Origin of the sequence: Ornithinibacillus massiliensis, assembly GCF_018310345.1 — a bacterium.
GTDB classification, from domain to species: Bacteria; Bacillota; Bacilli; order Bacillales; family Amphibacillaceae; genus Ornithinibacillus; species Ornithinibacillus massiliensis.
Genome location: NZ_JAGXBY010000008.1, coordinates 1 through 57,671, shown reverse-complemented (window position 1 = coordinate 57,671; position 57,671 = coordinate 1). Strand labels below are relative to the sequence as shown.

Here is a 57,671-nt window from a genome sequence, read left to right as displayed (position 1 = left end):
CAAACCATGTGCAACTGCGACTGCTTCATAGGTTACGTAGCCATCTAGCGTATTTAATCCCTTTAATAATGCCGTATTTCCTAGGCATGCATCGCGGTATCCTTTATTAGCTATTTGTAACGCATATGGCACTGTAACATTTGTTAAACCAATCGTAGATGTTCTAGGTACTCCTCCTGGCATATTTGCAACAGAATAATGAAGCACACCATGCTTCGTATACGTCGGATTATCATGGGTAGTAATTCGATCACTCGTTTCAAATATTCCACCTTGGTCAATGGCAACATCTACAATGACAGAGCCCTCTGACATCGCTTTTACCATTTCCTCTGTCACTAGCCTTGGTGCTTTTGCTCCTGGAATAAGCACTGCACCAATTACTAAATCTGATTCACGAACACATTCAGCAATGTTCAGTGGATTAGAAATCATCGTATTAATCGAAGAACCAAAAATATCATCTAAATAGCGTAGCCTTTCCGGATTTAGATCCAGGATCGTTACATTTGCCCCTAATCCAACTGCAATCTTCGCTGCATTTGTACCAACCACACCACCACCAATAATCGTTACATTAGCTCTTTTAACCCCAGGGATTCCCGCAAGTAATATCCCTTTTCCACCTTTTGGTTTTTCTAAAAATTGAGCTCCGATTTGGGCAGCCATACGACCTGCAACTTCACTCATCGGTGTTAATAATGGTAAAGAACCGTTACCTAGTTGAACTGTTTCATAAGCCAGTCCAATTACTTTTTTCTCAAGTAAAGCACGTGTGAGCTCTGGTTCTGCTGCCAAATGAAGATATGTAAACAATATTAATCCTTCATAGAAATAGTCATATTCTTCGGGTAATGGCTCTTTTACTTTCATCACCATTTCCTGTTCCCATACCTCTTTTGCAGTATCCACTATTACTGCACCCGCTTGTATATATTGGTCATCGTTAAATCCAGAACCAATGCCTGCATTCGTTTCAATAAATACATCGTGACCAGCATTTTTTAAGGTCATGACTCCAGCCGGTGTAATCGCGACTCTGTTCTCATTGTTTTTTATTTCTCTTGGAACCCCAATTTTCATTTGGAACACCTTCCCTGTAATATTGTAAGCACTTCCATTGTATCAAATTTTGTAAAAAATACTACTATTATTATTAGAATACCGAATAACTACAAAACAATCTACCCAAAATTCGAGTAGATTGTTTACATGAACATTATGCCTTTCTATTGTTAAATGTCCATATCCCTTTGTTATTGTGTAACTGGTCCTCTACTACACCACTTTGATAACTCTCAAAAAGCTGGTTCTTTACCGCGGAAACGCCACTTGGATCTTCGAATAATTTGTGTTTATTTTTATTCTTATTATTCCTTGCCATCAACTCACCCCCATTGTTAGTTTGTGCGTTTTTCGTCAAGAAAGGCCTGTTTACTTTTACCAAATGAAAGCGTTTTTATTGTATAATAATGGTAGATAAGAAAGGGGAGATAATGATGAGATATGAGTATAAAAATATAGTAGTTGCAATTGATGGTTCTCCTGCCTCTGAAATAGCTTTTAACAAAGCACTTGATATTGTGAAGCGCAATAATGCTCATTTAATTATTGCGCATGTAGTGGACTATCGTTCTTTTGCTTATGCAGAGTCTTATGATGGGACATTATCAAGTAAAGCTGAAGAATATGGCAAAGAGCTAATTCAAAATTATACGGAATATGCCAAAAAAGCTAGTATTAACAATATCTCCTATTGTATAGAATACGGTTCCCCTAAAGTAAAGATTGCAAAAGATATAGCGGACAATGTCAAAGCAGATTTAATTATTTGCGGAGCTACTGGGATGAATGCAGTGGAAAGATTTTTAATTGGTAGTGTATCGGAAAGTATCACGAGACATGCATCCTGTGATGTGCTTGTAGTACGATAACAATTTTTGTTCAAATTCAAAATTGTTGTGCCTGATAATGCTTTCATTCCCTTCTCACTATAACTCTAAAATAAAATAGTGGGTAAACCATCCGTCGATGACTTTACCCACTAATCTTTAGTATATTTAGGTTATTGTGCTAGACGGATAGTATCACGGGCAATCATTACTTCCTCATTGGTAGGAATAACGATAACTTTCACAGGTGAATGTGGGTAACTAATCATTTGTTCTTTGCCTCTTGCTGCATGATTTAATGTTGGATCCCAATAAATACCCATAAATTCTAATCCGTTTAAAACTTTAGCGCGAATCGTGTCACTATTCTCACCAACACCAGCTGTGAAAATAACTGCATCAATTCCTGACATAATTGCACCATAAGATCCAATATACTTATGAATTCTACTTGCAAACACATCAAGTGCTAGTTCAGCACGTTTATTTGTATCTGCTTGACCTTCAATATCGCGCAAATCACTTGAAAATCCAGATAACGCAAGCATTCCGCTTTCTTTATTCAGTACATTGATAACTTCTTCTGCTGTTTTCCCTGTCTTATCCATAATATATGGAATTAACGCTGGGTCAATGTTACCAGAGCGTGTCCCCATTGTTACACCAGCTAAAGGAGTGAATCCCATAGAAGTATCAATAGATTTACCACCTTTAATAGCTGCTATACTTGCTCCATTTCCTAAATGACAGGAAATCAAACGTAAATCTTCAATCGGTTTACCCATTATTTCCGCCGCACGTTGTGAAACATATTTATGGGATGTCCCGTGGAAGCCATATTTACGGATACCATATTCTTCATAAAACTCATATGGTAAGCTATATAAATATGACTTAGGTTCCATTGTTTGATGGAAAGCTGTATCAAAGACTGCTACCATTGGTACATTTGGTAAAACTTCCTTAAAAGCATGAACCCCTGTTAAGTTTGCTGGATTATGTAATGGTGCAAGTTCAGAAACTTCTTCTATTTCTTTAATAACTTGTTCCGTTATCAAAACAGAGTCATTAAACTTTTCACCACCATGAACAATACGATGTCCAACAGCATTAATTTCATCTAATGATTGAATTACTCCGGATGATGTAAGCTTGTCTAATAATAATTTTGCTGCCACCTCATGGTTCGGTATATCGGTAATTTGTTTATCTTTTTGGTCTACTTCAAATGTAAATACCGCCTCAGGTAAGCCAATTCTTTCTACAAGCCCTTTAGCTTTTACAATCTCTTCTGGCATTTGAATGAGCTGGAATTTTAACGATGAACTTCCAGCATTAATAGCTAATACGTTTGTCAATTTTGTTCACTCCTGTTGTTATGGTAATCTTTAAACCAATTATTCATTTTACTTAAGACATCCTCCATCGCACTAGTGTTTTTCAACGAAGGAAGTTGTACTAATAATGGTTGCTTCGGTCCCTCTGTATTTTTCCCCTTCTTCTGCAAGATTAATATGAATTTAGCATTTTTCTTAGATTTAAAAGCACTTTCCGGTAGCTGAACTACCCCAACGATATGGGCATGTTTTTGAATGAAAGCATGTAGCTCGTCCTTTCCTTCACTCTCAAAAATGAAGTTCGGTACCATCAATACTAAATGGCCACCATGTTTTGTATAATTTAAACTTTGCTCGATAAACAAATGGTGACTGAAAGAATGACCTTCTTTTGCTTTCAATTCATAGCTTGCTGCACGAATGTCGTCTGGATAATACCCTACAGGCAAGTCCGAGACAATTAAATCTACTGGATCTAATAAGAAGGGTCTTAGGCTATCCTGATGGAAAAATTCAATAGGTGTTTTTTGTAAATTAGCACTAATTAATGCTAATTGTATTAAAGTTGGATCCACTTCACTAGCGTAAGCCTCAACTGATGTATCTAATTGTGATATAACGGTTGTGAGCATATTACCAGTGCCTGAAGCTGGATCAAATATACGTAACGTTTCACTTTTGACTAATTTTTGAACGAGATAACCTACAAGTAACGAGACAGCTTCTGGGGTAATCAGATGCTGCTGTTGTGTCTTATCCTTCATTCCTTTTAACACGGCAAACTGAATAGCTTTGCGTATATCATCAGAATGATAGTCGTTCAACTGAATGCGTTCTAATGCTGTATTCAGTTTATGTGTGAGGATATCATCCATCGATTCTTCCGGACTCTGATAATAGAGTGTTTCTAATGCCAGAACTAAACTATCCAGATAGGGCTCATTTAAATGTTGTTCAATGACTTGGGTAGTCTCATCCATCCATTCAAACAAGTTTTCAACCTTTGTTTTTTCCATATTATAATCCTCCGTTCCATTGAGACCCGTTATATTGTATCAGATGCAGCACACCCTGTACAAGATAATGATTTAGACAGAAGATTTTTATTTCACTTAAGATTAATGAAAAAAAGTCCCCTTATTAAGGTATAACCCCAATGTAAGAATCTTTGGGAATCAATACCTATAGCGGGAGACTTTTTCATACTTTATTCTGCCTGTTTAGCCGCTTCTAGTGCTTTATCGTAGTCAGGATGGTCTGACACTTCAGGAACATATTCAACATATGTAACCTTATCACTGGAATCTACTACAAATATAGAACGAGCAAGAAGACGAAGTTCTTTTATTAAAACGCCATATTTTTCACCAAAATCTGCATCACGATGATCAGAAAGTAATTGAAGACTTTCTACATTATTCACTTCACGCCAGCGCTTTTGAGCGAAAGGTAAATCCATACTCACCGTTAGAACATGTACATTTTCTAGCTTTTGCGCCTCTGCATTAAAACGATTTGTTTGTATTGAGCAAACACCCGTATCAACCGATGGGACGACACTTATTAATTTAATCTTCCCTTTGTAATCTGCTAGTGATTTTTCTTCTAAGTCATTCGTAAGGACCTTAAAATCTGGAGCTTGATCCCCGACCTTTAATTCGTTTCCTACTAATGTAACTGGCTCTTGTTTAAACGTAACATTAACCATTTTCTTCCTCCTATTCCATAGACTTATTTCTATTATAGTAGAATAAAATGGCGATTTCCAAGAAAAGAATCGCCATTGTCTTAAATATCGTAGATTGATGCTTCATCAGATTCTTTCTTTTTATCCCCAGATTGCTTGTTTTCATCCACGTCTTTATCATTCTTCTCTCCACTATCTTTCGTTACATTACTCTTTTGTTTCTCTTTGGATCCTTGCCCTTTATTTTGGCTACTCTCTTTTAGTAGCTGCTGAATTTTTTCAACAGCTTTTGGAGCAAAGTCTATTAGCTTTTCATAGATATGGGTGTTCTGATCGAGGTGTACCATTTTAATTCCTTTATGATTTACAATTAGGAAGGCTACCGGTGTAATCGATACACCACCACCACTACCACCGCCAAATGGGAATACCGCTTCACTACTAGTACTATCGCTATCTCCCCCAGATCCGGAGCCAGAATCACTTGGTACAAATTCACTTCCACCTGCAGCGAATCCAAACCCTACTTTTGACACTGGAATAATGACACTTCCATCTGGAGATTCAATAGGATCACCAATTATTGTATTGACCTCTACCATATCCTTTAAACTTTCCATAGCTGTCGTCATAAGACCTTGAATCGGATGTTCCTCCATTGTTATCCTCCTTTATAAATTTGCTTGTCTAAGTATATATTTCCTTGTTAAAATTACTATTTCGTAATAAACGTAACCCGGTGTGAATAGCTTTTCCTAATCGGATAGATACAATGCAATCTATTTCAGAATATAGTCCTCTTTGTTGAAAATGGGGTGTGACCGATAGTTTCGGTTGGCAGCTTAGGTTAGATAATTCATGAAAAAAGCTAACAACTGTTCCTTTCATCATCCAGACCCCCCCAGACATAATGCCAGTTGAAGCGGCATCACCAGTACCAAAATCCGTTCTCCATGATAATTGATGGATGACAATACTTTTCATCATCATTTTGATTATCTTCTTCATTTCTTTGAACGAAGGGATTACGGTTTGTACGACTTGCTTCATGTCTTTGTAATCTTCCAAATCCATTTCTTCGAGTATGTCTAGGATAGACGTTTTTTCTTTTTGAGGCTGGTCATTTAAAACCAGTTTCCGATGGATGATTCGTAGTCGGATATAATATATATCCACTGTCATAAAATGATTCGTTGTTTGATATCGATAATAAACTCGTACCTTCACATTTAGGATAAGAAGTAGTATTACGATGATACATATTACAAGCGCAGTAATTATCCAAGCCATGCTTCCATCTCCACGATTTAATAACGATAGTTTGCCACAAGTTTCCATTTTTTATGCATAAACAAATATAAAGAGGACCATCCTCGGGTAGAGAATGGTCCTCAGCCATTTAAACTATTTAATTAGTATTAACCGTTAAATCCACCAAACTGTTGTTCAGCCATTTGAACAAGACGTTTTGTGATTTCTCCACCAACGGAACCGTTAGCACGAGAAGTTGTATCAGCACCAAGTTGAACACCAAATTCTTGAGCAATCTCATACTTCATTTGTTCTAGCGCTTGTTCAGCACCAGGTACAAGTAATTGGTTAGAATTGTTGCTATTGTTGTTTGCCATGGTATTTCACCTCCTTGGTACACTTATAATGTGCGTATTAGAGGTGAAACATTCATATTATTAATTGGTAAGTGTTGCTAAATATACTACTGGTTAAAATAAACCTTCAAAAGCATCCTCTGCTTTCTTCTTATCGGTAATTCTTACGACTTCTATACCATCGATTGCTTCTTGAATTAAATCCTCATAATCAAACTTAGATTCAAAATAGTTCACGCGATCTCGTTTAGGTTTTGTTTTCGGTGCTTTTGGTACAAAGATAGTACAGCAATCTTCGTAAGGTCTTATTGAAATATCAAAGGTATCAATGTTTTTTGAAATCTCTATGATTTCATCTTTATCCATTGTTATTAACGGTCTTATAATCGGATAATTTGTAACCTCATTAATCGTATTCATACTAGTCATTGTTTGACTTGCTACTTGACCTAAATTTTCACCCGTTGTCATGGAAAGGATACCTTCCTTTTGAGACACTCTTTCACTAATGCGTAACATCATCCTTCTCATTACCGTCATGCCGTATCCATCAGGTGTTTCTTGGAATATTTTTTGTTGAAGCTTCGTAAACGGAACGATATGGATTTTAATACTTGGACCAAAGCTTGCTAATTTTTCTGTTAAATCCAACACCTTTTGCTTTGCTCGTTCACTTGTAAATGGTGGCGAATGGAAATGAATTGCTTCAATCTCAACACCACGCTTCATCGCAAGATAGCCTGCAACTGGACTGTCTATTCCTCCGGATAACAGTAATAGCGTCTTACCAGAGGTTCCTACTGGAAGTCCCCCTGCACCTCGTACAACACTTGAAGAAATGTAAGTAGCTTCTTGGCGTATTTCTACTTTTACTTCTAAATCTGGGTTGTGTACATCTACCGTATATGAATCGGTATGGCTTAAGAGATGTCCGCCTAAGATTTGATTCAATTCTTGAGATCGTACTGGAAATCCTTTATTAATACGTTTTACAGTAACTTTAAATTTTTTCACTTCTTCTGCATTTGTCAACGCATATAAAGCAGCTTCTTTAATGCTTTCCAATTCATTTTCCACTTTTATCGCTAAACTTAGGCTATGAATTCCGAAGATATGCTTAACCTTCTCCATAATAGGTTGTGGATCTTCTCCATTTAATAGGATAAACATTCTCCCTTGGGTTCTTTTCACTTTTACTTCTGGATAATCCATTAATTTATGACGAATGTTTTGTTGTAACTTTTCTACAAATAGTTTACGATTCTTACCTTTTAACGCTAGTTCTCCGTAGCGAATTAATATATGATCAAATTCCATTATTATCTACTCCATTACTTCTTTTAGTTGGTTTATTGCTTCTTTCAGTTTATGAATAAACGTTTTTATTTCGTCCATTGTATTGTCATAGGAAAGACTAACACGTAATGCCGATTTCGCCCTATCTTGCGAGAATCCACATGCCTTTACAATTCTACTTTCATCTAAATCTTTAGACGAACATGCGGATTTTGTTGAAATAAATATCCCTTGCTTTCCTAAAGTATGAATCATTACCTCAGGTTTTAATCCAGGAATTGAAAAGTTCAGGATATGTGGTGCAGCCTGCTCAGAAGAATTAATAACGACCTCCTCTATTTCTCCTAATTCCTGACGTAAATAAAGGTTTAATTGGAATAATTTCTCCGAATCCCTCACTTGTCTTTCTTTAATCAGACGTAGTGCTTTTACAAACGCCACCGCACCAGCTAGATTTTCTGTCCCAGAGCGGATTTTTAGCTCTTGGTCTCCACCGTGGAATAAAGGAAATAGCTTTACACCTCTACGCTTATACAGGATACCAGTACCTTTGAGTCCATGGATTTTATGTCCTGACATCGTACACAAGTCAATTCCACTATTAGAAAGGGTAATCGGCACCTTCCCTAAGCCCTGAACATGATCCACATGGAAGAAGAGCTTTGGATGGTTTTTAGCAATTTCACCAATTTCTTTTATGGGTTGAATGGAACCAATTTCGTTATTAACATGCATAATACTAATTAAAATTGTATCCGGTTGAATCGCACGTTTTACATCTTCAACAGACACAACACCAGTTTCATTTACAGGTAAATAGGTTATTTGAAACCCTAGCGCTTCTAAACTTTTACATGCCTCATAGACAGAAGGATGTTCAATTTCAGAGGTAATGATATGCTTACCTCGCCCTTGATGCTGTAATGCTATTCCCTTAATGGCAATATTATTCCCTTCTGTACCACCTGATGTGAAGATAATTTCATCCTCATATACGTTCAGAAGATTCGCAGCTTGTTCCTTCGATTTTAGTAGAAGTTTCTCCGTCTCTCCACCAAGGATATGGATAGAAGAAGGATTTGCAAAGAAACTGGTTGATACCTGTTGAAAACTTTGTAATACTTCTGGATGTGGTTTCGTGGTTGCACTATTATCTAGATATATCATGAAAAATCCTCCTTTTATCACTTTTTATTGCAACATGAGAGCTGCTTATAACAACTCATATCGTATTTAATCCCAAAATATCATTATAGAAAAACTTCCAATAACGTGAAAGATTTTAATCTTATCTTAACTCCATACCAAACACAAAACGGAAGGCTGTCTTTAGGAAATCTCTTTCCATAAAGCAGCCTCACTGACCATTCTTATTTTTTATATTAATTGATGTTCTTCAATTCGCTTTAACGCACCAGGCTCCACTTCTTCAAGTGCTTTAGCAGCCTGTTCCAATGCTACTTCATATTCATAACTTCTAAATAAATTTTCTGCTTCTAATAGCTTCGCAGCAAGCAATGGGTATTTACTTCTGTAACGGTTAGCATACTGTATAACTTGTTCAGTTAAACGAGCTTGATCTACCATGACTTCCGTTTGCTCTACCAATAAATCCACTGCTGCTTTAGCTGCTGTTAATGAGCGCTGTACTTCAGCAATATCTAAAGGACTTTTCTCCAATGTTTTTAATACATGATTACTTTTCTCTAAAGCTTCGTCCATTGAATTCCAAATAAAATTTGGTACTCCAGGAATATTACTCTTTTTAATCTTGCGGTTCGTCTCATTAATTTGTTCACGGATATCAGCTAATTTTTCTTTCGCTTCTATCTCGTCTTTCCTCATGTTATAAATACTTGCTTTAAAATCATGATGCTTTTCAAAAAGCTCTTCTAACTGATTAAATCCAGTTTCCAGCTGTGTTCGAAGCTCTGAATGAGGCATATCATCCTCTTCTAGACCTTCTACAACTTCATCGAATATTTTTTGCAGCTGTCCAATACTCTTTTCCAATGATAGATATTTTTCCATATCTTGATCATCAAAATAATACGTTTGCTTCAATAAGTCAACCTCTGATTTCGTTTCTTCAAAAGATGCCGCAATTTCTTCTACTGACTTTTGGTAGCTTGGAACTTGTGTCTCCATATAATTTTTGGCAATTGCTTCTTTCTCCAACAATTGATACATTTCCTGAATACGATCTTCAACCTCTTTCATTAAGGTTCTCGCTTCTGTTGATGTTCCCTTTTCTAGTGCGATAACACAATCTAAAAGTCGCTGTTGGTACCCTTGTAATTCATTTTCAAACCCTAGATGATCAATGCGGAATCCTTCTTCTTTCATCTCTTTAATTCCAGCATATAAATCATCTATTTGGGCAGGAATGTCCTGTTTACATGCTCGATATATTTCTGGAAATTCTTCCATTTCGACTGTAAGTAAATCTAGACGTTCTTTTAGGGAGTCTACCAATTCTTTCGCCTCAGTATAATTCCCTAAATCCACTAGTTCGTGGTATTGATTTAGCATCTCTGCTAGTTCGTCAATCTCTACTTCAAAACGCAACTCCGCTTTTCCATATTGGAATCTATTCTGTGCAATTTTCTTACGTAACTGCTTAATTGCGGGTTGAATATTTTCCACTTCTTTACGACTTGTTTCTTCTGATTCAACTAATGCATCTAATTCAATAAGAATTTTATCAATATCTTTTTCAATTGTTTGTAAGCTCTGCTCCGTTTTTCGCAGAATCTTCTTTGCGTTCGAGAAACGGAATCGGTCCGCGGCCTCTTCAGCATCGAATAAATATTCTTCAATATCTGGAAGCGATTTTGAAAGAATATAATCCCATCGTTCCTTCCAAGATTCGAATCGGTCTTGCGTCTCACCAGATAGATTTAACGCTTTAATTCTTGTTAACTGCGCAGATACATTTCTGTTCATGACATCGAGCTTCCAGCCCTCTAGACGGTCAACTAAATCATAAATTCTCTTTCTCATAATAAGGCTTATAATAATTAGTGCGATTATGACAAGTACAATTCCAATAATATATTCCATAGTAAAGCCCCCTAAAAAATCCCAAGAAGAAATTCCTTTATATAAAAATGATTCTCTTATCATGTAAAGCTATTTTTCTATAATCATTATAATACCATGTATCCGCGATTTTTGGCTAAAAAAATCAATTAAAAAAGTGATTTTTTGTCAGATTATGTGAGTAGTTATATAATTCCTTCAAATTTTTAGCTACACTAGAATGAAAAAAGGCTGGGACAAAACTATTTCTAACATAGGATAAACCGAACGCATCAAACCCGCCCTGGAAATATACCTGCGGTTGCTTCCAGAACAGGGGCGACAGCTGCTCGAAAAGGCCTCGCTGTGTCTTCTTTACACTTTATCACAGTATAAGTGCGACAACTGCTCGAAGAGACCTCGCAGTGTCTTCTTTACCGTCGGGTGGCTGGTGAGCCTCCTCAGAGCTAACGCTCTCCTGGGGTCTCACCGATGCCTTTCCTCCCACAGGAGTCTCCGTATATTTCCTGGGCTAATGTGGTGATTGTTCTTTTTTTACTACCTTTGTTTTACTTTTGTCCCAGCCTCTTTTCCTTTCTTATCGGGTTATATAATCAATCCATTGATGAATGGTCTGAACATATTTGGTAACAAATAATGAATGCGAATAATCCCCTACGACCTGACTCCGCCATTCATTATGTAAAACATAAGGTGTTACAAGCATACCTTTTAATTGCATCAGTAAAAATTGCCGATCTAATTTTTGTTTATCTGCGTTACTTCCTTTAACTACAGCGGAGAATGCATTTCCAATAATGAAATTTTCTTTCGCTAAGTAGGTAACAACCATTTCACGAACAAACACAGAATCCATGGATAATTCACGATGTATAAAGCAGGATAATTGTAGGTTACTATGTTTATATTGTATAATCTTATGTATTAATTTTTTCAATTTTTCATTAGGGGTATCATCACCTGATTCTTCTAGAGTTGCTTCAATGATTGCTAAATATTCTTCGTAATAACGTGAGACAGCATACTCTAATAGTCCCTGCTTTCCTTTAAAGTAGTAGCTTATAGAGGAAACATTAACAGAGGCTTTTTCTGCGATGTCACGAACAGAAGTACCATGGAATCCTTTTTGATAAAAAAGGGAGGAAGCAGCCTCAACTACTTTTCGTTTAGTAGGGGAATCTTTCATTGAATCCAACTCCTTTCGTAATCATTTAGTTTCATATATATTATTAATACGACAGAAAAATAAATTATCCTGCTTCATTCATCAGGATTAATTATAACTATTTTTAGGGAGGATGTTTATCTATGTTTCAATCGAGTTTATATTCTGGTGATAGAGTAAAAGATTATGAACTATTAATTAAACAGTTATCAGCATTAGTAGATGGTGAAACAGATGTTATTGCTAATTTATCCAATGCTTCTGCCTTATTAAATCAATTTCTTGATGAAACCAATTGGGTGGGGTTCTATTTATGGAAAGATGACGAACTTGTTTTAGGACCATTCCAAGGATTACCAGCTTGCATTCGCATTGGTTATGGAAAAGGTGTATGTGGTACTGCTGTTAAAGAACGTAAAACACAGCGAATTGAAGATGTTAATCAATTCCCTGGGCATATTGCGTGTGACAGTGCAAGTAAATCAGAAATTGTTGTTCCAATTATAAAAGATGGTGAAATATTCGGTGTGCTAGATATTGATAGCCCGATATTAGATCGCTTTGATGAAACGGATCAAGTATACTTGGAGAAATTTGTTACCGAATTAACGAAATATCTTTAGGTTTCATACAATAATTTATTCGTCCATACCCGTTTCGAGAGACGCCCCGCGTAACAAAAGCAATACAAAGAAGAGGCTGGGAAAAAAGAATTTATCTTATAGGAAAAATCGAATGATGAGCAAGGACCACGCTCCGAAAATATACTTACGGTTACTTCCAGCACAGGGGCGACATCTGCTCGAAAAGACCATCGCAGTGTCTACCTTGCCCCCGGGCGGCTGGTGAGCCTCCTCATGCTATGCACTTGCGGGGTCTCACCTATGCCTATCCTCCCGCAGAAGTCTACGTATATTTCCGGAGCTAGCGTTTTATGTCATTCGGTTTTACAATTAATTCTATTTGTTAAGTCCCAGCCTCTCTTTTTGTTTTAACTAATACACGTAAGAGAACGATATTTAACTTCGATTTGTATAAAGGCATACCGTGCTAACCTATTTTTTCTTAAATTAGAAGTCAGCTAATTGATTTCTCAATGCGATACTTAATTCTAATAATCCCAAATCCTTACATAACTAAGCGTGTAGATTGTCTTCTTCCTGTTCTTCTATGCTATATTTCACGACACAGTTTTTTCCATAGTTTTTGGCGTCATAGAGGGCTTTATCTGTTCGAACAAAGAAGTTCTTAGCCGAGTCATCAGATGCTTTTGTCCAAGAAGAAACACCTGCCGATAACGTCACCCTAGGTTCTGTAAAACTTTCTACTTGGGTATTTATTTTTCTAGCTAGTTGAACTCCCTCATTTATTTCCGTATTAGGTAGATAAATAGCAAGTTCTTCTCCACCCCATCTAGCTGCAACATCCCTGCTCTCAATATTGGACTTCATAATGGTTGCTACTTGCTTAATTACTTCATCCCCAATATAGTGACCATATGTATCATTAACTAGTTTAAAATTATCAATATCAAATAAAATTAATGTCCCCATTTCCCCACTTTTCATATGCTGTATTATTTTTTCATCCAAGTAATTTCGTGAATTTAACTGGGTTAAATAATCTGTCGAGGCTGCCTTTTGTAATTGTTCTTTTAGAATTGTATTAACAAAAGCTAACGTAGAGTGACGAATGATTGATTGTAATAATTTAAACTCGTCAAATGAAAAAGCATACGAATCTTGATGAAGTACGATGACAACACCATTTACCTCTCCCGCATTAATCATCGGTAAAGCCATTACAGAGTGATAAGGAAAATAAGCATCCTTAGATGTAAATTCTCCTAAAAAAATGGCTTCTTTACGTTTTAGTATATCGGATACGAAAGTACGCATTACCATACGGCCTTCCAATGTTTCAAAAAATGCCGTACTACCACCAATTGCCTCAAAATGATGTGCCATCTCCTGCTTTTTATAGATGAATCCTATTTCTGAAGGTTTACAGATTTTTATTATCTGATCTCTTACAAGCCTTGTTATTTCCGTTAAATCTAAGTTTGAATTTAATTGATGAGTTAGGTCATTAATCAATTGCAAATCGGATACAAGGTGCTTCGAATTTTGGTATAAAATAGTACTTTCAATAGCTTTTCCGGCTGTATTAGCAAACTTTCTGATAAACGCAATCTCTTCTTCTGGAAAGTCTATTATCATGGGGATAATAATTTGTAGTACGCCATATACCCCTTGGTGTCCCTTCAAAGGCGCATATATACACGTGTTTTTCTTCTGAATTCGGTTTTCTATTTGAATTTCCGCCTTTAAAAAGGCCTGTGAGCTAGCTAGTTTCGTTGAATCGTCACTGAATTCAATTGCCCTTATGGGTAAACCTAATGTCTCATCATGATCCTGTGCTAATAATAAGTAAAATGTATAGTCAGGATAAATACGACGGATGCTAGAGATAATTTCTGTATATATTTCCGTTTTATTATTTAAAACTAAAAATGTAGACGTAATATCATATAATGTTTGGTATTTTTCTTCATTTTGTTTTGATTGGATGACTTCATTAACAACAGTAAATGACCTTTCTAGCTCCACTTTGATTGTGATTAAAAGCTCCTCCGCTAACCCTTGTTTGGAATCTATACCTAGTACAATTATTCCAGCCGGACCACATGACGGCTGTATAGGAACAGCTATTGTAGTCTCTTCCGTGTTAGCAGAAGAAAATACATTATCCTCCTCTACAATTTTCATGAAGGGCTGATTATCTATAATGGCATTCCAATACTTATTATGAGGATCTGCAATCTTATTTGAAAATGCTTCAAATGAATCATTGGTTTGTGCAACTAATAGAAGCTGTTTGTGACTCTGATCATAGGTGTATATACAAATAAAATCTAAATCCAGTAAATTATATAAACTAGTGGATAGATTTTGATAGAAATTGTCCTTACCAGTAGGTGATACAGTAGTAAGTGAATTATAGTTAATTAATTTGATTTTTTCTTGTATAGAGCTAATATTCATCATAATCACCTATCAAAGGATTTTATTTATTGCTATTATATAATATATTGATTTAAATTTACCATTTTATCATAAGAAATAGCACGTTATTCAACCTTTTTATAAAATGAATCATTGACTTAGTTCCAAAAAAATTATATACTATTCTCTGTGTAAAATAATAAGGCAGCCTAAGTGAATCACCAAACTGTCCATTTTGTTCCTCAAAACGAGGTGTATCGCGTAACTCTCAGCTGCTGGAGCGATGGTACATGAAAACATAATGGTGTTTGGCGCGATCACGGTTGGAATTTTATTTTATGCAAATAAAATAAAAAGGAGGAAATGTCCTATGGCACGATATACTGGTCCTGTATGGAAAAAATCACGTCGTCTTGGCATTTCATTAACTGGAACTGGCAAAGAGCTAGATAAACGCCCTTATGCTCCTGGGCAACACGGAGCTAACCAACGCAGAAAGCTTTCTGAGTATGGTCTTCAATTACAAGAAAAACAAAAACTACGCTTTATGTATGGATTGAACGAACGTCAATTCCGCACTCTATTCGATAAAGCTGGTAAAATGAAAGGTGTTCATGGTGAAAACTTCATGGTACTTCTTGAATCTCGCCTTGATAACCTTGTTTATCGTTTAGGTCTTGCACGTACTCGTAGACAAGCTCGTCAGCTTGTAAACCACGGTCACGTGACAGTTGATGGATCTCGTGTTGATATTCCATCTTACCTAGTAAAACCTGGTCAAACAATTGGTCTTCGCGAAAAATCAAGAAATCTTGACATCGTGAAAGAAGCAATCGAAGTAACCAACTTCGTACCAGAATATTTAACATTTGACGCTGACAAATTAGAAGGTACATTCAATCGTTTACCAGAACGCTCTGAATTACCATCTGAAATTAGCGAACAATTAATCGTAGAATTCTATTCTCGTTAATAAAACCTTAAAAACTCTGGGATTTAGTATCTTAACTGAATTTCAGGGTTTTTTTCTTTTATCTCTATAATCTCCCCTTATGCAAGTCCTCCCCCGCTTCAGTAGATTGCCTTTTTAGAAAATTGAATATTTATTTTTGAACGCTCCTATAATAAACTAGGTAGTGGGAGGTTATTATTGGTATGAATAAATTGATATTCTTTTTATGCATTATTGCTATTTCCATTCTTGGATACTTTGGATTTTTAATTCTTTCTGATGTGAAAGAAGCAAGCAATGACAAAAATGATACAAATGAAACAAATGTATCTAAATCCATAGAAGACATTCGAGAATCGATAGGTGGTACCATTACAGAAGAACAAGCAGCGTCCTATAAAGAACAAGGATTAAATCCATTTGGACAAAGTAAAACAGCAGATCAATTGACCGACGCAGACTATCAAGAATATATCCATGGAATGAGTCACCAAAAAGTAAAGGCTGAGCAAAAATGGGGCTTTTATCAAATAACACCCCAGAGAATACATTGGTTACTTGAAGGTCTTGATGCCACAGCACTTAAACATGAGGAAGTTTATCGAACTATTTTAGAAAAATGGGCAAAAGGAGATTTCACAACAGCAGACGTTGACCATAATACAATTTGGGAAATACAAGGTGGAAATATCGGAAGGGCAACAGGAGTCCTAACTCCAGAAGAGGAAGAAGCCTATATCCGCACCCAGCGATAATGTATTATTCTATTAACTTACATAAATGAAAAAACCAAACTAATATCAAATCCATGAATTTGAATTAGTTTGGTTTTTGCTAACTTATTAAAGGCATCATGTAATCAAACTGGTTACATTCACTACCCGAGCTTTTTCATAACTTTTACTTAGTTGTTATATTGAATCAAGAAATACTTCTTCTTCCCTCTTCTAATAATCGTAAATTTCCCTTCAATTCGATCTGCTTCAGAAACAACATATTGAAGATCTTGTTTTCGTTCTCCATTAATATAGATAGCACCATTGGTAACATCTTCTCTAGCTTGTCGTTTAGATGATGAAATTTTGGCATTCACCAATAAATCAACAATGCCTATATCTTCCTTATTTGCATGGAATGAAGGAACATCTTTAAATCCTTGTTCAATATCACTTGCAGATAGTGATTTTAAATCTCCACTGAACAATGAAGCTGTAATTTTCTGTGCTTGTTCAACTGCTTCTTGACTATGAACCATTCTAGTCATTTCTTCAGCTAATCGCTTTTGAGCCATTCGGTTTTCTGGATGATTTTCCACTTCTTGTTCTAACTCATGTAGTTCATCTTCATTCAGGAATGTAAAGTAGCGTAAGAACTTCATTACATCGCGGTCATCCGTATTGATCCAGAATTGATAGAACTCATATGGACTCGTCTTTTCTGGGTCTAACCAAATCGCACCACCTGCAGTTTTTCCAAATTTAGTTCCATCTGCCTTTGTAATCAGTGGCACTGTAAGACCAAATACTTTTACTTCATCTTCCTCATTTTCTCTTGCTCGACGGATTAATTCCATACCAGCTGTAATGTTACCCCATTGGTCGCTTCCACCAATTTGCAATGTACAATTTTCTCGTGTATATAATTGTTGAAAATCTAAGGATTGTAAAATCATATAACTAAATTCTGTAAAGGAAATCCCTTGTTCAATACGAGCAGAAACAGATTCTTTAGCAAGCATGTAATTGACACCAAAATGTTTACCCGCATCACGCAAGAAATCAATAACTGTCATGCTTCCCAACCATTCATGGTTATTTCTTACTACTACTTCATTCTCGTTCTGATCTACTTCAAGTATTTTAGATATTTGTTGTTTTATGCTTTCACTATACCCTTTTACTACTTCTTCCGTATTTAAAGAGCGCTCTGTTGAACGACCACTTGGGTCACCAATCATTCCTGTACCACCACCAACTAAAGCAATCGGTCTATGTCCTACCTTTTGGAATCGTTTTAACATCACTAATGGTACAAGATGTCCTATGTGTAAGCTATCCGCAGTTGGATCAAAACCACAATATAATGTTACTTCATTTTCAGCTAAATGCTTTTCTAATCCTTCTCTATCGGTAACCTGATTAATTAACCCTCTTGTTTCTAATTCTTCTAAAATATGCATCTTTACTCACACTCCAACTTTTTCTTTTAAAAAACAAAAAAACCCATTCCTTATGTAAATAAGGGACGAGTTAAACACGCGGTACCACCCTTGTTGCAGAATTCTGCCACTTTGGGGTTGTTAACGATGACTTTCACCGTCTTAATTTCACCTAATAGGCTCATTAAGATTGCTCCAGAATTGTAATTCGTACGCAAATATTTACTGGTTCCCACCAACCACCAGTTCTCTTGGAAAGGGATTTGCAATACTACTGTTTCCTTCATTGCTTTCAAATATAGTATTACACATATCATATAAAATATATTTCAAAAATGCAACGTTTTTTTAAATTACAGTACCTACTCTTTTTCTACTATGCTATAATAATGCTTGGAATAATAGGAGGTTTTATCGTGGATTTTAAACACTTTTTTCAAAATGTTGGAACCAAGGTAAAAACGGTTTGGAACACTGGAAAAATCCAACGTGTTTCCCGAATTACATATGATGTCATCTGGAATGTTATCTTATTTTTTATCATATTAGGGACCATTGGAATGTTTTTAGGTGCAGGAATCGGGTTTGGATATTTTGCTTCTCTTGTAAAAGATGAACCGATTAGGTCATACGAAAGTATGGAAAAAGATATCTATAACTATGAAGAGACTTCCAAACTGTATTTTGCAGGAGATATTTATATCGGTGATATTCAATCTGATCTTCACCGTGAAGAGACCAAACTAGAAAACATATCCCCTACTTTAATAGAGGCTGTCTTGGCTACAGAAGATGAATTCTTCTACGAGCATAATGGAGTTGTACCAAAGGCCATCATTCGGGCCTTAGTCCAAGAGTTTACGAACTCTGACATGAAATCTGGTGGTAGTACGTTAACACAACAATTAATTAAAAACCAGATTTTGACAAATGAAGTATCGTTTGATAGAAAAGCAAAAGAAATATTACTAGCTATGCGGTTAGAACAGTTCTTTAGTAAAGATGAAATATTAGAGGCTTATTTAAATATTATCCCTTATGGGCGTAGTGCTAATGGTAGGATTATCGCAGGTGTTCAAACTGCCGCACAGGAACTCTTTGGTGTCGATGCAAACGAGGTAAACTTACCACAAGCTGCATTTCTTGCCGGCCTACCACAAGGTCCTTCTTATTATACGCCATATAAAAGTGGTGGCGGTTTAAAGGATGAAGAAGGGCTAGCTCCTGGTGTTAATCGTATGAAAGTCGTGCTTAGTCGTATGTATGAATCAGGGAAAATAACAGAAAAGGAATATCAAGAAGCATTAAAGTATGATATTACAAAAGATTTTGTAACAGAATCAGAATCAACACTTGATAAATACCCACATTTGACTATTGAATTAGAAGAAAGAGCTAGTGAAATCTTGACTTATGTGTTAGCTGAAAAGGATGGCTACACGAAGGAAGATTTAGATGACAATCATGAGCTCAAAGAAGAATATGCCATATTAGCCAATCGAGACTTACGTAGAAATGGCTATAATATCCATTCGACGATTGATAAGGATATCTATGATGCTTGGCAAGAAGTTGCCAAGAACTTTAAACATTATGGACCAGATTCAACAAAGCAAGTTGTCGATCCTAGTACAGGTGAAGTAATTGAACGCCAACGAGTAGAGGCCGCTGCGGAATTAATCGAAAATTCCACTGGTAGAATCATTAGTTTTCTTGGCGGACGAGGATTTAGCTATGATAATCAGTTAAATTATGCTACAAGGGCAAAGAGATCGAACGGAAGTACAATGAAACCATTATTAGTGTTTGCTCCAGCTATGGAAAAAGGAGTCGTTCAGCCAGGTACACCAATTGCAGACGTTGAAACGTCATGGGGTAGTTGGACTCCACAAAACTTCGACAATAGCTATCATGGTATTTTACCTGTTCGGAATCATTTAATGAATTCCTATAATGTTCCAGCTATAAAAGTCTATACGCAAATAATGAATGACAATCCAGTTGAACAATACCTTCGCAAAATGGGAATTACCTCTATCGGGGACGATGAATATGCACATCAAGCCCTTGCTATTGGGGGGACATCAACTGGTATAACGATTGAAGAAAACACAAATGCATATGTTACATTTGCAAATGGTGGTAACTTTGTCGATGCTTATATGATTGAGAAAATTACTACTCAAGATGGAGAGGTTGTTTACGAACATAAGAGTGAACCTGTCGAAGTGTTTACTCCTCAGACGAGTTATTTAACACTTGATATGATGAGAGATGTTGTTAAGCAAGGATCAGCATCCTATCTTCCAGGTCAGTTAAAGTATAAAAATGTCGATTGGGCAGGTAAAACTGGTACATCACAATATACACATGATGTCCATTTCGTTGGATCAAATCCAAATGTTACAATGGGTGCATGGTTAGGATACAGAATTGGCCAGTCTCTAGTATGTGATAGCTGCGAGTTGCACCATACAAATCGTAATTTAAAATTATGGGCAGAACTGATCAATGTAGCTTCTGATATAAATCCTGATTTAATAGCACCTTCAGAGAAGTTTCAACGGCCAGATGGAATCGTTTCTCGTAGCTACTGTGCAACATCTGGAATGCTTCCATCTGATCTATGTAATGAGGCTGGACTTGTTTCAAGTGATATATTTAATGCTAAATTTGTTCCAACACAAGTAGATGATAGTTTGAGACGAGGATCTTATGTCTTGGTGGATGGGAAAGCCGTACTGGCAGGGCCGAATACACCGAAAGAATTCATTCAAGATGACGGGCTATCATTTAATCCTGAATGGCTAATTCGAAATCAATACGATAAGTTGAGAGATATTACTCAGTTATTCCCTTCCATTAGGAGAGAAGCATGGGAGAAAATAACTATACCAAATACCAAAGGGTTTAACTCTATGATAAATGATGATGGTGTTGCTCCAAAAGCACCAAGTTCACTGAAAAACAGCGGAATGAGCTTAACATGGAATGCTTCTTCTAGTAAAGATGTAGTTGGTTACCGCATCTTTCGCGCTAATGAACCTGGTGAATCATTCAAGCTAATCGGTAGCTCGATTGAAACAAAATTCACCCTGCCCAGTGGTACAGGTGTCTATCACGTTAAAGCAGTAGATTACTTTGGATTGGAGTCCAAAGCTTCTGAAGAAATAGTAATAGGTGATTTCGCGGAATCGGAAGAACCTGATAAACCAGACAAACCAGATAACAAAGATAATAAGGATAAAGATAAGCCAAAAAATCCAAAACCAAATACACCTAAAGACCCTGAAAAACCGAATACTGGTGATGAGGAAGAACCTGTAGATGGTGGCGGAGATAATACTGAACCTAATCCAAATAACCCTCAAGATCCCGGGGAGCAAGAACCTCCAGGTGATGGTGAGGACGAAGGTTAACCCTTCATTTTAAGCTTGTAGAGAGAGTACGTAAATTTTCTCTACAAGCTTTTTTTCATGTAGAATAATCAGGTAAGATAAACTACAAATATAGTCCCTTTCCAGGTAAAGTATAATACGGATGTTCAGATAGAATCCCTACTAAAAGAAAACCTGCCCTTCTTCTTCTTTGTTCTAAAAAAGACTAAAAATTACAACGATAATCCTGTATAATATAATGTAACAAGATAATTCGGTGGTGAAAACATGGAACATATCAAAACGTATAACAAAATGGAACATCAAGTAAAAGATAAGTTACTCATTATTGAAGGACCTATCTCCTCTTTAGAGTTAGCTAGGTACGAATTTCATCCAGATTTAAATTCCTTTCGCCCTGCACCTAACCAATTTCAAGCACTGATGGGTATTGCTGATTTACCTGATGGCCGAATTATCATTGCTAGAGAACAGAACACTATTATTGGTTATGTAACCTACCTTTACCCCGACCCCTTAGAAAGATGGTCAACCTTCCAAATGACTAATTTGATTGAACTAGGGGCTATTGAAGTAATTCCAGACTATCGAGGGGGAAAAGTGGCTTCTAATCTCCTCCATGTTTCCATGATGGATCCTTTTATGGAACATTATATTATTATTTCTACGGAATATTATTGGCACTGGGATTTAAAAGGAACCAATTTAAGTATTTGGGAATATCGCAAAGTAATGGAAAAAATGATGGCTTCTGGTGGACTACTACCTGCTCCAACGGATGACCCTGAAATTATTTCACACCCAGCGAATTGTTTAATGGTACGGATTGGTTCGAAGGTCGATGAAGCATCTATCAACCAATTTGAAAAGCTTAGATTTCTAAAACGATACCAATTACGAAGTTTTAGGGAGGGTCTGTAATGCATGTTGAAGAAATAATGAACCGTAATGTTGTGACTTTAAACCCAACCGATTCCATTGCTAAAGCACACGAATTATTAGTGGAATACAAAATTAGACATATACCAATTGTGGACAAAGATAATTTGGTTGTTGGAATAGTATCAGATCGAGATGTCCGAGACGCAAGCCCATCTATCTTTTCATCTGCTGATTCCAATAGTAATATCTTAGAGAAAGAAATCTCTTCGATTATGTCAAGCCCTGTCTTAACCGCACATCCATTAGATTTTGTTGAAGAGGTAGCTAGAATTTTTTATGACCGAGAAATTGCATGTCTACCTGTTGTTCATCATGACAAACTTGTAGGTGTGATCACGGAGAAGGATTTGCTTTATACGTTAATTCAGCTAACCGGAACCCATGTTCAAAGTTCTCATATAGAAGTGAAAGTTCCACATAAACCAGGTATATTACCTGAAGTTGCATCTATTTTTGGAAAACGAAGTGTTAACATTTCTTCTGTATTAGTTTATCCATTTAGAAATGATCCTGATTATAAAATATTAGTCTTTCGCGTTCAAACAATGAATCCACTACCTATTATCAGAGATTTACGTGTTGCAGGGTATGAGTTGATGTGGCCAAATAACATTCCGGAGCCTAGACTATGAATCCAAACATAAAATTTGTTTTTGATTATTCACTTTTAAACTATCACTTCCACGATGAACACCCTTTCAACCAGAAACGAGTAGTACTTACAAAAGATTTACTAGAAAAATCTGGCCAACTATCTGACATTCATATCATCAAACCCCGCGAAGCAGAAGATGATGAAATTCTGTTACTTCATGAACCAGCATATATTCGGGCAGTAAAATCAGCTATGACTTTATCTAAAGATGATTTAAATCGGTTTGGATTAGGTACAGAGGATACTCCCGTCTTCCCAAACATGCATAAAGCAGCTACTCAAATAGTAGGAGCAACACTCACTGCAGTGGATGCCGTATTAAAGGATGGCGCTACTAGAGCAGTGAATTTTGCAGGTGGACTGCATCATGGTTTTAAACGGAGAGCATCAGGATTTTGTATTTACAATGATGCAGCAATTGCTATTCAATACATCCGACAACACTTTCATTTAAAGGTATTATATATCGATACCGATGCCCATCATGGTGATGGCGTACAAGAGGCGTTTTATGATGACCCTAACGTTTGTACCTTTTCTATCCATGAAACAGGAAGGTATCTTTTCCCTGGCACTGGAAAGGTTACAGAACGAGGAATTAAAGAAGGACATGGATACAGCTTCAATTTACCAATAGATGCCTTCACCCAAGATAAATCTTATATCGAGAGTTATGAGACCGCTATTTGGGAAATAGCCGAATTCTTTAAACCAGATATTATCATTACTCAAAATGGTGCAGATTCCCATTTCTATGATCCATTAACACATTTATGCGGTTCTATGACTACCTTTGAAAAAATTCCCGAAGTTGCATTACAAATCAGTAATACGTATTGTAATGGAAGGTGGATTGCATTAGGCGGAGGGGGTTATGATATATGGCGAGTAGTCCCAAGAGCATGGGCACAAATCTGGAATGTTATGAAGGATGAAAAGCCGCTTCAAGGGCTTCTCCCCCCTTCATGGATCCAGGAGTGGCAAACAGAATCGCCAGTAACTTTACCTACAACATGGCACGATAAAACGGAAGAGATCCCGACGATTCCTCGTAAAAAAGAAATTGAAGAGAAAAATAAATCTAACCTAGACTACTTATTAAAGTATACAAAAGTAAAAAGAGGATAAGACATTAAAAGAATAGGAATAGGTAAAGGAAACGATAAGAGATTAATACATCTACCTTTTTAAGGAATAATTCCACATCGAGCCATTACCCAAGAAAATTACGCCTTAGATACCAGCATTCTCATCCTGGGGGCTCTACTCGTGGAGTCTACATATGTACTCAACGCACAACTCTATTAATCGTTTCTTATTTCAACCATACCATTACTTCTTACTGTCTTATCCTCTTTAACTCTCTGTATAGGATTCTTCCAAAATAACTATTTCAACTCTTCTATTTTTGCTTCGATTACTAGCACTATCATTCGGGACAAGAGGTTTTGTGTCACTATAACCGGCAATGGAGAACCTGTCTTCATCCAATTTGTTCTCATCTACTAATAGCCTAACTACACTACTTGCACGTGCTCCAGATAGCTCCCAGTTCGATGGGTATCGGTAACTAGACATTGGTACATCATCCGTATGTCCTTCTACTTTAATATCATTATTGATTTGTGATAGTAAATTTCCTACCTTTGTTAGGAAGGGGTGTGCCGATGGGAGAATATCAGCCTCTCCGGAATCAAATAAAATACTATCCTGTAACACTAATTCTACTCCACGTTCAGAACGATTAGCGGATATTACATGGTTTAGACTATGCTCGTCCAAGTATGCTTCTACTTCGTCCATCAAATTACTTAGAGAATCCTCAGCTGTATCGGAGTCTGGTTTGGACTTTTTATCATCATTAACAGGCATATCAAACTCATTTGTAGTCTGACCCTTTTCTTCCGTGCTTGTGTTTTCCGTAGGATTATCCATCGGGACAGGAGATGGGAAGAAATCAAAAATCATCCGATTCTTAAACGATTCAGAAATCGCTTCAAATTTAGCAGAGTCAATCTGAGACATAGAGAATAGTAAGATGAAAAAAACTAATATTAAAGTGACCATATCGGAGTACGTTACCATCCATTTCGGTGCACCCTTTTTTACGTTTTTTCTTCCTTCTCTACGCTTCATTTAGGCCATCCCCCACATACGAAGACCCTTCTTCGACTGCATCCTTATCCTTCGTATCATCTGTTAAAAAGGCTCCTAGCTTCTCTTCGAGTATTCGAGGATTCTGACCTGATTGAACACCAATAACACCTTCAATGATAATTTGCTTGATAAAAACCTCTTCCTCTGTTTTACTCTCTAGCTTACTTGCCATCGGTATAAATACAAGGTTAGCAAGCACCGTTCCATATAAGGTAGTTAAAAGAGCAACTGCCATACTAGGACCGAGTGTAGCGGGATCTGTCAAATTATTTAACATCAGCACTAAGCCAATTAATGTTCCAATCATTCCCCATGCTGGCGCATATTCCCCGCATTTTTCAATAATCATTCTTCCACGATAATGACGTTCCTCCATTGCCGTAATCTCAGCATTCATAATATCGTGAATTACTTCTGGTTCAATACCGTCAACGGCTAAGAGAATACCCTTTTTGATAAATGGATCATCCACGTCTTCTAATTCATTTTCTAAAGCTAATATTCCCTCGCGTCTTGCGCGTTCAGAAAGTCGAATAAATAGATTAATTAATTCAGGAAGTTTTTGTTCATTTTGATGAAAGGATTCTTTCACTACTCTTCCTGTTAATTTAATTTGGTCCATTTTAAAGTTAATTAATAATGAACCTACTACTCCACCTAATACTATTAGAATGGAAGAAATATCGAGGAACGATACAAACCCTTCTGCACCTGCATTTGATAGTATCGCCGCCATAATCATAATAAAGCCTATGGTAATGCCGATTGGAGTTAATAGATCTCTTTTTCTCATATTCCCTCTCCCCAAACTTCTGCTTCATAAACGCTATATCTTATATATCGACATTTATATTACTTTGTTGAGTTTCTTTCGACAAGACGATGTGGCAATACTACCTTTTTCTCTTCTACTTCTTCTTTGTTCATATATTTAGTCAATAGACGCATCGCTACAGCACCAATATCATACATTGGCTGCACAACAGTAGATAAGGTAGGGCGAACCATATTAGCTAATTTTGTATTATCAAATCCAAAGACTTCTAAGTCCTCTGGAACACGATATCCTAAATCTTGTGCACCATGGATTGCACCAAGGGCAATAGCATCTGAAGCTGCAAATACTGCAGTAGGCTTTTGTGATAAGCTCATAAATTGCTCAACTGCTTTGATTCCAGATTCGTACGTGTAATCACCATTTACAACATAATCTGCAACAGGCTCAATCAATGCTTCTTTTAAAGCACGTAAATAGCCTTGATATTTTAACTGATTAATGGTTTCTTCTTCATTACCATTAATAAACGCCAAACGTTTATTTCCTTTATCAATTAAATTTTTTGCTGCTTCATATGCAGCAACTTCATAATCAATATTGACTGAAGGAGTAGCTTCTGTACCATCATAGGTAGCAGCTAATACTACTGGAACGGAAGCAGTTGAAAATTGGTGGATATGCTCTTGTGTTATATTTCCACCCATAAAGATAATTCCATCTACTTGTTTTTCAAGCATCGTATTAATTAATTGAAGCTCTTTATCCTTATTTTGATCAGAATTACTCAAGATAATATTGTATTTATACATTGTCGCTATATCTTCAATTCCTCGCGCTAATTCTGCAAAAAATATACTAGAAATATCTGGAATAATCGCGCCTACAGTTGTAGTCTTTTTACTAGCTAGCCCACGTGCGACTGCATTTGGACGATAGCCCAATCGCTCTATCGTTGCCAATACCTTCTTTCTAGTTGTTGGTTTTACATTAGGGTTACCATTTACAACACGGGAAACGGTTGCCATGGAAACATTTGCCTCTCTTGCTACATCATATATTGTAACTGTCATTTTATAACCTCCTAATTCCGTTCCATTCGACATGAAATATTCTATTAACAATCATACTCTACCGCGATAAAAAACACAAAAAATTTAACAGCAGCATAACCAGCCGCGTAGAATAGAGACTGGCTAAGCTATAAGAAATGGAGACATATCCCCTTTATTGAGGTATGTCGACATAAGTTGCTGGTGTTGCATGTCAACTCCTCTCCTTCTTAGTCGATATTGACTATATTAAAAGTGAATGAGCTATAATACATGCTGGTACTTATGCAACAAGAAAGAGAGCTTGACCCCAATTGAATCAAACTCTTCTAGCCAATAGATGAAGTGTATTTAGATAACTCTTGTAAGAAGTTTTCAAACATCTCAATATCCATTTGCTGTCTAGAATCAGATAGTGCAACTGCAGGGTCGGGGTGAACCTCTGCCATAATACCGTCCGCTCCAATCGCTAAAGCTGCCTTTGCAGTTGGTATTAATAAATCTCTTCTACCTGTTGAGTGTGTCACGTCAACCATTACAGGTAAATGTGTCTCTTGCTTCAATATCGGTACTGCAGATATATCTAATGTATTTCTAGTCGCTGTTTCATACGTGCGTATTCCTCGTTCACATAGAATAATATTTCCATTTCCTCGAGAAATTATATACTCTGCTGCATTGATAAATTCTGAAATTGTTGCGGACAATCCTCGCTTTAATAAGACTGGCTTATCAACCTCTCCTGCCGCCTTCAGTAATTCAAAATTTTGCATGTTTCTTGCCCCAATTTGAATTACATCAACATAATTAAGAGCAGTTTCAATATGAGCGGGATTGACGATTTCACTAACTACTGCTAGATCAAATTCATCTGCCACCTGTCTAAGAATTTTCAGCCCCTCGAGCCCTAACCCTTGAAAATCATATGGGGAAGTTCTTGGTTTAAATGCTCCACCCCGAAACAGTTTTATGCCATTCGCTTTAACAGCCTTTGCGACTTCTCTCACTTGATCATAGCTTTCTACTGCACAAGGACCCATAACGTAATGAGTCGCTCCATCGCCAACTTTTTCCCCTTTAATGTCGATGACGGTATTCTCAGGCTTACGCTTCCGAGAAACTAACAATTCTTTACGATGATCATCCTCAATTAACTCTAATCCAGCCTTAAATATTTCTTTAAAAATATGTTCAATGGTTGAATTATCAAATGGACCATTATTATGTTGAATTAAATGATCTAACATTTCTCTTTCTCTTACAGGATCAAAACGCTTCATCCCTTGGTTATTTTTGATATGACCAATTTGCTTTACAATAGCTGCTCGTAAATTCACAAGTTCAAGTATTTGTAAGTTAACATCATCAAGTCGATGCCTTAATTGGTCTAGTTCATTGTGATTCATGTATATGCCTCCTGAAAGGAAAACTACAATTAGAATAGATTCTTCTACTTAATGTGACCCAATTATAGCTAATAATTTTCTCTTTGTCATCTTAAAGTTTATAATAATAGTAGATTTAGTTAGAATGACGATGGTATATCAATAGCTATCAATTTAGGGGGATTTACATAATGAAAGAAGATTACATATTTGCTTTAGATATAGGTACCCGTTCCGTTACGGGAGTAATTTTAGAAAAAAATGACTCTACGTATACACTAATTGATTATTGTATGAAAGAGCATAAGGTTCGATCGATGTTGGATGGGCAAATCCATCATGTGGAAGAAGTAGCTAACGTCATCAATGAAGTGAAGGTAATGTTAGAGGCTTCCCATGGACCATTACGTAAAGTTTGTGTAGCTGCAGCTGGTAGATCACTTAAAACGATCACATCCTCTGCTATACTGGAACTAAATCAACAACCAATTACTGAGCATGAGACAATCAAGCACTTAGAGTTAAGTGCAGTACATGCTGCACAACAAAAGATCTCTTCTGATGAAACTGGTCATGATTTTTCTAACTATTATTGTGTAGGTTATTCCGTGCTCCATTACAAAATTGATGAGGAGCGAATTGGTTCCCTAATAGATCAAATTGGTAACCATGCATCAGTAGAAATTATTGCGACATTTTTACCTAGAGTAGTGGTCGAATCTTTACTTTCAGCACTGAACCGCGTGAATTTGGAAATGGATGCTTTAACACTAGAACCTATTGCCGCAATTCAAGTGTTAATACCTGAATCCATGAGACGTTTAAATGTCGCGTTAGTAGATATTGGTGCAGGTACTAGTGATATCGCCATCACCAACACCGGTACGGTCGTTGCCTATGGCATGGTACCTATTGCTGGGGATGAGATTACAGAAGCGGTAAGTGATACATATTTATTAGATTTCCCATTAGCTGAAGTAACGAAACGACAAATAGTAACGGAGGGTAGTGCTACTGTAGCAGATATATTAGGATTTGAAACTACGATAACTTATGAGAATTTGGTAGCTGATATTGACAATAGCATTGATCGATTAGCTTCTGCCATTGCCAAGGAAATATTGCAATTAAATGGGGCACAGCCTAAAGCTGTTATGTTAGTAGGAGGCGGTAGTCAAACCCCAGATCTCACTACCCGGCTGGCAAATAAACTTCAGTTACCAGCAAATCGAGTAGCTATTCGAGATATTGATGCAATCCAAGTTTTAAATAAAACGGATAATCTTCCAAAAGGACCCGATTTTGTTACACCAATTGGAATTGCTATAGCAGCCAAACAAAATCCGATTCATTATATTTCACTGAAGGTGAACGAACAAACCATTAGAATGTTTGAATTGAAGCAATTAACTATTGGAGACTGTTTAGTCCAAGCCGGAATAGAAATCAATAAACTATACGGTAAACCAGGAATGGCATCGATTATTTCACTAAATGGCAAACAAATTACATTACCAGGAGAATTTGGAGGGGCACCGACTATCCTGTTAAATAATGAACTAGCAACTGTAGATAGCTTCGTACAGAATGGTGATACAATTGACATCACGAAAGGAGCAGATGGCAACCAGCCGATTGTCAAATTACAGGAGCTTGTTGGTGATTTACCACCAGTCAAAATTAAATATAATGAAACGACTTTTGAATTAAAATCTACCTACTATGTCAATAACTCACTTCAAACTAAGGATTACATTATTCAAGACCGTGATATTATTGAAATACGTACACCGAGAACGATTAAAGACTTTTTCACTATGGTTAGTACCGAAAAACTCCCTGAAGAAAAAGAATTTATTTTGTATGTAAACAAGCAAAGAATTAATTTAGGTGTCGCGGAAAATCAAATCTTAATCAATGAGAAACCTGCTACACTTCACAATAAGCTAAAAGAGAATGATCATTTAACAGTTTTACCAAAAACGATTCCTACCGTTAACACATTGCTTCAAGCTATTAAAAAGGAATATTACTTTGAAATAACGGTTTTGTTTAATCAGCAAACTGTTACCCTTATTCAGCCACAACTTATAATAAAACGTGGTAAGCAACGATTAGATTTAGATGATGAACTATATCCAAATGACCAGATTTTCATTGAAGAAAAGAACATTGAACCGTTTGTATTCCAAGATGTTTTTCGCTTTGTAGATATTGATTTGTCTAACGCAAATGGAAATTTCGTATTAACGAAAAATGATCAGCCTACTACTTTTTATGAACAAATTATAGCCGGTGATAGATTGGCTATTGTTTGGGGATAAATCAATCGCCAATTAAATCAAGAAAGGCCGAACTAATTCCATTCTTTAATCAAATGGGAATTAGTTCGGCCTTTTCATTCTGAAGAAATTTTTTGGGCGTCTATATACCTCTGAACTTAACTAATTAGTACTGTACTTCAAATGTAATGCTGTTCTATTATGAGATCTTCTTCATGTTTATTTCTTTAAATAATTTAATCGAGTAGGGTTAATCATTACCCTTTGTTGTGGACCCACTTCTATTTATTGATTTTGCTCTACAGCATCGCCTTTAGAAGTATCCTCTGCCGCGCTCTTCTCTGTTTTACGTAGATCCTGTATTTTGTTTTGAACATTGGAGGTAATTTCTTGTGTTTTTTGTTTTAATTCAGAGCCCTTTTCAGTCGCAATTTCTTTCCATTCCAAGCCTTTAGCTTGTGCAACATCTTTCCATTCGGTAGCGCGCTCACGTACTTGTTGAGCCCCTTCATTTATATCCCCACGTAATTCTTTTCCAGACTTTGGAGCGAATAATAAAGCTAGACCGGCTCCTACTGCTGCACCAATTACTGCACCAACTACAAAATCTCTACCATTATTATCTGCCATCTAAATCTTCCTCCCTTTACTTTCTCTTTTTTATGAAATCAAATAGTGCGGCACCCCATGTTACGGCTTGTGATGCCTTATCTTGATTCTCTGCCATCGATCTAGAAATACTTGATGAAAATTGTTTTAAAGTTTGATTAAAATCTTGCACGGTTTCTCCAATTCCCTTTACTCCATCGAACAAACCATCTAGTTTAGCCGTTTTTTGATTGACATCCTCTGCAAGTGCATTTGTTTTGTGTAATAATTCCGTTGTCTCGGTTGTAATACCTTGCATTTGCTTCTCAAGACCTTCAAGCGTATTCGCAACATTATTTAGTGTGCGCGTTGAAGCCTTTAGTGTCATTGCCAAATATACTACTAGCACTGCAAAAGCAACTGCAGCAATAAGAGCAGCAATATATAATATTACTTCCATCTGATAACCATCCCTTCCATGTATAATTGCCAATATGCATGTGCTTGTACATATTAAGAGATTCCCTCATTTTTCGACATTTAAACATTGGCATTATATCTTTAGCTCTATCTTAGTATATCTCCATTATAGGGTTTTCTATCATAAAATTCGACTGATTTGTAGCAGATAATTCTAATAGATGTATTATTTTCCTATCAAAAAGCGAATGGAACAGGGGCTAATTACCATCTTTTACCTTAATTTTTTCTAAAAAAAGTCTGTTGCTATAGCAACAGACTTTTTTTAGTTGTATCCATTTATTTAGCAGATAATGCATCCTCATAGGCATGCTGGAATTTTTGAATATCACCAGCACCCATGAAGATTAACACACTATCTTCATGCTTCATTAATTCTTTAACTTTCTCGAGTTCGAGAATGATACTATTTGGTATCAATTTTTGCAAATCGTTAATCGTTAATTGTCCACTATCTTCCCTAGCAGATGCAAAAATCTCACATAAATAAATAGAATCCGCTTCATTTAGACTGTCTGCAAATTCTTGTAAAAAAGTCTTAGTCCTTGTAAAGGTATGCGGTTGGAAAATAGCAACTACCTCTTTATTAGGATATTTCTTCCTAGCAGATTCTATAGTAGCCGTAATTTCTCTAGGATGGTGTGCATAATCATCAATAATGATTTGGTTGCTGATTTTCTTTTCGCTAAAACGACGTTTAACACCCTTAAAGGTACTAATATGTTTCATCGCATCTGCATCCATACCTTCATAATGGCAAATCGCTATAACTGCTAGTGCATTTAATACATGATGATTCCCATACATTGGAATGGTAAATGTATCATAATACGTATTCCGAACAAATACATCGAATTTTGTACCCTCTTCTGTTTCCTTCACATTTTGGGCTTGGAAATCATTTGTTGGTAAAAATCCGTAATAAACTACTGGCACCTTCGCTTGAATTTGCTGTAGTTTTTCATCATCTCCACAAGCGATTATACCCTTTTTAACATTATCAGCCATAGACTGAAATGCATCAAATACATCATTGATACTTGAAAAGTAATCAGGGTGATCAAAATCGATATTGGTCATGATTGCATAATCTGGTTCATAACTAAGAAAATGTCTACGATACTCACATGCTTCAAATACAAAGTAATTGCTATCTACATGTCCATTTCCAGTTCCGTCACCAATAAGATATGAAATTGGATAGGATGAATTTAGAACATGTGCTAATAATCCTGTCGTAGAGGTTTTACCATGAGCTCCCGTTACGGCAATACTCGTATATTGCTTCAACCATTCTCCTAGGAATTCATGATAACGGTAGAAAACTAACCCTTTACGTTTTGCCTCTTGGATTTCAACATGTTCATCTGAAAACGCATTACCTGCAATAATCGTTAAACCATCAGTAATATTCTCCTTTGAAAAAGGATAAATCGGTATGTTTTTTGATTCAAGAGCTTCCTGGGTGAAAAATTGCTTTTCCACATCTGAGCCTTGCACTTTTTCTCCAGAATCATGAAGAATTTGTGCTAAAGCACTCATTCCAGTACCCTTTATACCAATAAAATGGTAAGTTGTCATAAAAAAGAACCTCCAACTATATGTGTAAGAACAACACGGGATGTGCATACTTTCCGAACAATAGCACCTAGTCGTTTACTACTAAATAAATTGTAATAACATTAAATAATTATACCAAATATAATGTAGTTATAAAATAGTTATTTCGATGTATCATAACCACTAGAACGTATTTAAGCCTTATGATATTCCACTTTTTCTAGTCGTGGATTAGGACGATAACGTCGGCCATTTTTTGCTTCTGGAGACCCATTTAATAATACATTATCACCAGTAAAGCCAATATCTTGCTGCAGTAAACTTCTACCTACACCATAGGTATTAACCGGAACACCTAACGATTCAAAATATCGGATTTTCTCTTCAGTGAACCCACCTGTCGCAACGATTTCAACATGTTGAAATCCGTTGTCGTCAAGCGCCTTTCTTAGGGCAAATACAAGTTCAGGATTTACTCCTCTTGGATCAAACGCCCCCATAACATGATGATTTCGGAGAAAATATTTATCCACTAATGTATTGGAAGTATCCAGACGAACACCTTTAAGCTTTTCACCGAATGCACGTGCAACTTTTAATGAATCGGTAATAACATCATTATTATAATCGACGAGTGCTACTAAATCATCATTAGGGTATACTTCATGGTATGCCTCCATCGCTGCAACAACATCACCTTTAAACATTTGAATCAGTGCATGTGGCATCGTACCCATACCTTCTTTGCCCCACCACTCATTCATGGCGTGTGTTGCTTGAGCAGTAGAACCACCTATAAATGCCGCATAACCATCCCCGGCTTGCGTTGTATAATGGTCATCACGGTCCCCCATGAAAATAACTGGCTTCTGCTTACCAGACGATCTTGCCGCTTTTACAACATTATATACATTTGTAGCAATAGATGTTCTTCTAGCCAAAATCCCATCAATAATCCCTTCTAAGTAACCAAACTCCTGGTAAGGGCCTGAGATAGTAAGTACCGTTTCAAATGGGCTAATTTTATCCCCATCTTTTAAGGAATGTATTTCTAGCTTTTCTGGATGATCTGCAAAGGTATGAACGAGTGCAATTGCTTCGTCTGTTCCACAAAGTACAGCATCCTTCTTTTGGAAGAATTGCATTGTTACATGATTATTCGGCACCTTTTTCTCAACTATTTCTTTCGTCTTTAAAAAATAAACTGCTGAAAACCAGCCTTCTTTAATTCGTTTATCAAATTTAAACGTTTTATTTGTTAAACGGTCTATTTGACCGCTTAGCTTTTGTTCTATCTCTTTCATAGTAGTCTCCTTCTAACATATTCCCTATAATATCATATATCCAGTAACCTATTTTAACAAGTAAACGCTACTTGTATCCGTTTAAGATAATAGTTCTTCTAGCTCTGCCTTGGTAATTAGGACATCCCTAGGCTTACTACCATTTTGACCAGAAATAATTCCTTTATATTCAAGTGCATCAATTAACCTAGCTGCTCGATTATACCCTATTTTAAAATGTCGTTGTAATAAGGAGGTACTTGCACTGTCATGGTTATACACAAATTGAATTGCTTCTGTTAGGAGCTCATCCTCTTCCTCATCAGCTTCAAATTGCTTTAACAATGATTCTTGTTCGAATAAATAATTTGGCTCCGCTAAAGAGCTAACATAGCTAGTAACTCGTTCGATTTCCTCATCAGAAACAAATGGCCCTTGTAGACGGACACTTTTACCAGCTCCATTTTCAACAAAGAGCATATCACCTTTACCTAACAGCTTTTCTGCACCACCAGTATCAATAATTGTCCTAGAATCAACTTGCGAGGACACACTAAATGCAATTCTAGTAGGAATATTCGCTTTGATTAGTCCTGTTAATACATCGACAGAAGGGCGTTGAGTTGCTAATAATAAATGTATACCACATGCCCTAGCCTTTTGCGCAATTCTACTAATCGCATCCTCTACATCCTGAGGTGATACCATCATCAGATCCGCTAATTCATCTATTACAATGACAATAAACGGCATTTTTTCATGTCCTCGACCTTGCTTTAATACTTTTTGATTATAGCGCTCAATATCCCGGACACCTTCTTGGACAAACTTCTCATAACGTTCTTCCATTTCATTTACTGCCCATTTTAATGCAGCTGTTGCTGCTTTAACATCCGTAATAACCGGAGATACAAGATGTGGTATGCCGTTATATGGTGCAAGCTCCACCATCTTCGGATCTATTAGTATAAATTTGACATCGTCATGATGTGCCTTATAAATTAAGCTTAACAATATTGTATTAATACATACACTCTTACCAGATCCAGTAGCACCAGCAATTAAGCCATGTGGCATTTTTTGAATGTTCGTCACGATAGGAGCTCCCTCAATATTTAGCCCTAAAGCGATGCTTAATGGTGAGGAACTATCTTTAAACGAATTAGAACCAATTATTTCAGAAAGTCCAACCATTTGCGAGGTCGGATTAGGAACTTCTATTCCAATCGTGTTCTTGCCTGGGATAGGAGCTTCTATCCGAATATCCTTCGCAGACATATTCAACTTCAGATCATCACTTAAGTTTTTTACCTTGCTAACTTTTACCCCTAATTCTGGTTGCACTTCAAATCTAGTAACGGCAGGTCCTTGTGTTGCATTTACAACTTTAGCACGAACATGGAAATACTTAAGTGTCTGTTCGAGTAATTGCTGTTGCTCCTGTATCCATTGATCATTTAGATTACTCTTCTCAACTGGGTCATTTAATAAATGTAAAGGTACCGTTGTATGATTAGAACTGTTATCAGAATCATGTTCCACTTCAACCTTTGGCTGTTGTTTATACTCTACCTTCTTATGTAATATTTTCCTTTTATCTGAAGGTGTCATTATAACATTGTATGGAACACTTCGTTGTTTCTCCCCTTCTGATGTTGGAATTGATGACGATTCCTGATTATTATGATTCGTATCAGCAATTTGCGTAACTTTCTCGGGTTCTTGTATATCCTCTTTACCTTGCAAGGGTTCCTTATATTCAACCTTATCTTCTTGTAGGTTAGCTGTCTCCTCAAGATCTGGTCGTGGATTACTTATTTCCTCATATGCTTCTTGCATTGGTAAATGATTGACTTCTAGATTACTAGATTCAGAGGAATTCAAGTTAGCATTTATCTCATCATTATGGTGTGAGTCAGAAGTAGTAACTTCTGTTGGTCTCTTTTTTCGTACATATGCTGGAATCGAGTTAACTTCTTTATTTGTTCGTTCTCTAAAGCCATATATCGGCGAAGGGACATCTGTCCTTTCAAAGGGCTTTTTTTCTTTTGTTGTTTTTGCAACATCAGCTTGTTGTGGCATAGGTTGCTTAGCATTGTTAGGTCTATTACCTTTCCGTATGTATGCTGGTGTTTCAATGTCTCCTAATGATCTTCTAATCTCTTTATTAGGATTAGAGATTTGTGGAATATGGTAAGAATTATTGTATGGATATTGATAAACCATCCTCGTTTTAATGTCAGATTTAGAATCTTGTATTGGTGTATATTCATCATCTTGATAGTCAATTTCTTCTTCTACTTCTACTTCCTTCCAAATAAATGTTTCGATTCTTTTCTTCCATCTATCCCACATTGCATTCACTCTTTTCTCTTGTTCCTTTATAGAATTTCTAATATAATCTCGTTTCACTGGAAAAACTTTTCTTATTCATTAAAAATTGATAATTTTCTCATCTTAAAATGAAAAAGCAACCTAAGCTGTCAAACATAGGTTGCTTTCTATTATACAGTAAAAGCTTGACCAACTGAATAAGAATCATCTAGGATATAAATTCCTTTTTCCTTTGGAGCATTGGGAATTCCTAGCTCTTTTTGCGAGCAAATCATTCCATTAGAAGGTACTCCTCGAAGTTCAGTTGGTTTAATTCTTAAACCACTAGGCATGGTAGCTCCAATTTTGGCAACAACTACTTTTTGTCCTTTATCCACATTTGGTGCGCCACATACGATTTGTAGTAATTCATTCCCTACATCTACTTGACATACACTCAATTTATCAGCATTCTCATGTTGTGTTTTCTCTACTACATAACCTACAACAAACTTCGGACTAAGGTCTAAGTCTAGTGCATCATCGATATTATTATCCGCAAATACTTGCTTCACTTTATCTAATAGTTCATTAGTTAATGGAATGTTACCTGTTTCTTTTAGTTCAAAATACTTCGAAGCATTGGCAATATTATAGCCTAATACTTCTTGATTGCTGTCTACAATTCTGGTTACTGGACCAATTGTTTCATAACTTATACTGTAACGGTCATCGGTTTCTTTAAATGGAATGATTAATACATCACCAATTCCATTAGGATTATAAAATACGTCCATCAAACTCACTCTTTCTACTATTTATTTTTCTGGTCTATTTTTAGCTAAAATAAATATCGGTGTTAACTTCTTATCCTCGTAAATAAATGGTAAGGAGGTAATGGGAATTCTACCTTCTGTAAAAAATTTCATCGTCATCTGTGCAAGTATATCATACCCAGTCTTGTTTTGAATGTCAGCTATAATCAAAACATCTTGGTGTGGTACCGCAACAGCTAATTCCCCTTTACTTTTTCTCTTCATCTCTTCTAATAACGATTCATTTAGAATTCTACTAGCATCATATCCATCTTGCTGTGCAAAGAAATAAAAATCGTTCTCTGCTACCGTATCTACTTTATACGTAGTATCTAACGACCTTAAATTAAAAGTAGCAATCTCATCAATTCGCTTTTCTGTCCAGCCATCCTGTTCTAGCATGGCTTGGTCAACTAATCGATAGGACTTCCCTAAATCAATCGCATAAAAGATTCTTGTTTCCGCTGTATGATCTTTATATAACAGTTCACTACCCGACTTAGAACTAGTTGGAAATGAAGTGGAGCGAACAACCGGAAAAATTTGTTTTTCCATCCCATTAAGGGTATAAGACTGATTCATTATCTTCAAGGATTCTGATATATGTTCGACAAGCTCATCTATTGCTTGTTCACCACGCTCATTATACTTACCAATTATATTGGGGAGTTTAATCGTTACACCTTGATTGGAACTCTTCCACTCAACACGTAAAGTATCCTGTTCTCTATTGTATTTTATACTAAAATTAGAATCTGACAGCCTTTCCTCTAGAATTTTTTTCATTTTAAGACTGGTCATTTTCATAAAAAAGCCTCCTATAACTTATCGGCATAATGGCTTACTTTTGCCTTTACTTTCTTATGATAGCTATGTTTGGGTTTCTGTTCAACTATTTCACCTAAAGAACAAAAAAACTGAAACATAGTAGATAATTGAAACGCATTAAATCCAATCGATTATAGTTTGTAACGATAGGCTTTAGAACACAAGCCTGAAGCTAATGTTAATTAATCGTATGGATTTTTTAGTTTAACATCTAGTATATCTCAGCCTTTTATCTATTCAACAATAGATAGCGCTATTTTCATAAGGTTTTCCGAATCCGTGATTGCTTTATTTTTACTTGTAAATGTTGTTAATTTTACTCCTCCAACACCTATCTGTAATTCATATCCCATATTTTCATCTTCAGGAAGAAGGCGAATATAGCCGAATTTATCGTTCCCTGAAAAGGATTCTAATAATGCTACATCTTCTATTTTTGCAGCTTCATAATTCAGCTGGCTTTTGTTATCTTCTAATGTATTATAAAAGACGAGTAATGGTTGGTCCCCATCATGTACGATAGCATTAAACATATCTACTTCTTCTACATTCATATTAGCTGGTAAGTAGAAAGAGAAATATTCTCCTTCATAATTATCCTCGGGAATATCTTCACTGTAGAAAACTTCTTCTGCTTTTTCTCCGGCTTGTGCAATAATTGACTCTTCTGATTGAAAACTAAATACAGTTATGGCAATGACGAATACGGATAATATAATACATACGATATATGTCATCTTCGGCATGTTTCCGTTTCCTCCTACTATAGACCTGCAAACACTCTACCCCTTATCTTACTATTAATTCAAGATATTTCAAGTAGAAACGTTAGTCGTATCACTTTTATTTCTAGTTATAATCCGATAGTATTAACTTAACATAAATAAATTATGGAGGTAAAAAGATGGAACTTATCGTATATTTAGCAGGGCAAATTCATGATAATTGGCGAGAAGAGATTGTCAGCAAAGCGAGAGAAGTGAAACTACCTTTAAAGTTTGTAGGTCCACAAACAAACCATGATCGTTCGGATGATATTGGAGAGGATATTTTAGGAAAACAGCCTAACAACCTGTATAGAGATGATGCCGCCTCCAGTATTAATAATTTTAGAACGCAAGTCTTACTGCAAAAAGCAGATATCGTTATTGCCTTATTTGGAGAAAAATATAAACAATGGAATACGGCAATAGACATAAGTGCGGCAATTACAATGAATAAGCCTACTATTATTATTCGCCCAGAAAGTCTAATTCATCCATTAAAAGAGCTTTCCAACAAAGCCAATGTAACCGTAGAAACGATAGATCAAGCTATAGAAGTTCTAGCATATATCTATGAATAAATAGGGGCAGTCCCCTATTTATTCTGCCAATACTCCCACTGACCTTTAAGTAAGGTAACGACTTGGGCAAACATTTCCTGGCGGGTTAATTGATTATTAGTAAATATACCAATAGCACCTTCTTTTTTAGATACTCCAGTTTTATTTGCATATTGATCCATAATTACCCCAAGCTCTATCCCTTGCTTTAGCGGTTTTTCCATTTCTTTTGGTAATAGGACCCTTGCACCACTAGCTGTATATATAGTCCCTGTTGGCGTAACTAGCGCACCCCAATTACATAGATAAAGCTGGTCACCGACATACATTACGCCACCTTCTAATCCAATGCCAGCACTGTTATTTTCTACTTTTGCACACTGTTTTGCACGGTTGACCGCGCCTTCTAGTGTTTCCTCATCGGAAAATGGTTGACTAGATACTTGAGAAGGAACCTCTATACCAATTACTTCATTGTCTGGAAATATACTTGATACAGCATTTACTTTTGTTGGATTTTTCGAACCGACAATAAATTTCATGTCAAAATCTCCTTTTACTATCCTTCCTTTTCCTAAAATAATATTTTACCATACCATGTAACCATTTATATAAAAAGAGCCTGGGACAAAAAAATAATCATTAATGAAAAACCGAATGATGAGCAACCGACCTCGCTCCGGAAATATACTTGCGGTTGCTTCCAGTACAGGGGCGACATCTGCTCGAAAGAACCTCACAGTGTCTTCTTTACACTTTATCACAGTATAAGTGCGACATCTGCTCGAAAGAACCTCACAGTGTCTTCTTTACCGCCGGGCGGCTGGTGAGCCTCCTCGTGCTACTTCTTTAGGGGTCTCAACCTTGCCCTTTCCTCCCGCAGGAGTCTACGTATATTTCCGGAGCTAGTATCGTGTATCATTCGGTTTTACATTTAATTCTATTCGTTATGTCCCAGCCTCTACCCTATCTTACTATTATTCCGAGTATAGTATTATTTTAGTGCATCATATTGTTTCATAATTTCTTGGGTAATTTCACTTTCCTCTGGTAAGTTACTAACTTCTGATAACACTTTAGCAATTCCACTTTCTTTAATCATCGTTTGAAGTTTGACTGCTTCTTCGTCCTCTTGATAATCAAATAATAGCGCAGCAGCGATTGCTTTAGCTAAATTTGTATACGGTAATCCGGCCTTTTGTGCTTCTGTTGCTGGACGAACTAGGCGATCTTCCGGCCCTAACTTACGAATAGGGGCACGTCCTACTCTAGTCACACCATCATTTAAATGCGAGTTCTTAAATCGATCGATAATCTTTTGGATATACTTACCGTGTTCCTCTTTGTCTAAACCATACTGTTTAACTAAGTAATCACCGGTCTCTTTTAAGGTTGCTTCTACTTGATTAACGATTGCTTCATCGGCTAATGTTTTATCAATCGTTGATTTTCCATTTAAGTAACCGAGATAAGCTATCACAGCATGTCCTGTATTAACCGTAAATAGTTTCCTTTCAATAAATGGAGCTAGCTCTTTAACCGTCGTCATGCCTTCTACGTGTGGAATAACAGCTTCTGTTTCTACAACCCACTCATAATATGGCTCCACTAGTACATCAAGTGACGTATTATTCTTTTGAATTGGAACAATACGGTCAACAGCAGAATTAAAGAAAAATACTTTACCAGCTACCCTTTCTTTCGTATCTTCATCAAGATTATCAAAGATATGTTCTTTCAAAATATCTGTAGCACCAATTTGATTCTCACATGCAATGACATATAGTGGCTCATCTGTTTGGTATACTCTTTCCAAGATTCCACGTGCAATTAACGGTGCAATTCTCGGTAAGATATTTGGACCGATTGCAGTCGTTAAATAGGTCGCATTCGTGATAACTTCGATGACTTCTTGCTCCTGTGTCATATTGTTCAGTCCTGAGACATGGTTTATTGTAGTTGTTTCTTGTTGATCTGTTGCAAGAATTACTTGATAGCTCTTTTGTTCATTTAATTGATTAATAATTTGATCTGCAATATCTACGAAGGTTACATGATATCCCGAATTGGAAAATAAGGCTCCAATAAATCCTCTACCAATATTACCTGCACCAAAATGAACTGCTTGTTTCATTTCTATCATTCCTTTATCCATTTATTTTGTAGGTAGGTTGAAAATAAATCCTCTAATTTACCTCTTATCATTTCTTCATTAGAGGAAGAATAGATCATCAAAGCTGTATCCGTTTCAATTAAACTTGTGCTGATTAGACTTAGTATTTCTTGTTCTTTTAAGCTAAGTTTGTCAGGAGATAGCATTAACAATAAGTGCTTCAAAGTAACTTCTTTTCCATCCATCCCCTTAATTACACAAGGAGAGTCTAAATGACATATTTGAAAGATAAGCTCTTGTATACTGTCATCCCGACAATGGAATAGCCCCATATTCGTATGCGGAATTCCAAGACCTCCCATTTTTTCTCTGTCTAAAAGCTTCTGAAACACGACATCAGCATCTGTAATTAAGGATTCTTGTTCCAACTCTATTACCATTTCTTTCAGTACGCATGTATAGTCTGGAATACTCTTTCGATATATACGCAAATTGTTAAGAATTGCTTCTATACCAGTTTGAACGTCTTTCATTTCCTGTAAAACATCTAATAGGCTTGATGATTCCTGTCTCATCTCTTTATCCCTAATTTTCACATACTCTTTTTTTCCTGTTAGTTGTTGAAGATTACTCTGTAAATAGCTGCGAATCATTTGTATGTCTTCATCACTTAATAATGGGGAGACAAGGATATAATGAACCTCATCAAATGGAAGCCGAACAGTGGAAATAATAATGTCAAATTCGTCTACATTTGATTGTTGCATTTCTTTAATTGTTTTAACTTCAATGGTATTAATCTCCTGGAATTCCTTCTTAATACGACTAGCCAACATTTTAGATGTACCAATCCCTGTAGGACAGACAACCACACCATGTATAGTAGGCTTCTCTTCATTCATCAATAAGGCAGAACCGAAGTGAAGAACGATAAAAGCAACTTCATCATCGGGAAAGCTAATATCCGGAATTTCCTTCTCCAGACTGTTTCGAACTGCCATAAACAATACAGGATATTTCTTCTTTATTTGGGCTGTTAACGGATTGAACAAGCCTGTTTGATGTTTTAAGCGAAATATGGAAGGTTCCATGTGGGCAAATAACCCCTGAAACAATGAAAAATCCCGTGTTAAATCCACATGTAATTGGCTAGATACATCTTGTATGATATTTTTAATAATTTGTCCGAGCATAATGCGGTCATAAGCAATTGTATCTGAATCTTGCAGCTTAGAACCTTTCAGTATCACTGCTAGATATTGTACATCTCTCTTGGTTAATGGGATGGATAATTTAGATTTTAGCTCATCACATAGCTGATCCATGAGTTGAAAAGCATTTGTTGTTTCTTCTTCCTCTATTTCTCCTATTGGTTCATCTAGTAAAAAATTACTCTCTACTCGCTTAAGGGTAATCGCAATGTGAACGACAAGCCCTAAATAATCATTATCAGCTAACCGCATCTTACCTTTCTCAAACATACGATTCACTAGCTCATCAATAATCATCAAATAGTCAGGAGGAAAATAACCAAGAACAGAATCTTCTAATTCCATATCCTTCATCAGAATATATAAGCTTTCTAATAATTCTTCATGAAAATGAAACAATAGATAGGTTGCTAAAGCACGCCGTTTATTTGCTTCATTTCCTGTAATACTAACGCCAACGCCTCTTTTTCTCGACAAGTCTATCGTAAATTTATCTAGCCAGTTGGTTAAATCGTCTAGGTAGGATGCAAGAGTTGTCACACTCACCCCTAGCTGATGTGCTAACACCTTAATTTTAAAAAACGATCCTTCATGTAATAAAATAATTAACAGCTGCAGCTTTTTTTCCTCAGGTGTTTCATCTGTTGGATGTACATAATAAAGCTGCTGCATTAATTTAAAAATATGTTCGTTCTTTCCTTCTATCATTAATCCATCATTGGTTGTCCGCTTTAATAGTAATTCAAAAGATTTCAAGATGTTTTCTACAGCCTTTAAATCACGCTGTATCGTTCTTACACTTACATGGAGATAGCTAGCAAGTGATTGTGGTGTGTGCTTACCTGACGTCTTCATTACTAAATCAATGATCGATTTTTCTCTTGACGTAATAAACATTCTACCCACTCGTTTCTAATTAATTGAGATGTATCTGAACGAAAATAACGAATAGAAAGACAGTTATTCACCATCTTTCTACTCATTTTCTACTTTATTTACTATTAATAATTGTTAACAATTCTTTGGCTGTTTTGGCTTGTACCATTTGTTCAACATTTTTCTCATCGGAGCAAACAATAGCAATACCAGAAAGAATATCTAAATGTGTACCATCCTTACCAGCTATTCCAAAGATTAGCTTTGCTTTTTGACCATCAAAGTCAACCCCATTTGGAACTTGAAGCACGGTAAATCCTGAACGCAATACAGCTTTTTTCGCCTCTTCAGTACCATGTGGAATGGCAACATTATTTCCCATATACGTTGACGTTAGCTTTTCACGATCAATCATCGCATCCACATAGCTTTCTTCAACGTAACCAGCTTTCACTAGTACTTCACCGGCGAAACGAATTGCCTCTTCCTTCGTAGCAAATTCTTGATTTAGGAAAATATTTTCCTCTCGTAATAAATCATCATTATCTTGATTATGATCTACATCTGTTACCTCTGCTACGGTTTCTTCGACTAATTCTGTTTGCTCTTTTGTGACACCATTTTGTAATTGGTCAATCAACTTATCATATTCTGGACTTGATAAGAAGTTATCTACCGAAATATGATAGGCTTCTGGCAGTTTACTTTTAGCTCGTGGTGTTAACTCATTTTGTGTAATAACGATTTGTGCGTCATTGGTTAAATTACTAATAGCTGAATTGGTAACTGTAACATCTAGATTTGCTTCTTTTACTTTTTTACGTAGCAAGGAAGCCCCCATTGCACTTGATCCCATACCAGCATCACAAGCGAAAACAATTTTATTTACCTTTTCAGGAAGAGTTCCTGAATTAGATTGCAATGCTCCTGCAACAGAGCTTTTCTTCCCTTTCATTTCTTGCATTTTATTCGTTGCCTCTTCAATATTATCCTCATCTTGTTTACTTGATTTTAACACAAATGAAGAAATAATAAACGAAACGGCTGTTGCTACGAATACTGCTGCAAAGTTGGCAAAATAAACACTTGCATTCCCTGGTGTAACAGCTGCTATAGCAAAGATACTACCTGGAGAAGCAGGAGCAGCTAGACCTCCGCCTAATATTACTAGTGTAAAAATACCGCTCATACCACCTAGAATAACGGAAATTAACAGCATAGGTTTCATCAATACATATGGGAAGTATATTTCATGAATACCCCCAAAGAAATGAATGATTCCAGCCCCTGATGCTGATTGCTTTGCAGTACCTTTCCCAAACAGCATAAAGGCTAATAACACACCAAGACCTGGTCCTGGGTTTGCTTCTAATAGGAAAAGAATGGATTGTCCTACAGATCTCGCTTGTTCTAAACCAATTGGAGAAAGGATTCCATGATTGATTGCATTATTCAAGAATAGAATCTTTGCAGGTTCGATGAAGATACTAGTTAATGGTAACAGACCTACACCTATTAACCAATCTACTCCCCCAACAAGTAATTGTGTGAATCCGTTTACAGCTGGACCGATACCTAAAAATGAAAGAATTGCAAGTAATCCACCAAGAATTCCAGCTGAAAAGTTATTGATTAGCATTTCAAATCCTGATTTGATTTTGCCTTCGATTGCCTGGTCAAACTTTTTAATTACGAAACCACCAAGTGGTCCCATAATCATAGCTCCTAAAAACATCGGTGTATCTGGTGCCCCCACAATAACTCCCATTGTTGCAATTGCACCTACGACACCACCTCGTTGATCATGAATCAATTTACCACCTGTATAACCAATTAATAATGGTAGTAAGTAAAAGACCATTGGATCGACTAGTTTGGCAAGGCTTTCATTTGGAAAGAAGCCATCTGCTATAAATAATGCGGTAATTAGTCCCCATGCAATAAATGCACCTATGTTTGGCAATACCATAGAGCTTAGGAAGTTACCGAATTGTTGAACCTTTACTTTAATGGTTGACTTTGCCATTATATCTCTCCCTTTCATTATTATATGTGTCTAACTTCCACTTAAAATCATATGCTACAATTATCTTCACTTCAAGATACTTGAAAACTAACTTTGTCGCGGTATGGATGACATGGCTGTTTTTTCTCGAATGATGGCATAGATATGCGTACTTATGCGCCTAGCTTTATCAAGAAGAAATGCATTTATTCATGGCTTTATATAAGCTACAATACTATTAAATATGTAAATATAAACATGTAATATCCTCATAAAAAAACCAGCTACTCATTAGGACGAGTAGCTGGTTTGCTATTTCATTATTGTTTACGAATAGTATCGACCGTATTTTGATCTGTAGATTTTACCAGTTTCACTAACAGTTCTTTTGCAGCAGCGTAATCATCCACATGAATAATAGATGCTGCTGTATGGATATAGCGTGAGCAAATACCGACAACTGCAGATGGTACGCCATTACCTGAAAGATGTACACTCCCTGCATCAGTTCCACCTTGGGAGATGAAATATTGATATGGAATATTATTAGATTCAGCAGTATCTAAAATGAATTCCCGCATTCCCCGATGCGTAATCATCGAACGATCAAAGATACGTAATAAAGCCCCTTTACCTAATTTACCAAATTCACTTTCACTTCCTGTCATATCATTGGCAGGCGATGCATCCAGTGCGTAGAAGATGTCGGGATTAATCATATTTGCTGCAACTTTCGCGCCTCTTAATCCTACTTCTTCTTGTACGGTTGCTCCAGAATACAATTCGTTAGGGAGCGTTTCACCTTGTAATTCTTTTAATAGTTCAATAGAAAGTCCACAACCATAACGATTATCCCATGCTTTAGCTAAAACCTTCTTTTCATTCGCCATCGGTGTAAATGGGCAAATTGGCACGATGGTTTGTCCTGGTTTAATTCCGATTTTTTCTGCGTCCTCTTTATCATCAGCACCTATGTCTATTAACATATTTTTAATATCCATAGGTTTATTACGTTGTTCTGGTGTTAAATTATGTGGAGGGATTGAACTAATAACACCTATTATTGGCCCATTCTCTGTCATAATTTGTACACGCTGAGCAAGTAATACTTGACTCCACCAGCCACCTAAAGTTTGGAAGCGAATAAGTCCAGCTTTCGTAATTTGTGTTACCATAAAGCCAACTTCGTCCATATGTCCTGCAACCATTACACGAGGGCCGCTTCCTTTTTTAACTCCAAATACACCACCGAGGTTATCTTGAATTACTTCATCTGCATATTTTTCAAGCTCACTTTTCATGAAGGCACGAACTGGATGTTCGTTACCAGGTGCACCTTGTAATTCTGTTAAAGTTTTAAATAATTGTAACGTTTCTTGATTCATCTATGTAACCCTCCATTCCTTATCACTACTTCTTAAGTATACCGAAAGGACTAAATTGTTTCCACAATTCAATAATATTTTCTATTTTGTTCTAATTACGGTATACTAAAAACTAGACTGACATGTGAAAAAAGTTTAAAGCATGAGGTGAGATAATGAGTTGGAAAAAAACTGTAGTAGCAGCTGGTGTAGCCTTTGCTGCTGGATACTTAGCAAAGCAGCAAATCGATCAATATCAAAAGATAACACCTGAAAAGGCATTGAAATACGCCAAAGAAACATTCAAAAAGCAAGGACCCATTAGTGGTTCTTGGATTTATATGAAACCTGAGCCTATTGAAAAAAATGGTCTACAGTACAATGCATATCGTGGTGGTGTTACACGTAGTATTGATGGACAGAATAAACAATACGAATTTTTTGCAGATGCAGACACTGGTGCCGTCATTGACGTCGTAGAATCGGTTTAATGTACATTAAAAAGTAGCCTTACAGCTTTGTTAGGCTACTTTTTTAATACCTAATAGATCGAGGGATTTCTTGATTTTAGTTAATACTCGTATCGCTCTCTTTCCACGACATCTGTTTGTTCACCTTGTAGGTTATATTTAATAGCGCGGTAAAATGCATCGTGATAAAACGTAAACCACGCCTGCTTTTGATAACCATATTCCATCCATTTTTCTTTTTGATGGACGGAAGTTACTGGATAATCATCATAGGCCATCGCCCACAGCTTGTTCTGATGCGCATTCGTTGCCATTAAATCTGCCATATGAATAAACGTTTCCTCTTTATCTTCGAATACGATAATGGAATGACCATCACTATGACCACCCGTATGAATCATTTTTAAGCCAGGGACAATTTCAATTTTTTCTTGAAAAGGCTCTACCTGATCGACAATGGACTCCCAGTTCATTTCCCAATATGTATTCACGGAGCGAATATTAGGGTTTCTCATCTCATCCCATTCCACTTGTGAAGTAAAAATCTTTGCCTTTCGGAATACTGATTCATATGTTTCATCTACTTTTTTTGTTAATCCACAAGCATGATCAAAATGTAAATGCGTCATCAATACTTTATCAATATCACTAGTGGTTAAATTAAGTTTAGCTAACGATTTCTCAAGCATCGACTCCTCAAGCACACCGAAGTTTCGCTTTTGTTTTTCTGTTAATTTATCAATCCCCATACCTGTATCAATTAACATATTCTGACCATCAATTTGCAGTAAAATCGGATCGGTTCTTAGTTCTATCTGATTTTTATCATTCACTGGATACTTTCTGGACCATAAGGCCTTTGGTACAACACCAAACATTGCACCACCATCTAAGTGATTCACTCCTCCACTTAACCAAGTTAAGGTGGCACGGCCTACTTGCAATTTCTCCATCCAATCTCCCCCTTCATCCTTCCTAATAATAGTGTATAGGAAGGTGCATAATCTTGCAAACGCTATCAAACGAGACTTAATTACTGTTTCTTCTAGACTCTTCCAATAGCTTTTCTTTCATTCTGTACCATTTCCCTAATTTATCTATCGTCCAACAAATAAAAAAAAGAGGAGTTGCTACTCCTCTTGAAAAACTGCCTTACACCGGTAAATTGGCTGTCCTTTTGCAGAAAATTTTTCTTCATACTCCGTCATGACATTTTCTGGATCATGATCCTTATGCAAATCAAGACTGATCTCCTTTAATAGCATACCATATTCGGAGAAGCTAACTAACGAATATTCGAAGAGACCACGGTTATCTGTTTTAAAGATTAATTCTCCATTATAAGCCAATGTTGCTTCATATCGCTTTAGAAATGTATGGAAAGTGAGCCTTCTCTTGGCATGACGATTTTTCGGCCATGGGTCGGAGAAATTCAAGTATATGGTTGAAACTTCATTTTCCATAAAAATGTCGGTAAGATTCTCTGCATTTTCTTGAATTAACAGGATATTGGATTGCCCTGATTCTTGAACCTTCTCTGCAGCAGTTACGATAACACTTTTGGAAAGCTCTATACCGATAAAGTTAATATTAGGGTATTGTTTGGCCATCCCTACAATAAATTGGCCTTTTCCTGTACCAACTTCGACGTGAATTGGATTGTCATTTCCAAAAAGTTCCTTCCATTTATTTTTATATTCACTTGGATTTGGGATTACTAAATGGGTATTTTCACGCAAAAAATCATCGGCCCAAGGTTTATTACGCTGACGCAATATAGGACACCTCTTTCTACTACTTTTACATATTTTTAATAAATTATCGAATACTATTCCATGAGGTGAAGTCACATGTCATTGACAGTAAATCATCAACTAGAATTATTATTAGACATTTTAGACGAGCAACAAACTGAATGTTGTGCTCAAGTATCTGAATATCAACAAATAAAAAGGTTAGTAAAATCCATGATGGCAAATAATTCCATATCTAACGAACAACTCTTACAGCTTTTACCGGAAATCTACAATTACGGTAGACAAGGAGAAAGTGTTCAAAATCAAGAGGAGCATATTATGAGCAATAAGGATAATATTACTAATTGGATTTCCGCCATTGAACAAAATAATTTACAATAATCTCATTTGTAAATTAAGTTCTTTTAACTCTATCAGACGCTCTTCATACTTATCCATTTCATTTCGCTCATAATGAAAGGCTAAGAAAGAGAGCGCGTCAACAATTAAGTACCAATACATTCTAATTAAAAACGGCTTATCTAATTCCATTCCATACTGCTGGAGCCATTCTCTCCAGTTCTCTTTTGGAATATAGGAATTCAGAACCTTTCCATAATCTAAAATCGGATCGGCAATCATTGCATTATCCCAGTCTATTAAATATAACTGACCGTCATCCGTTAACAGTATATTATGATGGTTCATATCTCCATGACAAACCGTTTGATTATGTTGTCTAGCAATAGGTAAATAGTTATTTAAATAGGCTAAACCATCTTTAATTTCTACTGTGGCGTTCTCGATTCGATTAGCATTTAAACGTTTTTCAATTGATTGTATATAATCATCGGCTGTAATAGGCTTTTTTCCTAGGCGTAGCAACATATGCAATAATTCAGTGGAATGGTGAATTTTATGAAGTAGATCAGCTACTCGTTGATATTGCATTTCGGCTGGTCTAAGTTCCCTTCCCTCTAACCATTTTTGAGCAGTTACCACATCACCATTGTTTAATCGTTTTGTCCATACTAGCTTAGGAACAATCCCTTCAGCTGATAATACTGCTAAAAATGGGGATGAATTTCGTTTAAGAAAAAGTTGCTTCGAATCTTTTTTGGCAAAATAAGCCTCCCCAGTTAGTCCACCAGCAGGCGTAATTTCCCATTCTTCACCAAAAACCTTCTTAAACCATTCCATCATACATTCCCCATATCAAAAAATAATCAACAAAAATTACAGACATGTTAATAGATTATCGAATTCTATCATTATTTTCAAGTTGTCTATCCAATTTATTAGGAAAAATTAGTCCCCATTATTTGGATAGCTTGTTTATCTTTAACAATTTTACACGAACTATATACTTCTGTTTGCCCATCAACTTGAAAACAAATTGCCTTTTGCGTTTTTATTAAGAATTAACTCACATGATATAAATCTACTTCTTTAAACGAATATGCTTCCCAATAAAAACAGTTAAAAACAATCCTAACACTTTCCATTTAGAAATACCATGAATAACTAACACCGGCAGGACATTCGGTTGAATTTTTGCATTAGGGATGATTTTCATCCCTCCACCATAATACTAATGATTAGCAACCGTCACCATCCAACAATCCTCGATTATTTCTCTCTTCCCATCTAATTCCCATTCGGGAGCATGCTTCCATGAAGATATACATATATTAACCCTCTTCTTCCATCATTCCGCCGTCAAATTCTTCTTCGTCCACCCATTCTGGACGCTTTACATAAGATGATTGGCAATGTTTTAACAAAGCCTCTGCTGCCTTTAATTGAACACTTTTTAATGGCGAGTTGAGTGATCTTTTTTCCTGAAACCATTGATCATATTCATGTTTTCCTATAATTCTAGTATGATATGGTTCTTTTAAAAAATTGATGATATTTGTCCGAGAGAGGACGACCTTATGTATAGGAAATGAAATATCATATTTATCTAATATCCCTTTTACAATCTTCTCCGTCCGCTTTAGTGCAAAGATCGGACTTAACTGCTTCATACTTTTAACACCATTCTCCAAGACCCAGCTTCTATCATCCGATGCGGTAATCATTGTATTCTGATTTGGTTCCAATACATAAATAATTTCAATACCTAATGGACTGATAAGTATAATCTCCCCTTCAACTGGCGCCTTCCGTATCTCGAAAACAGGATAATACATTACTAAATAGGTATCAGGAAACCGTTTTAAAAAGTAGTGAAGTAATTCGTCTTTATAATATTTTGGTGCAACAAAAGAAACGTTTGATATAGTTGATGTAGCCCATTTAAACTGAAATGGAATAAGTTGATTCAAGAAATAATGTTTTAGCTCTTCTTCCGTATTTGGAAGAATAACGTCATGCTTTGTATCTTCCACTACTTCATCTTGTACTTTTTTTCTTTGGAACAAATTCCATTTCGATGGTTTTTTTTGCTCTTCTTCTATGTCAGACAAAGTCGACAAGAGCTCGGGATTGTTCCATAAATTTAGAAGCTTCTTCCAATTATCTTGCTTATATCGAATAAATTGACTCGGATAACGATATATATCCCATTCATATCGTGTAATGTAATTTTGTAATTTAATTAACTGAGCCAATCGATTACCCCCTCTTTAACCGATAACGTTCCACAATCTGATATTTTGGTGATTTAGAAGGATAAATTTGATACAAAACAAACTCATCTACATTCATTTGGAAGTAATCAGCTGCAAATTGTTCCTTCGCCTCATCTAAAGCTCTTGCATGATATGATTCTAACCATTTCTTCGCAAGTGTGATATGCGGTCTGTAAGGTCTATTTTCGCTTGGAAATCCAATTTCTGTTACAACTGATTCAATTTTTAAAAATAACCCTTCAAGATTTGTATTTTTTTTTACACCAGCCCAAACTACACGCGGGTTGTCATGCTTTCCAAAGGTTCCAATCCCACCTACAGTTAATGTAAATGCAGTATAAATAATAGTCGCTAAATTATTTCGCAACTGTTTTAGCTGCTGCTCCTCAACAGCACCTAGAAACTTCAATGTAATGTGTAAGTCTTCTTGATGTGGCCATACTTTATACGATATATTTTGTTTCAACGATTCTTGCCAAGTGAAGAATTTCTCTTTTAATTCAGTTGAAACCGGTATAGCGATAAAATAATGTGGAATTTGTCCCATTTATATCCCTCACTTAATAAATTGACAATAAGAAAGTTCTTCTTCAGTCAACTCACGATATTCCCCTAATCTTAAAGAAGAATCCAGCTTTAGCTCCCCCATACTTAGTCGCTTCAAATAGACAACTTTTTTTCCGACAGCTTCGAACATCCGCTTCACCTGATGAAACTTCCCCTCCGTAATGACTATTTCAATTTCTGAAATATCACCAGAAGCAATGATGGTTAACTTTGCTGGTTTTGTCTTATAGCCATCATCTAATGTAACTCCATTTGAAAACAGCTCAACCTCTTTATCGGTTACCATCCCCGATATTTTAGCATAATATGTTTTTCCCACATCTTTTTTTGGTGAAAGTAATTGATGAGCTAATTGGCCATCATTGGTTAGTAATAATAACCCTTCTGTATCTTTATCTAATCGACCAACAGGAAAGGGGTTAAAATGTTGTAACTCTGGTGTTAGTATATCAACTACTGTCTTATCACGATGATCCTCTGTCGCTGAGACCACCCCAGGAGGCTTATTCATCATAAGATAAACAAATGGTTTATAGATGACAACCTGATCATCCACTTTGACTATGTCTTTCTCCGTATCAACCTTTAGACCACTATCCTTGACAACTAGTTCATTTAACGTAACCCGTTTCTTCTTCACTAATGCTTTCACATCTTTACGGGAACCGTAACCCATATTGGCAAGTAATTTATCTATTCTCATATCAGCACCTCAAAACTACCTGAAAATCTTACTTAAAATACGTACTCTCTCTCCAAATACCCGCTCTAATAATGTAGACTTGTATGCAAACCATAGGTATACATAGCCACCAATTGAAACGCCAAGGAAAAGCATAAGCATTAATCCCAGTCTCGTTTCTTCATATGGGAATATTGCTCCCATAATTAATTTAACCAATAAAATCACAATCCACATGATGACAACAAAAATCCCCGTAAGAATGGTGCGTTTAAAGATTGGTTTAAATTGGAATCCTACTGTACTTCTAATACGGATGAGATTCAACACTACTGCAATAGTTAACCCAATCGCAGTAGCAAAAATAGATCCTTTTGCACCAAACATATGAATGAACTGTATATTAAAAAGCACTTTAAATAAAAATCCGGCACATAAATTAAAGACAGCATGATTTTGCTGATTAATCCCTTGTAAAATTGACGCTGTTACAGTCAATAAAGCAAATAAGATGCCAACAGGCGCATACCAACCGAGTAATGGTCCAGTTAAGCTTAACGTTTCCAATCCACCAAATAAGGTACCATACGCTTCTGATGAGAGCATGGTTAATCCAAATGATGCAGGAATAACCAATACCAGTATAATTTGAAGTGCCTGGTTAATTTGATTATTTAATAGAGGCTTTTCTCCTTGGGTGAAGGAGGATGTGACAACTGGCATAACAGCTAAAGATAATCCTGTTGCTATCGTCACTGGTATGATAACTAGTTTATGACTTAACGAATAAATCGAACCAAATAATGCCTCAGCAATTCCACCCTGCCCTATTGCTACCATTGTTCGATTGAATGTAAACGTATCAACTATTTGAAAAAGTGGTATAGCTAAAGAAACAATAACAAAAGGTCCCGCATAACGGAATAATTCGGTCATTAACTCTTTTTTTGGTATATCATGTACCGATTTTTGTTCCGCCAGTTTCTTATCGATAAATGGTTTACGTTTTTTCCAATAGATTAACAAGACAACATAAGAGAAAATCGCACCTATGAATGCAGCAAATGTTGCATAGCCTACTGCAGTGGTAGTCGTTCCATTAAATATATAGATAATAAGAAATGCTGCTACCAATAAAAACACGATTCTGGCAATTTGCTCAATAACTTGGGAAACAGCTGTTGGTCCCATCGATTGATTACCTTGAAAAAAGCCCCGCATAATACTCATAGAAGGAGTAATAATTAAAGCAAAACTAACCATACGAATGACCATCGTTACATCTTCCACATTATTATATAATTCTTCGTCTGAAATGATTAGATTTGCAATTAACTCCGCGCTAAAGAATAGAGCTAGAAATGTAATAATACCTGTAATTGCCATTAACGACATACCGGTTTTAAACATTCGCATTCCAGTATAATAGTCCCCTAAAGAATTATATTTTGATATGAACTTAGAAACTGCTAATGGAATACCAATCGTAGCTATTGTGATTAAAATACTGTACGGTAGGTACGCATATGCATAAAGAGCAACACCTTCTGGCCCCACCATTGCATTAAAGGGTATTACATATATCATTCCTAAAAACTTCGATAAAAAAGACGCCCCTGTTAACAGGAAAGCACCCCTAACGATTGTTGATTTTGACATTTTTTCACCTGCATCTACAATTTAAAATATTACAATAAGCCTATTTTAACATACTACCGTTCCGATAGATAACCTTAACTTACAATTATATACATTTCGTTAACCATTATATTATTAATATAGGTAGAAAAGCACTTAAACCTTGCTCCATAAGAAAAAAATCGGTTTTAACGATAACAAAGCTGCAAAACATGACTTTATTTCACCTAAAAATTGAGTACATCAAGTGTAAAATGTTAAAATTAACACTTGAAAGGAATGAGTACGCTTGAATTATGACGTAATAGTAATTGGTGGTGGCCCATCAGGATTAATGGCTTCTATCGCTGCAGCTGAACACGGTGCTAGAACCATGCTAATTGAAAAAGGTAATAAATTAGGAAAAAAACTCGCTATATCTGGTGGTGGTCGATGTAATGTTACTAACCGACTTCCTCAAGACGAAGTTATAAAGCATATCCCGGGAAATGGTCGGTTTTTATATAGTGCCTTTTCAGTCTTTAATAATTACGACATTATCGACTTCTTCGAAGGACTTGGTGTTGCATTAAAGGAAGAAGATCATGGACGTATGTTCCCGGTATCTAACTCTGCAAAAGATGTCGTCCAAGCATTAATAAACAAAATGGAACAGCTTGGTGTAGAAGTAAAATTAAATACACCTGTGAATGCTATACACTATGGAGAAAGTGCACATACCGTCATTCTTGAAAATGGCGATAAAATCGAAACAGGTGCGATAGTCATTGCAGCTGGTGGAAAAGCCGTTCCTCATACAGGGTCAACAGGAGACGGCTATGCATGGGCAAAAAAGGCAGGTCATACGATAACAGAATTATATCCAACAGAAGTCGCCTTAACTTCTAGTGAAGAATTTATTAAACAAAAGAAATTACAAGGCCTTTCTCTAAGAAGTATTACCCTTTCTGTTTTAAACGATAAAAATAAACCAATCATCACACATAGAATGGATATGATTTTTACTCATTTCGGTGTATCGGGACCAGCAGTTTTACGATGCTCTCAATTTGTTGTCAAAGAGCTTATGAAAGGGAAGAAATTAGTAACCATGCATTTAGATGTATTACCAGACAAGCATGAGGAAGAACTGTACCAGGAACTTCTTGTAACAATTGCTGAAAATCCTAAAAAAGCAATAAAAAATATATTAAAGGGAATCGTTCCAGAAAGATTTCTAAACTTTATCCTCGAAAAGAATAACGTTAAAGAGGATCAGAAGGCAGCAAATATTGGAAAGGAAACACTTCGTTCCATTGTACAAGGTTTTAAACATTTCACCTATACAGTAAACGGGTCTCTACCACTTGAAAAAGCATTCGTGACAGGTGGAGGTGTTTCGATTAAGGAAATCGTCCCTAACACAATGCAATCGAAAATGATGGACCGATTATATTTCTGTGGTGAGATTTTAGATATTCATGGTTACACTGGTGGATATAATATTACATCTGCTTTAGTCACCGGTAGGCTTGCTGGAATGAATGCTGCATTCGAAACATCTACACCTGGTAGTTGATTCCTCTTATTTTTTTACTCAATTGGGGGATTCTAATCATGTATTGGGGACAAAAACTTTAGCACAGAAAGGGTTGGTTCCGAGTGCAAACAAAAGGAAAATGGTTACCAATACTCGCTTCCGTTGGAGTTGGAGCAGCAACGTATTATACGATGACTAAAAACAACCAAAATTTCGGCCAAGCCATTTCAAAAATGCTGCCATTCGTGGCAGGCATGAGTGGAAATGGTGGAGGAAACACTCAGAAGCTTGGACCTTTCGGCATGGCATAACCAATTTTAGTAAGCACGCCTTCAAGATGGGCGTGCTTTTTACATATACTTTGAGGGCTTAAATTGAATACTCCTCCAGCACTGCTTTAAGCGGTTCTGTTGATTCTTCAAGAAAAAGTTCTGTTTCAGTTCGCAAAAAGAGATGGATTATTCAACTTACATTCTATCTCCACTATATTTGGTTATACTAAAACACCTCGAAAGATAGAGTAAAATCTAACTTTCGAGGTGTAATACCTTTCTTTACTTATCTTGCCTGGCAACGTCCTACTCTCACAAGGGCAATGCCCCAATTACCATCGGCGCTGAGAAGCTTAACTTCTGTGTTCGGTATGGAAACAGGTGTGACCTTCTCGCCATCATTACCAGACAATATCTTAAAATCAAGACAGGTTTTATTATATTCATTTCTTAAAAGAAATGCAAGGTTTTTTTGTAAATTATACCCTGAAAACTAAATAAGAGTAAACAAACGATATCAAATAAGTTAGTTAAGTCCTCGATCTATTAGTATCCGTCAGCTCCACGTGTCACCACGCTTCCACCTCGGACCTATCAACCTCAT

The 57,671-nt window shown here is 36.3% G+C and carries 52 protein-coding genes, 1 rRNA gene, 1 pseudogene and 1 other annotated feature (1 of these 55 running past the window's edge); of the genes and pseudogenes, 14 read left to right on the top strand and 40 right to left on the bottom strand.

What is annotated here, in order from left to right; translation table 11 throughout:
- Together ald and KGF86_RS17695 are read right to left on the bottom strand one after the other, a co-directional pair.
- On the bottom strand, positions 1–1,083 hold the 5' portion of the coding sequence (ald, locus tag KGF86_RS17700; protein WP_186871350.1) for an alanine dehydrogenase. It extends 33 nt beyond the left edge of the window; the window shows 1,083 of its 1,116 coding nt (coding positions 1–1,083); its start codon is at positions 1,081–1,083; its stop codon lies off the left edge, out of view.
- Between the two features lie 136 nt (positions 1,084–1,219).
- The gene (locus tag KGF86_RS17695; RefSeq protein ID WP_211742600.1) at positions 1,220–1,384 is read right to left on the bottom strand and encodes a hypothetical protein; all 165 of its coding nucleotides are present in this window, start codon (positions 1,382–1,384) and stop codon (positions 1,220–1,222) included.
- 115 nt (positions 1,385–1,499) lie between these two features.
- Here KGF86_RS17695 and KGF86_RS17690 point away from each other — a divergent pair, with 115 nt between their 5' ends.
- Positions 1,500–1,934 carry a universal stress protein gene (locus tag KGF86_RS17690; RefSeq protein ID WP_186871348.1) on the top strand — a complete coding sequence of 145 codons (435 nt, stop codon included), beginning with the start codon at positions 1,500–1,502 and terminating at the stop codon, positions 1,932–1,934.
- Positions 1,935–2,065: 131 nt separating this feature from the next.
- On the opposite strand, the gene KGF86_RS17685 is transcribed toward KGF86_RS17690, so the two are convergent.
- The 10 genes from KGF86_RS17685 to refZ all read right to left on the bottom strand — a co-directional run bounded on the left by KGF86_RS17685 (position 2,066) and on the right by refZ (position 12,047).
- Entirely contained in the window at positions 2,066–3,250 is a 1,185-nt protein-coding gene (locus tag KGF86_RS17685; RefSeq protein WP_211742599.1) for an acetate kinase, read from the bottom strand.
- Entirely contained in the window at positions 3,247–4,245 is a 999-nt protein-coding gene (locus KGF86_RS17680) for a class I SAM-dependent methyltransferase (protein ID WP_211742598.1), read from the bottom strand. Before KGF86_RS17680 ends, KGF86_RS17685 begins: the two co-directional genes overlap by 4 nt.
- Before the next feature lie 191 nt (positions 4,246–4,436).
- Positions 4,437–4,937, bottom strand: a complete 501-nt coding sequence (gene tpx, locus KGF86_RS17675; protein ID WP_211742597.1) for a thiol peroxidase — start codon at positions 4,935–4,937, stop codon at positions 4,437–4,439.
- An 80-nt stretch (positions 4,938–5,017) separates the two neighbouring features.
- Positions 5,018–5,575, bottom strand: coding sequence for a GerW family sporulation protein (gene ytfJ / locus KGF86_RS17670; protein ID WP_211742596.1), 558 nt, complete (start codon positions 5,573–5,575; stop codon positions 5,018–5,020).
- 28 nt (positions 5,576–5,603) lie between these two features.
- Complete coding sequence (locus KGF86_RS17665; RefSeq protein WP_211742595.1) at positions 5,604–6,206, bottom strand: DUF2953 domain-containing protein; 603 nt, start codon at positions 6,204–6,206, stop codon at positions 5,604–5,606.
- 128 nt (positions 6,207–6,334) lie between these two features.
- A complete protein-coding gene (locus KGF86_RS17660; RefSeq protein ID WP_211742594.1) occupies positions 6,335–6,544 on the bottom strand; it encodes an alpha/beta-type small acid-soluble spore protein in 210 nt (69 codons plus the stop codon).
- Positions 6,545–6,637: 93 nt separating this feature from the next.
- Positions 6,638–7,840, bottom strand: a complete 1,203-nt coding sequence (thiI, locus tag KGF86_RS17655) for a tRNA uracil 4-sulfurtransferase ThiI (protein ID WP_211742593.1) — start codon at positions 7,838–7,840, stop codon at positions 6,638–6,640.
- A 6-nt stretch (positions 7,841–7,846) separates the two neighbouring features.
- On the bottom strand, positions 7,847–8,986 hold the full coding sequence (locus KGF86_RS17650) for a cysteine desulfurase family protein (RefSeq protein WP_211742592.1): 1,140 nt from the start codon (positions 8,984–8,986) through the stop codon (positions 7,847–7,849).
- Positions 8,987–9,196: 210 nt separating this feature from the next.
- Complete coding sequence (ezrA, locus tag KGF86_RS17645; protein ID WP_186871339.1) at positions 9,197–10,882, bottom strand: septation ring formation regulator EzrA; 1,686 nt, start codon at positions 10,880–10,882, stop codon at positions 9,197–9,199.
- Between the two features lie 556 nt (positions 10,883–11,438).
- Complete coding sequence (gene refZ / locus KGF86_RS17640) at positions 11,439–12,047, bottom strand: forespore capture DNA-binding protein RefZ (RefSeq protein WP_186871338.1); 609 nt, start codon at positions 12,045–12,047, stop codon at positions 11,439–11,441.
- Between the two features lie 122 nt (positions 12,048–12,169).
- Between refZ and KGF86_RS17635 the strand changes: the two genes are divergently transcribed.
- Complete coding sequence (locus KGF86_RS17635) at positions 12,170–12,649, top strand: GAF domain-containing protein (protein WP_211742591.1); 480 nt, start codon at positions 12,170–12,172, stop codon at positions 12,647–12,649.
- 513 nt (positions 12,650–13,162) lie between these two features.
- On the opposite strand, the gene KGF86_RS17630 is transcribed toward KGF86_RS17635, so the two are convergent.
- On the bottom strand, positions 13,163–15,070 hold the full coding sequence (locus tag KGF86_RS17630) for a sensor domain-containing diguanylate cyclase (protein ID WP_211742590.1): 1,908 nt from the start codon (positions 15,068–15,070) through the stop codon (positions 13,163–13,165).
- Between the two features lie 331 nt (positions 15,071–15,401).
- Between KGF86_RS17630 and rpsD the strand changes: the two genes are divergently transcribed.
- Positions 15,402–16,004 carry a 30S ribosomal protein S4 gene (gene rpsD / locus KGF86_RS17625; protein WP_186871335.1) on the top strand — a complete coding sequence of 201 codons (603 nt, stop codon included), beginning with the start codon at positions 15,402–15,404 and terminating at the stop codon, positions 16,002–16,004.
- 182 nt (positions 16,005–16,186) lie between these two features.
- Positions 16,187–16,738, top strand: a complete 552-nt coding sequence (locus KGF86_RS17620; protein ID WP_211742589.1) for a DUF6241 domain-containing protein — start codon at positions 16,187–16,189, stop codon at positions 16,736–16,738.
- Between the two features lie 149 nt (positions 16,739–16,887).
- On the opposite strand, the gene tyrS is transcribed toward KGF86_RS17620, so the two are convergent.
- Positions 16,888–18,162 carry a tyrosine--tRNA ligase gene (gene tyrS, locus KGF86_RS17615; RefSeq protein ID WP_186871333.1) on the bottom strand — a complete coding sequence of 425 codons (1,275 nt, stop codon included), beginning with the start codon at positions 18,160–18,162 and terminating at the stop codon, positions 16,888–16,890.
- 58 nt (positions 18,163–18,220) lie between these two features.
- Positions 18,221–18,437, bottom strand: a binding site (T-box leader).
- Positions 18,438–18,557: 120 nt separating this feature from the next.
- On the opposite strand from tyrS, the gene KGF86_RS17610 reads away from it, so the two are divergent.
- The 4 genes from KGF86_RS17610 (at position 18,558) to KGF86_RS17595 (ending at position 24,264) form a co-directional block, all read left to right on the top strand.
- The gene (locus tag KGF86_RS17610) at positions 18,558–21,560 is read left to right on the top strand and encodes a transglycosylase domain-containing protein (protein ID WP_186871332.1); all 3,003 of its coding nucleotides are present in this window, start codon (positions 18,558–18,560) and stop codon (positions 21,558–21,560) included.
- 246 nt (positions 21,561–21,806) lie between these two features.
- Positions 21,807–22,460 carry a GNAT family N-acetyltransferase gene (locus tag KGF86_RS17605; protein WP_186871331.1) on the top strand — a complete coding sequence of 218 codons (654 nt, stop codon included), beginning with the start codon at positions 21,807–21,809 and terminating at the stop codon, positions 22,458–22,460.
- A complete protein-coding gene (locus KGF86_RS17600; RefSeq protein WP_211742588.1) occupies positions 22,460–23,113 on the top strand; it encodes an acetoin utilization AcuB family protein in 654 nt (217 codons plus the stop codon). Before KGF86_RS17605 ends, KGF86_RS17600 begins: the two co-directional genes overlap by 1 nt.
- On the top strand, positions 23,110–24,264 hold the full coding sequence (locus KGF86_RS17595) for an acetoin utilization protein AcuC (RefSeq protein ID WP_186871329.1): 1,155 nt from the start codon (positions 23,110–23,112) through the stop codon (positions 24,262–24,264). Before KGF86_RS17600 ends, KGF86_RS17595 begins: the two co-directional genes overlap by 4 nt.
- A gap of 228 nt (positions 24,265–24,492) precedes the next feature.
- Here the strand turns inward: KGF86_RS17595 and motS are convergent, their stop codons facing one another.
- The 4 genes from motS to KGF86_RS17575 all read right to left on the bottom strand — a co-directional run bounded on the left by motS (position 24,493) and on the right by KGF86_RS17575 (position 28,526).
- Complete coding sequence (gene motS, locus KGF86_RS17590) at positions 24,493–25,272, bottom strand: flagellar motor protein MotS (RefSeq protein ID WP_186871328.1); 780 nt, start codon at positions 25,270–25,272, stop codon at positions 24,493–24,495.
- Positions 25,262–26,086, bottom strand: coding sequence for a flagellar motor protein MotP (gene motP / locus KGF86_RS17585; protein ID WP_211742587.1), 825 nt, complete (start codon positions 26,084–26,086; stop codon positions 25,262–25,264). Before motP ends, motS begins: the two co-directional genes overlap by 11 nt.
- Positions 26,087–26,145: 59 nt before the next feature.
- Entirely contained in the window at positions 26,146–27,141 is a 996-nt protein-coding gene (ccpA, locus tag KGF86_RS17580) for a catabolite control protein A (protein WP_211742586.1), read from the bottom strand.
- A 308-nt stretch (positions 27,142–27,449) separates the two neighbouring features.
- Positions 27,450–28,526 (bottom strand): bifunctional 3-deoxy-7-phosphoheptulonate synthase/chorismate mutase, encoded by a 1,077-nt coding sequence (locus tag KGF86_RS17575; RefSeq protein WP_186871325.1) that lies wholly within the window; start codon positions 28,524–28,526, stop codon positions 27,450–27,452.
- Between the two features lie 170 nt (positions 28,527–28,696).
- Between KGF86_RS17575 and KGF86_RS17570 the strand changes: the two genes are divergently transcribed.
- On the top strand, positions 28,697–30,829 hold the full coding sequence (locus tag KGF86_RS17570) for a cell division protein FtsA (protein WP_211742585.1): 2,133 nt from the start codon (positions 28,697–28,699) through the stop codon (positions 30,827–30,829).
- 243 nt (positions 30,830–31,072) lie between these two features.
- Here KGF86_RS17570 and KGF86_RS17565 read toward each other — a convergent pair whose 3' ends face one another.
- The 8 genes from KGF86_RS17565 to KGF86_RS17530 form a co-directional block, all read right to left on the bottom strand.
- Positions 31,073–31,417 (bottom strand): YtxH domain-containing protein, encoded by a 345-nt coding sequence (locus KGF86_RS17565; RefSeq protein ID WP_211742584.1) that lies wholly within the window; start codon positions 31,415–31,417, stop codon positions 31,073–31,075.
- Between the two features lie 16 nt (positions 31,418–31,433).
- Complete coding sequence (locus tag KGF86_RS17560; protein ID WP_211742583.1) at positions 31,434–31,835, bottom strand: DUF948 domain-containing protein; 402 nt, start codon at positions 31,833–31,835, stop codon at positions 31,434–31,436.
- 299 nt (positions 31,836–32,134) lie between these two features.
- On the bottom strand, positions 32,135–33,436 hold the full coding sequence (gene murC, locus KGF86_RS17555; RefSeq protein ID WP_186871321.1) for a UDP-N-acetylmuramate--L-alanine ligase: 1,302 nt from the start codon (positions 33,434–33,436) through the stop codon (positions 32,135–32,137).
- A gap of 173 nt (positions 33,437–33,609) precedes the next feature.
- Positions 33,610–34,719 (bottom strand): nicotinate phosphoribosyltransferase, encoded by a 1,110-nt coding sequence (locus KGF86_RS17550; RefSeq protein WP_186871320.1) that lies wholly within the window; start codon positions 34,717–34,719, stop codon positions 33,610–33,612.
- Between the two features lie 81 nt (positions 34,720–34,800).
- Entirely contained in the window at positions 34,801–37,053 is a 2,253-nt protein-coding gene (locus KGF86_RS17545) for a DNA translocase FtsK (RefSeq protein ID WP_211742582.1), read from the bottom strand.
- Between the two features lie 149 nt (positions 37,054–37,202).
- Positions 37,203–37,808: a YtpR family tRNA-binding protein gene (ytpR, locus tag KGF86_RS17540; protein WP_211742581.1), complete on the bottom strand. Its 606-nt coding sequence runs from the start codon at positions 37,806–37,808 to the stop codon at positions 37,203–37,205.
- Between the two features lie 21 nt (positions 37,809–37,829).
- Positions 37,830–38,633, bottom strand: a complete 804-nt coding sequence (locus KGF86_RS17535) for a DUF1444 domain-containing protein (RefSeq protein WP_211742580.1) — start codon at positions 38,631–38,633, stop codon at positions 37,830–37,832.
- A 254-nt stretch (positions 38,634–38,887) separates the two neighbouring features.
- Positions 38,888–39,400, bottom strand: coding sequence for a hypothetical protein (locus KGF86_RS17530; RefSeq protein WP_186871316.1), 513 nt, complete (start codon positions 39,398–39,400; stop codon positions 38,888–38,890).
- A 158-nt stretch (positions 39,401–39,558) separates the two neighbouring features.
- Here KGF86_RS17530 and KGF86_RS17525 point away from each other — a divergent pair, with 158 nt between their 5' ends.
- Positions 39,559–39,999 carry a YtoQ family protein gene (locus KGF86_RS17525; RefSeq protein WP_211742579.1) on the top strand — a complete coding sequence of 147 codons (441 nt, stop codon included), beginning with the start codon at positions 39,559–39,561 and terminating at the stop codon, positions 39,997–39,999.
- Positions 40,000–40,013: 14 nt separating this feature from the next.
- Here the strand turns inward: KGF86_RS17525 and KGF86_RS17520 are convergent, their stop codons facing one another.
- From KGF86_RS17520 to KGF86_RS17500, 5 genes are all read right to left on the bottom strand, one after another.
- Complete coding sequence (locus KGF86_RS17520; protein WP_211742578.1) at positions 40,014–40,520, bottom strand: DUF84 family protein; 507 nt, start codon at positions 40,518–40,520, stop codon at positions 40,014–40,016.
- A gap of 452 nt (positions 40,521–40,972) precedes the next feature.
- Positions 40,973–42,112 carry a mannitol-1-phosphate 5-dehydrogenase gene (locus KGF86_RS17515; RefSeq protein ID WP_211742577.1) on the bottom strand — a complete coding sequence of 380 codons (1,140 nt, stop codon included), beginning with the start codon at positions 42,110–42,112 and terminating at the stop codon, positions 40,973–40,975.
- 5 nt (positions 42,113–42,117) lie between these two features.
- Complete coding sequence (locus KGF86_RS17510) at positions 42,118–44,199, bottom strand: BglG family transcription antiterminator (protein WP_186871313.1); 2,082 nt, start codon at positions 44,197–44,199, stop codon at positions 42,118–42,120.
- 94 nt (positions 44,200–44,293) lie between these two features.
- Positions 44,294–46,204, bottom strand: a complete 1,911-nt coding sequence (locus KGF86_RS17505) for a PTS mannitol transporter subunit IICBA (RefSeq protein WP_211742576.1) — start codon at positions 46,202–46,204, stop codon at positions 44,294–44,296.
- A 299-nt stretch (positions 46,205–46,503) separates the two neighbouring features.
- Positions 46,504–47,568, bottom strand: a complete 1,065-nt coding sequence (locus KGF86_RS17500; protein WP_211742575.1) for a M42 family metallopeptidase — start codon at positions 47,566–47,568, stop codon at positions 46,504–46,506.
- A gap of 155 nt (positions 47,569–47,723) precedes the next feature.
- On the opposite strand from KGF86_RS17500, the gene KGF86_RS17495 reads away from it, so the two are divergent.
- On the top strand, positions 47,724–48,038 hold the full coding sequence (locus tag KGF86_RS17495; protein ID WP_211742574.1) for a PepSY domain-containing protein: 315 nt from the start codon (positions 47,724–47,726) through the stop codon (positions 48,036–48,038).
- An 80-nt stretch (positions 48,039–48,118) separates the two neighbouring features.
- On the opposite strand, the gene KGF86_RS17490 is transcribed toward KGF86_RS17495, so the two are convergent.
- Both KGF86_RS17490 and trmB read right to left on the bottom strand, forming a co-directional pair.
- A complete protein-coding gene (locus KGF86_RS17490; protein WP_211742573.1) occupies positions 48,119–48,970 on the bottom strand; it encodes a YtnP family quorum-quenching lactonase in 852 nt (283 codons plus the stop codon).
- Between the two features lie 177 nt (positions 48,971–49,147).
- Positions 49,148–49,792, bottom strand: a complete 645-nt coding sequence (trmB, locus tag KGF86_RS17485; protein ID WP_186871308.1) for a tRNA (guanosine(46)-N7)-methyltransferase TrmB — start codon at positions 49,790–49,792, stop codon at positions 49,148–49,150.
- 75 nt (positions 49,793–49,867) lie between these two features.
- Here trmB and KGF86_RS17480 point away from each other — a divergent pair, with 75 nt between their 5' ends.
- On the top strand, positions 49,868–50,155 hold the full coding sequence (locus tag KGF86_RS17480) for a YtzH-like family protein (protein ID WP_186871307.1): 288 nt from the start codon (positions 49,868–49,870) through the stop codon (positions 50,153–50,155).
- Here the strand turns inward: KGF86_RS17480 and KGF86_RS17475 are convergent.
- The 6 genes and pseudogenes from KGF86_RS17475 to KGF86_RS17455 all read right to left on the bottom strand — a co-directional run bounded on the left by KGF86_RS17475 (position 50,147) and on the right by KGF86_RS17455 (position 55,297).
- Positions 50,147–50,953 carry a phosphotransferase family protein gene (locus KGF86_RS17475; protein ID WP_186871306.1) on the bottom strand — a complete coding sequence of 269 codons (807 nt, stop codon included), beginning with the start codon at positions 50,951–50,953 and terminating at the stop codon, positions 50,147–50,149. The genes KGF86_RS17480 and KGF86_RS17475 overlap by 9 nt on opposite strands.
- 241 nt (positions 50,954–51,194) lie before the next feature.
- A pseudogene (locus tag KGF86_RS19420) lies at positions 51,195–51,332 on the bottom strand (diacylglycerol/lipid kinase family protein); the annotation flags it as partial.
- Positions 51,333–51,444: 112 nt separating this feature from the next.
- A complete protein-coding gene (locus KGF86_RS17470) occupies positions 51,445–52,368 on the bottom strand; it encodes an NERD domain-containing protein (protein ID WP_186871305.1) in 924 nt (307 codons plus the stop codon).
- A 4-nt stretch (positions 52,369–52,372) separates the two neighbouring features.
- Complete coding sequence (gene thpR, locus KGF86_RS17465; protein WP_211742572.1) at positions 52,373–52,936, bottom strand: RNA 2',3'-cyclic phosphodiesterase; 564 nt, start codon at positions 52,934–52,936, stop codon at positions 52,373–52,375.
- Positions 52,937–52,945: 9 nt separating this feature from the next.
- Entirely contained in the window at positions 52,946–53,659 is a 714-nt protein-coding gene (locus KGF86_RS17460) for a pseudouridine synthase (protein ID WP_186871303.1), read from the bottom strand.
- Positions 53,660–53,674: 15 nt separating this feature from the next.
- Positions 53,675–55,297, bottom strand: a complete 1,623-nt coding sequence (locus tag KGF86_RS17455) for a putative polysaccharide biosynthesis protein (RefSeq protein ID WP_211742571.1) — start codon at positions 55,295–55,297, stop codon at positions 53,675–53,677.
- Positions 55,298–55,565: 268 nt separating this feature from the next.
- Between KGF86_RS17455 and KGF86_RS17450 the strand changes: the two genes are divergently transcribed.
- Positions 55,566–56,834 carry a BaiN/RdsA family NAD(P)/FAD-dependent oxidoreductase gene (locus tag KGF86_RS17450; protein ID WP_186871301.1) on the top strand — a complete coding sequence of 423 codons (1,269 nt, stop codon included), beginning with the start codon at positions 55,566–55,568 and terminating at the stop codon, positions 56,832–56,834.
- Positions 56,835–56,917: 83 nt separating this feature from the next.
- Entirely contained in the window at positions 56,918–57,106 is a 189-nt protein-coding gene (locus KGF86_RS17445) for a hypothetical protein (protein ID WP_186871300.1), read from the top strand.
- Positions 57,107–57,360: 254 nt separating this feature from the next.
- Here KGF86_RS17445 and rrf read toward each other — a convergent pair.
- Positions 57,361–57,476 (bottom strand): 5S ribosomal RNA (gene rrf / locus KGF86_RS17440).
- Between the last annotated feature and the right edge of the window lie 195 nt (positions 57,477–57,671).

Coding starts and splice junctions, on each gene's coding strand:
- KGF86_RS17520 (WP_211742578.1), bottom strand. CDS start 40,520: ATGAAATTTATTGTCGGTTCGAAAAATCCAACAAAAGTAAATGCTGTA.
- KGF86_RS17500 (WP_211742575.1), bottom strand. CDS start 47,568: ATGAATCAAGAAACGTTACAATTATTTAAAACTTTAACAGAATTACAA.
- KGF86_RS17680 (WP_211742598.1), bottom strand. CDS start 4,245: ATGGAAAAAACAAAGGTTGAAAACTTGTTTGAATGGATGGATGAGACT.
- tpx (WP_211742597.1), bottom strand. CDS start 4,937: ATGGTTAATGTTACGTTTAAACAAGAGCCAGTTACATTAGTAGGAAAC.
- rpsD (WP_186871335.1), top strand. CDS start 15,402: ATGGCACGATATACTGGTCCTGTATGGAAAAAATCACGTCGTCTTGGC.
- KGF86_RS17650 (WP_211742592.1), bottom strand. CDS start 8,986: ATGATATATCTAGATAATAGTGCAACCACGAAACCACATCCAGAAGTA.
- KGF86_RS17660 (WP_211742594.1), bottom strand. CDS start 6,544: ATGGCAAACAACAATAGCAACAATTCTAACCAATTACTTGTACCTGGT.
- KGF86_RS17565 (WP_211742584.1), bottom strand. CDS start 31,417: ATGGCAGATAATAATGGTAGAGATTTTGTAGTTGGTGCAGTAATTGGT.
- ezrA (WP_186871339.1), bottom strand. CDS start 10,882: ATGGAATATATTATTGGAATTGTACTTGTCATAATCGCACTAATTATT.
- motS (WP_186871328.1), bottom strand. CDS start 25,272: ATGAAGCGTAGAGAAGGAAGAAAAAACGTAAAAAAGGGTGCACCGAAA.
- KGF86_RS17480 (WP_186871307.1), top strand. CDS start 49,868: ATGTCATTGACAGTAAATCATCAACTAGAATTATTATTAGACATTTTA.
- KGF86_RS17460 (WP_186871303.1), bottom strand. CDS start 53,659: ATGAGAATAGATAAATTACTTGCCAATATGGGTTACGGTTCCCGTAAA.
- KGF86_RS17630 (WP_211742590.1), bottom strand. CDS start 15,070: ATGAATATTAGCTCTATACAAGAAAAAATCAAATTAATTAACTATAAT.
- KGF86_RS17515 (WP_211742577.1), bottom strand. CDS start 42,112: ATGAAACAAGCAGTTCATTTTGGTGCAGGTAATATTGGTAGAGGATTT.
- KGF86_RS17490 (WP_211742573.1), bottom strand. CDS start 48,970: ATGGAGAAATTGCAAGTAGGCCGTGCCACCTTAACTTGGTTAAGTGGA.
- ytpR (WP_211742581.1), bottom strand. CDS start 37,808: ATGGACGTATTTTATAATCCTAATGGAATTGGTGATGTATTAATCATT.
- KGF86_RS17665 (WP_211742595.1), bottom strand. CDS start 6,206: ATGGCTTGGATAATTACTGCGCTTGTAATATGTATCATCGTAATACTA.
- ccpA (WP_211742586.1), bottom strand. CDS start 27,141: ATGACAGTTACAATATATGATGTAGCAAGAGAGGCAAATGTTTCCATG.
- KGF86_RS17535 (WP_211742580.1), bottom strand. CDS start 38,633: ATGAAAATGACCAGTCTTAAAATGAAAAAAATTCTAGAGGAAAGGCTG.
- KGF86_RS17695 (WP_211742600.1), bottom strand. CDS start 1,384: ATGGCAAGGAATAATAAGAATAAAAATAAACACAAATTATTCGAAGAT.
- KGF86_RS17495 (WP_211742574.1), top strand. CDS start 47,724: ATGAGTTGGAAAAAAACTGTAGTAGCAGCTGGTGTAGCCTTTGCTGCT.
- murC (WP_186871321.1), bottom strand. CDS start 33,436: ATGACAACTTACCATTTTATTGGTATAAAGGGTACTGGAATGAGTGCT.
- KGF86_RS17505 (WP_211742576.1), bottom strand. CDS start 46,204: ATGGCAAAGTCAACCATTAAAGTAAAGGTTCAACAATTCGGTAACTTC.
- tyrS (WP_186871333.1), bottom strand. CDS start 18,162: ATGCATATTTTAGAAGAATTAGAAACAAGAGGGTTAATTAATCAGGTT.
- thiI (WP_211742593.1), bottom strand. CDS start 7,840: ATGGAATTTGATCATATATTAATTCGCTACGGAGAACTAGCGTTAAAA.
- KGF86_RS17510 (WP_186871313.1), bottom strand. CDS start 44,199: ATGTTTATTACGTCAAGAGAAAAATCGATCATTGATTTAGTAATGAAG.
- KGF86_RS17690 (WP_186871348.1), top strand. CDS start 1,500: ATGAGATATGAGTATAAAAATATAGTAGTTGCAATTGATGGTTCTCCT.
- KGF86_RS17560 (WP_211742583.1), bottom strand. CDS start 31,835: ATGGAAGTAATATTATATATTGCTGCTCTTATTGCTGCAGTTGCTTTT.
- KGF86_RS17570 (WP_211742585.1), top strand. CDS start 28,697: ATGAAAGAAGATTACATATTTGCTTTAGATATAGGTACCCGTTCCGTT.
- thpR (WP_211742572.1), bottom strand. CDS start 52,936: ATGGGACAAATTCCACATTATTTTATCGCTATACCGGTTTCAACTGAA.
- refZ (WP_186871338.1), bottom strand. CDS start 12,047: ATGAAAGATTCCCCTACTAAACGAAAAGTAGTTGAGGCTGCTTCCTCC.
- KGF86_RS17475 (WP_186871306.1), bottom strand. CDS start 50,953: ATGGAATGGTTTAAGAAGGTTTTTGGTGAAGAATGGGAAATTACGCCT.
- KGF86_RS17635 (WP_211742591.1), top strand. CDS start 12,170: ATGTTTCAATCGAGTTTATATTCTGGTGATAGAGTAAAAGATTATGAA.
- KGF86_RS17550 (WP_186871320.1), bottom strand. CDS start 34,719: ATGAAAGAGATAGAACAAAAGCTAAGCGGTCAAATAGACCGTTTAACA.
- KGF86_RS17545 (WP_211742582.1), bottom strand. CDS start 37,053: ATGTGGGATAGATGGAAGAAAAGAATCGAAACATTTATTTGGAAGGAA.
- KGF86_RS17605 (WP_186871331.1), top strand. CDS start 21,807: ATGGAACATATCAAAACGTATAACAAAATGGAACATCAAGTAAAAGAT.
- KGF86_RS17525 (WP_211742579.1), top strand. CDS start 39,559: ATGGAACTTATCGTATATTTAGCAGGGCAAATTCATGATAATTGGCGA.
- ytfJ (WP_211742596.1), bottom strand. CDS start 5,575: ATGGAGGAACATCCGATTCAAGGTCTTATGACGACAGCTATGGAAAGT.
- KGF86_RS17600 (WP_211742588.1), top strand. CDS start 22,460: ATGCATGTTGAAGAAATAATGAACCGTAATGTTGTGACTTTAAACCCA.
- KGF86_RS17530 (WP_186871316.1), bottom strand. CDS start 39,400: ATGCCGAAGATGACATATATCGTATGTATTATATTATCCGTATTCGTC.
- KGF86_RS17620 (WP_211742589.1), top strand. CDS start 16,187: ATGAATAAATTGATATTCTTTTTATGCATTATTGCTATTTCCATTCTT.
- motP (WP_211742587.1), bottom strand. CDS start 26,086: ATGAGAAAAAGAGATCTATTAACTCCAATCGGCATTACCATAGGCTTT.
- KGF86_RS17595 (WP_186871329.1), top strand. CDS start 23,110: ATGAATCCAAACATAAAATTTGTTTTTGATTATTCACTTTTAAACTAT.
- KGF86_RS17575 (WP_186871325.1), bottom strand. CDS start 28,526: ATGAATCACAATGAACTAGACCAATTAAGGCATCGACTTGATGATGTT.
- KGF86_RS17455 (WP_211742571.1), bottom strand. CDS start 55,297: ATGTCAAAATCAACAATCGTTAGGGGTGCTTTCCTGTTAACAGGGGCG.